Source organism: Bacteroidales bacterium (assembly GCA_041671145.1).
Classification (GTDB): Bacteria; Bacteroidota; Bacteroidia; order Bacteroidales; family JAHJDW01; genus JAQUPB01.
Window position 1 is genome coordinate 1 of record JBAZBZ010000022.1, and the last position, 50061, is coordinate 50061.

Sequence of the window (50061 nt, forward strand, 5' to 3'; positions counted from 1 at the left end):
ACAATACTTACCGTGCCGATTTTATTTATATTAATTTAATGATTGAAGCAAATATTATTCATGCATCATTTAAAAATAATGTAAAAAAACTTTTGTTTCTCGGTTCTTCGTGTATTTATCCGAAACTTGCACCACAGCCCATAAAAGAAGAATACCTTCTTACCGGTGAACTTGAAAATACAAATGAACCTTATGCAATTGCAAAAATTGCAGGACTTAAACTTTGCGAATCATACAGAATACAGTACGATTGTAATTTTATTTCCGCAATGCCTACAAATCTTTACGGAATAAATGACAATTACGATTTGGAGAATTCACATGTGCTTCCTGCATTAATACGTAAAATGCACCTTGCAAAATGTTTGGAAAATAAAGATTTTGATGCAATAAAAAACGACTTTAAAAAAAGACCTCTCAGAAATTTAGATGTTGCTCAATTAAAAAATAATGAATTAATAGATTTGTTGGAAAAGTATGGCATTATTACAAAAGACAAAACAACTTTAAAAATATGGGGAACAGGAACTCCTTACCGCGAATTTTTAAATGTTGATGACCTTGCCGAAGCATGCGTTTTTCTTATGAATAATTATAACGAAAAAGAAATTATAAACATCGGCATTGGCGAGGACTTGACAATTAAAGAACTCGTTTTTTTGATAAAAGAAATTGTTGGCTTTAAAGGCGAAATTGATTTCGATTCCACAAAACCCGACGGCACTCCAAAAAAATTACTTGATGTTTCTAAAATAAAAAAACTCGGCTGGAAACCTACAATTTCACTTGCTGATGGGATTAAGAAAACTTATGAAACTTATAAAAGTTGATTCATGAACATTCTATTACTTGGTTCAGGAGGAAGAGAACATGCATTTGCGTGGAAAATCGCACAAAGCAAATTACTTTCTAAACTATTTATTGCTCCCGGAAATTACGGAACATCATTGTGTGGAACAAATGTTGACATTAACCCAACTGATTTCGAAAAAATAAAATCTTTTGTTGTTGAAAATAAAATCAATATGGTTGTTGTTGGTTCCGAAGACCCGCTTGTAAAAGGCATAACAGATTATTTTCTGGCAAATGAAGAATTAAAAAATATTTCGGTTATCGGTCCCGGTAAAGACGGAGCAATGCTCGAAGGCAGCAAGGATTTTGCAAAGATATTTATGAATAAATACAATATTCCTACTGCAAAATATAAAAGTTTTCAAAAAGAAAATATAAATGATGCATATAAATTTCTTGAAAGCTTAAAATCACCTTATGTTTTAAAAGCCGATGGACTTGCAGCAGGTAAAGGTGTTGTGATTGTTGATAATATTGCTGAAGCAAAAAACGAACTTAACGAGATGTTGCTGAAATCAAAATTCAGTGAAGCTAGTAAAACGGTTGTTATCGAAGAATTTTTAAAAGGAATTGAACTTTCGGTTTTTGTTTTAACTGATGGAAATTCCTATAAAATTTTACCCGAAGCAAAGGACTACAAAAGAATAGGTGAAGGAGACATCGGGCTGAATACAGGTGGAATGGGAGCAGTATCTCCGGTGCCTTTTGCAAATGAAAATTTTATGCAGCAAGTTGAGCAAAAAATTATAAAACCAACTATTGATGGATTAAAAAATGAGAAAATAAAATATAAAGGTTTCATATTTTTTGGTTTGATAAATGTTGAAGGAAATCCTTATGTTATTGAATACAATTGCCGAATGGGCGACCCAGAGTCGGAAGTGGTGATTCCGAGAATTAAAAGTGATTTACTCGAACTCTTTACAAATGTTGCAAATGAAACTTTAAGTAAAACCGATTTGATGTTTGAAAAAAAAGCAGCAGCAACTGTAATGCTTGTTTCAAAAGGTTATCCCGGTTCTTATGAAAAAAATAAAATAATTTCTTCTTTGGATAAAGTTGACGGAAGTATTGTTTTTCATGCGGGAACAAAACCTGATAATAATAATGTTTTGACAAATGGAGGAAGAGTAATTAGTGTAACTTCAATGGATAAAGACATAAAATTTGCACTAATCAAGTCGTACAGAAATGCTGAAATAATAAATTTTGAAGGAAAATACTACAGAAAAGATATTGGAAAAGAGTTTTTGTATAATTAGCTTCTGTCGAAAAATATATTTTTAGCAGAAACACTTAACGGCAACCCGTAAGCAATTTTTACATCATTACCCATAAGTTTTAGTTCGAGTGCAGCCTGTCCGACCGTAAACATAATTCTATTATCAACTTTATAGTTCATAGCAGTGCTTACTGCCGAACCAATTGTAATTCCCAAATCACCGGTATTGAAAACGCAGGGTATATGTGGATGTTTATCTTTTTCTTGGCAATTTTTAAATCCGCACATTCCGCATTTTTTCAACCCTATAGATTTGATTTTTGTTCCGAAAAGAAGCAATATTTCACAATCAAGAATATTTTTTGCATCGCGAATAAATATGGAATATTCATATTTTTCACCTATTTCATTCATTTTGCCAATAAGTTTTTTTATATCTTCTTTTTCAACAATTGCCATTACAGTATTGTCAATACCTTTCCCTTTTGGTGCGGTTCTGGCTGCAATAAGAATATTTTCTGCAATGTTTTTTATTGCATTTTTTCTTATAGTTTCTTCAAATTTTACAGCCATGATAAATGTTAAGAGATTTTCATTTCTTTGTTCAAAGGAAGAGTGAATTTGAAAGAGGAACCTTTATTTTCTTCACTTTCAACCCATATTTTACCTTTATTTCTTAAAACAAATTCTTTGCAAAGTATAAGTCCTAAGCCGCTTCCCTTTTCATCTTCAGTTCCATAATCGCTGTGATGACCTATTTCAAATAAATTTTCAATGCTGCTTTTCTTTATCCCTATTCCGTTATCTTCCACAGATATCAGAACATCATCATTTTTGCGTTCGGTTATAATTTTAATAAAACCTCCGCTATGTGTAAATTTAATTGCATTTGAAATTAAATTTCTCAGAACCGTATCAACCATGTAATAATCAGCATACACAGTAATATTATCGTAAGCTTTAAAGGTTAGATTAATATTTTTGTTTTTTGCACTTTGACCTAAAAGTTCAATACTGCTATTTACTATTCTTGAAAGTTTGATTTCTTCGGGTTTGAATTCAAGTCGGTTTGTCTGCATTTTAGACCAAAGTAAAAGATTCTCAAGAAGATTGTTGATTCTATGCGCTACTTTATTTAATTGTTCGGTAAGTTCAAGTATTTCTTCTTTTTTCATTTTATCCAAATCTCTTCTCATAATTCTTGCGAAGCTTACGATTGAAGCAAAAGGATTTCTTAAATCATGTGAAATTATTGAAAAGAATTTATCTTTTCTTTCATTTATTTCTCTTAGATTTTCTTCTGATTCAAGTAGTTTTTCATTTAATTCTTTTAATACTTCTTTTTGTTTTTTTAATTTTTCATTTATTTCAATTAATTTTTCATTCGACTTGGCAATATTTTCTTTTTGCTCTTTTAGCAACTTGTTTGAACGTTTTATTATTCTGTAAAAACCAAAACTTAATACCAGTAAAATAAGTGTAGCAATAAATCCGACAAGAAAAAGATTTCGGTATGCTTTTTGTTTTTCAACATTTACTTTGCTCAGGTCATTATTAAATTTCAAAAGCTGATTTTCTTTTTCAAGATTTTCGGTTTCGAAAATTATCTGCATTTTAGTAATTTGTTCAAGCTTTTCTTTATTTAATATTGAATCGAGAAGATTTCCGTATAATATTTTATATTGATATGCATTTTTAAAATCATTGATTGCAAAATAAACGCCGGCAATGTTATTATATGAAATCAATTTCTGTGAAATATTATTTATCTGTTTCGAATATTTCAATGATTGCATAAAATATTCCATTGCTTTATCGTAATTACCGGTACTTTTAAAAACTTCGCCTATGTTGTTAAGGTTTATGACTTCGCCTCCAATGTCATTTAATTGTTCATTTATTGTCAGAGAATTTTTAAATGATTTAAGGGCATTTGGATAATTATTTTGCAAAAAATACACATTTCCGATACTGGAATAAATAACAGAAATATTTTTTATGTCATTTTTTAATTCAAATATTTTAAGCGCTTTTGACAGATATTTCAGTGCGTCATCATATTCTCCGATATCTTTATAAACAGAGCCGATATTATTGAATGTCTTTGCTTGTCCAAGCGTATCTTTTATTTCTTCATATATTTTTAATGCTTTGTTATAAAAATCAATTGATTTGGTGTAATTTTTAAGGTTATCATTTATTAAACCGAGCAAATAGTACGAAAAAGCTGTATTTTCGGTGTTGTTTATATACTGAAGTTTTTGTATGGAATTAAATATATATTTTAAAGCTTTATTGTAATTTCCACCATAAAAATTGCTGAGTCCAAGATTTTGCATTGCTATTGCTTCGCCAAGCATGTATTTAGATTTTGAAGATAATATCAGTGCTTCCTTTGCATAGCTTAATGATTTTTTTAAATCAACAGATGAATATTCATAAGATAGTGTATTCAATAATTTAATTCTATCCGTACCCTTTGCGTTTTTCAGTGTAATTTCAATACTATCAAACTTGTTTCCTGCTACTGCTCTTGATGAACATGAAAAGCTGATAAATAATAATAATATAATTAAATTTTTTAACATTACCATATATCTTAAAAACTCTCTCAATATTACAAAAATATTAAATAAAAATACATTTATTTATCTCTAAGTTTTTTAATTGATGAAATACTTTTCCCGTTTACTGAGGGATTGAGCTTGTATAAATCATACTCGAGCATTAAGGCGTTAAAAAGTTCATTTCCTATTATTTCCTGCCCTTTGCTTGAGAAATGCCCGTCTTTTGAGGCAAGTCGCTTCGAAACCCATGTCAATATTGAGTTGCTGCCTCCCATAATTTTGAATAAATCAAGAAAAGCACAGCCGGCTTTTATTGCTGCATTTTTTTGAGCATCACGAATTTTTGGCAGATAAGGATAAGACATATCTTCGCCATTAATTGTTGTTGCCATATCACCGGCACCTATAACCAAAATACTTGCGTCTTTTGCAGCATTCCTGAATTTCATAAAAAGATTATAATATACTGTTTCAAGCCAATCACATTGTTTATCTGAATATATATAAGGAACAACATTTGCTCCGAATTGAAAAATAATAAGTTTTGTATTCAGCATTTCAATCTGACGGGAAAGATAATCGGAATTTATAAGAAGAAGTCCATCGCCAGAATGACCACGTATAGCATAATTATCAACCTGAACACCGTTCTTGCTATCGATAAGCAATCCATAAAAATCAGGACTGTTGTCGCATATGAATTCCAGACGGAAATTTTGCAAATACAATGGTAATTTGAGTTTTTGAATGTTTATTGATTCGGAAGTTTTCAACGTATCGGTATAAATTTTTTCTCTTGTAGAATTATTATAAACATTTACAATACAATCTTCTAATGAATGTCCGTACATTAATGAAATGTTTTGATAATTCACATAACCTTCAAGATTCAAATCAATAACGGCATTAGGGAAAATCTTATAATTCTTCAAACCAATGGAATCGGCAATATTTGCAATAATGCTGTCATTATTCAATACATATTTTCTGAATTTAAAAACTGTACCGGATAAGCCATAAAAACTATTATAAAATCGGTGATGGAAAACTGTATATCTTGTCCAGTTTTCGCTGTTGTACCTTGTTAAGCTGACATTTTTTGCAATATCAACAAAAGGAACAAAACCGATACCTGAGCCACCAAACTTTTGCTGAAATCGTTTTCTCAGGTAACAACTTATCCTGTCGCCTTCAAGTTGTGAATCACCGTAATGTGCAATTCTTATAATTGCAGTGTCTTTATTATTTGCCAAAGCACTAAAAAAAGCATCAAGCGGTCTGGTTTTAAATACTTCGGGATTAATGAGAAAATCATTTTTAAAATTTACACCAAGATAAGCAAGCAATAATCTTTTCAATATTTTCTGAGGTTTCGAAAAATCATTTGTGAGATAATTATTTATAATGTCTTTGATGATTTTCGTGTTTTCAATAGAATCTTTAGTTAAATGTTTACTTGTTATTTCCTGCGCTATTTTTTCTATTTTCAACGAATCAAGCGGAAGTTTTGAAATTAGATTTATAATATCCTTTTCATTTTTTGATGTATCAGTTTGCAGATATGTGCTGACAATTTTATCTGCTACTTTATTTTCTTTTTTCTTTTCAAAATTTAAAATGTCGTCAATTGAAAGAAATTTAAATTTAAAATTTTTGTTAAAAATGGAAATGTTTATTTCCGGAAATATAGAAGAATAAATCAAAAGCACAATCTCCACTAGTACTATAATTGCAAATATTTTAAAAACATTACTTCTCATTGCAAAGCAAAATATTTTATATTTTAGAATTTATATTTTGAATTAAATCGCCTACATTTTTCATCGCTATTAATTCTTTTAATTTAAATTTAATTCCGAACTCACTTTCTATTGTTGAAATCAAAATCAGATGACTCAAGGAATCCCATTTTTCGACATCTTTCGCAGACATTTCATTAGTAATATTAATACCATTGTCTTTAAAAACTTTTCTGAATATTTGATTTAACTTATCAGCAACTTTATCTTTCATAATTTTTAATCTTTTAAATTTTTTAATCTTTCAATTTTTCAATATTGCATTCCATTAAAATCATCCTATTGGACGGCAATATACTAAGTATTTTTTTATTATCCGAAAATTTTCCCTGCACTATTTCAAACCCGAGTTTTTTATATGCTTTGTATGCATTTTTGTTTGTTTTAGCCAGAATAATCTGTACTTTTTTAAATGAAGAATTTTGGGCAGAATGTTTTTTTATATGTTCTTTAATTAATTCTTTGCAAATACCCATTCCTCTGAATTCATTTTCAACATAAACTGATTCAATCTGCAAACAATTTTTTTCACGTTCAATATGTAAATCTTCAAGAAATTCGAAATTGGCGGCAGCATTGTCGCAACGTTCTTTTCCAAAATAATGAAATAAAATATTTGATTTTATGAATTTACTTTGAACATCGTTTTTGCATTCGAGCCATGAACATATTGCTCCTGCATATTTTCCATCAATCTCGGCAATCAAAAAACCCGAAATGCAGAGTTCTTGTCCTTCTATGTCTTCGATAAGAATTTCTTTTAGAATATTTTTTAATTCGCTTTCGCTTGCACTAAATATGTTGCAGTAACTTATTTTATCGGTTCCGCTCTTTTCGGCTTCAATTATGGCTTTTATAAGAAAATCAATGTCTTTTTCTTCTGCCTTGCGAATTATTATGTTTTTTTTCATCAATTTAATTTAATTAATTCCAATAATACTTTCCTGTTTATTTTTCCATTTGTTGTTAAAGGGAAAACCGGTATTGATGAAATATCAACAGGAAGCATATACTGTGGAATTTTTGATTTCAGATATTCATGAATTTTATTAGTATCATTTTTGTAGTTTTCAACAAATAAATAAATTTCAGTATTTCCGAATTTGTTTACAAGAGGAATTGCGGCAACATTTGCCAATCCTGTTATTTGTCGTACATGATGTTCTATTTCGCTGAGTTCAACACGAAATCCCTGAATTTTTATTTGGTTATCCAATCTTCCGCAATATGCAAAATCACCATCTTTATCAATAAAACAAATGTCTCCGGTCCGGTAAAACTTTTCACTATTTTTTTCTGATTTAAAAAATGATTCATTATTTTTTTCAGGAGCTTTCCAATAACCTTCTGTGAGTTGATTTCCCGATAAACATAATTCTCCTTTTTCTCCATCTGGTACAAACTTTAAATCTTCACCAATAATAATTGCAGAAATATTGTTCATTGGTTTTCCAATGCTGACAATTCCATTGAAAGATTTTTCATCAGAATATTTTTTATTCCAGTTGTAAGTGAGGCAAAAAATAGTTGCTTCAGTGGGACCGTAAACATTTTGAATTAATGCATTTGGAACACATTCCGACCATTCTCCTACAATATCATTATATAATGCTTCACCGCAAAAAAGAGAATATCTGAGTTTTTCGAGTTTTATGTCTTTGAAATAAGAACGCAGGAACGACAAAATTGATGGAACCATCAGGGCAAAAGTTATTTCATGCGTTTCAAGAATATCATAAACACCGGTATATTTAATTCCTTTTGATGAAACCGGATATACACATGCTCCAATGCAAAGCGGAATAACATAACTCATAATTGACAAGTCAAACGTTAAATCGAACATTTGTAAAAATTTATCATTCTCATCAATTTTATAACCCAAAGCAAAGAACGCATCAACAAATGAATCTAATGCTTTTCTTGTAATAGGTACACCTTTTGGTACTCCTGTGCTTCCCGAAGTAAACAATAAATATGCTAATTTGTTTTCTGAAATATTTGAAATGTCGAAGGATAGTAATTTATTTTCAATTTGGGTTGTATCTAATATTTTTAAAGCTTTTAATTTTTCATTGTTTTCAAATTCAGAATTTTTTTCACTTGAAAGTAAAATTTTTATTTCCGATTGTTCAATAATATTAATATTTCTGTCAATAGGATTATTTGGACTTATTGGAACAAATGCATTTCCTGAAAATAAAACTGCAAAAATTGAAGAATAAGTATAAATATCGTCGTTAATAATTATACCAATTAAACTGCCTTTTTTAGTTTCTTCCTTTTCAATTGAATATTTTATATTACTTACTATTTGTGAAAATCCTCTATAAGTATAAAATTTATTATTAATAAAAAAAGCATTTTTTTCAGGAAATCTTTCGCATGATTTTTTTATTTTTTCGAGTGTTTTCAAAATAAAATTTATTTTTTTGAGTATGCAAACTTCTTTAAGCTAACATCTCACATTATTATACCTTTGAATTATTACTTTTTAACTCTTAATTCTATAATTGTTATTTCGGGAAACATACCAAGTCGTCCGGGTATTCCCACGTTTCCCATTCCCCTGTTGACATAAAGATATTGCTCTCCGGCATTGTACAATCCATCCCAGAATTCATATAAATATTTTGCAGGACTCCATTTATATTTTCCGATTTCAAAACCAAACTGAAAAGCATGAGTATGACCGGAAAAAGTAATATCAATGTTTTTATATTTAGGCAGAATTCCTGTATTCCAATAACTCGGGTCGTGTGTTAATAAAATTCTGAAAAGAGCATTTTCAGTTCCCGTATAAGCTGCAATAATATTGCCTTTCCTTGGAAACCTGTGAATATTACCCCAGTTTTCAGTTCCTATAATGGCTATTGTATCTCCTTTGATTCCTATTAGATTGTTTTTATTTAATAATAAATTCCAGTCGAAATTTTTTATTGTCATTTTTAAATCTTCAAGATTTTTTTCTTTTTCTTTTTCTGATTTCCAATGAGAATAATCGCCGTAATCATGATTTCCCAGAATTGAATAAACACCAAGCGGAGCTTTTACTTTTTTAAAAATTTCAACAAACTCTTTTGTTTCTGATGTTTCATAAACAACCAAATCACCAAGAAAAAATATCATATCGGGATGTTCATTCAGCATCGCTTCAATTATATGATTAACAGTACTTTTCATAACAACATTAGAGCAATGAATATCTGAAAACAACGCAATTTTTTTACCATTGAAAGCAGATGGAAGATTTTTAAAATAAATAGTATGTCTTTTTATTTTAAAATTATCATTTCCAAAAAAAATCGAATAACTCAACAAAACAAAAACTGAGATGCCTGTAAACAATGATGTTTTTAATAGGAACCGCAATCTGTTTGTTTTTCCCATTCTGAATTTTCTGTAAACAAAAATTGCTAATCTTCTTAAATCATCAAGAAGCAAAGGAATGAGCATGAATATTTTGGGAATATAAATCAGGATAAAAAAAATAAGAATGGAATTACTTATAATTCTTCCTAAACCGTGATTTGAAAGAATTGCAGCTACATTTAAAATAAAACATAAAGCTGAAATAAACCAGAATATTTTTTTAAATAATTTCTTTGAGTGTTGAAATGACTTTTCAAAAAAATACCGAAATGCATGATAAATGTACAAATCGAACAAAAAGAAAACTATTGCAATAATTGAAAAAGCTATGATAAATTTTGAATACATTGTTTAATTTGGGATTTAGAATTTAGGATTTAAGATTTTTTTACAATTAACAATTCAACAATTTTATTTCAGCAAAAGTTAAATTTTTAGCCATTTGTAGTATAACTATTTATTTTAAAAACAATTTTCCATTATTTTTTCAATTCAGCATTATCCATGAAATTCCGAATTTGAATGTTCGTGAAGGTGATGGATAATGAAGAAAATTATAAAAATCATACCCGTTAAGTCCGGCATTTAAATGTTCTGATTTTACAAAAATTCTTGCGCGCTTTATTTTCGCTATAAAGAAAAAATCAACAAAAGGATAATTTCCTGTTTCTTTTTCATACTGAGGATAAAATATTGAAGTTGCAGGCATATATGAATTTGCATAATATCCCGAGTAATATAAAATATCAATTCCTAAAGAAGTTAGTAAAGCTTTTTTAAACATTTTAAAATTGACATAAAATGAATTTTTTGTAATAAATTCAGGTATTCTGATAATATTTTCGACATCGGAATATTGATAAACCAAATGATTGTCGAAATGAAATTTACCGAGTTTAAAATTTTTAACAATTTCGCTTTTAACAACATTTATTGGTAAGCTCGTTTGATAAGGAAGAGCAAATGCATTAAAACAAATAATTTTTTTGAGCATGTAATAATCAAGTTTCAGAATTAAACTTTTATATGAAAACGACAAGCCCGAATATGCTTTGTTATATTTTTCAAAATTATTGTTCCATGTAAAATGATTTGATTTGTAATGCTGCAAAAAATATTCCGGTGTGGAATTTGAAATGCCGCCGTTTAAAATCACAGCCGAGCAATTTGAAGAGTCCTTGTTAAAATATTTTGCAAGAGTAATTTCTGCATTATAGTCGCCCGCATTATAGCCGTTTATTCCATATTCTCCCTTTATTTTCCAGAATAATTTTTTTTCATTTCCCGAATAAACTGCTAAATCGGAAAAAACATTCTGAAAAACCGTATCAACTCCGGTATATGTTTGAAATAGCTCGAATAACTGATGTTTGCAGCCAACATTTATATTTATTTTTCCGAAAATATTTTTAGAAGAATCCTTTTCAAAAATATTCCAGTTCAGTGAATTTTCGAGTTTAATAATATTTATGGAGTCGAATGTGGAATTTTTTGTTATAAAATAATTTTTATAGAAAATGTTGCTTGTATCGGAATTATCGGAATAAATAAAAGATTTTTCTTCAATAAATAAGGAATGTGAAATTCTTTGTTTCGGAATTACATATTTTTTTTTAGTAGTATCATTAATGAGTTTATATTTTTTTTCAACCGATATATCATAAAATTGTTTTAAATAAAAACTTTTTCTTCTTATTAAATTCTGAGCATCTGTGAGATTAGCGGCATAAAGCATAAAGTCGGTATTCAAACCTTTTTCAAATGCAGTATCATTTACGATACCTCCGTTTTCCTGAATTTTTATTTTATCAAGTATGCCGTTGAACAAAAACTGATATCGCCTGTTTTTTGAAAAATAATGTCCAAACAGCAGAAAATTCGAACAGTCCGTTCTCTGATGAAAAAAGTATCCTGGTGCATTTATAACCTGATAATTTAAACCAACATTAAAATTTCTGCTCAAATTCTGGGTGTGAAAAACATGAAAAATATTTTCTTTTTTCATTCCGTTAACATAATATAATTCGGTAAATGCTTTGTCGGTATTAAAATATTTTACGCTGTCGTTTTTAATGCAGTATATTGAATATGGATTTTTGCCAAAATCAGAATAATCAAAATAATCAAAGGAAAAGCTTAAAGGAAAATAAGGCGAACTAAGATTTCCCAAACTTCTGTAAAAGTTGTCGGTTTTATATACGGGATTAAAAATTTGAATATTTACTAAATCCGTGTCAACTGATTTTAGCTTAACTTTCTTATTTTGCAATGAGTTTTCAAAAAAATATTTTGTTTTGATGGAATCGTTTTTGATTTTTGCCGAATCCTTTTTATCTTTTCCAAGTATAGTTCCGGCAAATAAAAAAAATATTATCGCCAGAAAAAATAATTTTTTAAAAAATAACGGAGTCATCAAATTTCTATATTATCAAAATAAAAGCCAAAATTATGAAAAAAATAATAGAATTCAGCAGTGATTTATAAGCAGTGATGAAAAAATGATATAACTTTGTGTTTTATTTATCCAAAACATCATGAAAAGAAAATTATTTTTTATTTTGTTTTTCCTCTTTATTTTGAATGCTTCTGCACAAAATCAAAATAGTAAAAATACAAAAACTTCTGAAAGCAAGGTAAGTCAAAAAAACATCAAAAGCTCGAAGAACAACGAATACAATCAGAATATGAATGTAGAACTTCAGAAAGAACCTATGTATCCGCAAGGAGAAAAAGCTTTGTATGAATATTTTTATTATAATATAAAATATAGTGACGAAGCTAAAGCAAAAAAGATAAACGGAGAAGTTATTGTTAGTTTTGATGTGGCTATTGACAGCACTTTGAAAAACATTCAAATATTTAAAAGAGTTGGTTTCGGTATTGATGAAGAAATTATTCGTTTACTGAAACCGTTAAAATATGCTCCGGCTATTCAAAATGATGTGCCTGTTAAAATGAATGTTGTTATAACTGTTCCTGTCAGAGCAGACCATTAAATTTGATGATTAACTTTATAAAATTTATTATTCTTTTTACTTTTGCAAACGAACGGGGTATTAGCTCAGTTGGCTAGAGTGTTAGACTGGCAGTCTAAAGGTCAGGGGTTCGACTCCCCTATACTCCACTAAGGCGTGTTCCATAGTAAATAAAGGGTTTTTGGCATTATTTGAAAAGTGTCTCGTCCTAAAAAAAGTTTACAGGTTAATACTTAAATCCTGATATAAATTTACACTCCGGAATTTTGGCGAAAAGTGGACAGTCCACAAGCAAAATTACGGCTTTTCTTTTTTTTATTGCAGAAGTGGATAAATTTGTGTATTTTTGTTCTTCTGACAAAGAGCGCTTTTTTCTTCCTGTACTTTATGTTATAATGTAATTATGAATCGCAAATTACCCCAAGCAGTAAAAATTTGCCTTTGGTCTTATGACACAGATAAGATTAATCTTTCAAATCCCGATGACCGCTTTAGAATCATTCTTAATGTACTTAATCACGGGACAAAAAAAGCGATAGAGTGGCTTTGGGAAAATTTCAACGAGAAAGAAATCACTGAAACTATTAATAACAGCATTAAATCTGAATGGGATAGGAAGTCCCTTAATTTTTGGTCGCTGATTTATCATGCTTCACCTGCAAGAAAAAACCGTTTTTCATAATCTTATGGAAATTCATTGGGATATTCTCGACAATAAAAGAAAATCTATCCTTCCTCTTTTTAAGCATTTTGCAGACGAAGGATTTTATCTTGCCGGAGAAACAGGCTTGGCTCTCCAGATAGGTCATAGGGACAGCATTGATTTTGATTTTTTTAAAAAAGATGATTATGATACTGTTGTCTTAATAAAGAAACTTGAGGCAGTTTTTAAAAATCATAAACTTTCCATTACCCAGCAGGATAAAAATACTGTTTCCTGTTCTATTGACAATAACATTCGGTTAAGTTTTTTTAGTTATAATTATGAACTGCTGAAGCCCTTGATTAGAACGGGCTATTTTGCAATAGCTTCTATTGAAGATATTGCCTGTATGAAACTATCAGCGATTATGAGCCGGGCAGTAGAGAAGGACTATGTGGATTTGTATTTTATCCTGCAAAAAATTTCTTTGGATGACTTACTTGATTACTGCAAGAAAAAATACCGCTCTTTGGATGAGATGATGATATTAAAATCTCTTCCTTTCTTTGAAGATGTGCAAAAAGAACATATTTTATTCAAAGAATGAAGCTTGTAAATAAAAAAGAACTTTTTGAAAAATGGATAGGAGCTTATGATACCCGTTTAAAACCTGCAATTCATATTGGTGATTTTACGTTTTTTGATAAAAATAAATTTGCTAAATGGAAGAAGATGCAATTAAAAACATACGAAACTCTTTGGGGTGGAGAGCCGGCAGGTAATTTACTGACAAACTATCTTAACCCGGAAATATTAACTATTTACACCGATGAAAATAAGCAAAAGCTCATCCCACAATTTGGCTTAATTCCCACTCCCAATGGGAATGTTCGCATCTATAAAAAATTTTGGAAAGATAAATTTGATAGCAAAATAGTTCCGCCTTTACTGGTATATGCAGATTTAATTAACACAGGAGACAAAAGATGCATAGAAACAGCCGGCTATATAAATTTTAGCGATAAATTCGATGCAAAAATATCTATACACGGTTTTCAGGAAGCATATGAAAACTCTGTAATGACAAACATTTCAGGCGAAGAATTAAAAGTTGCATCATTGTCAGGTTTATGTATTCTTAAACTAATTGCTTGGGCAGATAAACCATTTGAAAGAGAAACGGACATTCAGGATATCAGCAATATAATTCAGCATTTTTTCGATATTGAATCAGAAGAGATTTACCGCCAGCATTTGGATTTATTCGAAGGTGATGACTTTGATAAAATGATTGCCGGTGCTCGTGTGCTTGGCAGACAAATCAATAAAACCCTTTCAAGTTCAGTAAAAGTAAAGAAGCTTATAATTGAAATACTTGAGCCAAATATACAAGATGCTGAAAGCAGTAGAATAGGAACAATAATTGCTAAAGATTTAGGCATTACAGCAGAGAAATCTGTATTTATTCTAAAAGAACTGCTTAATGGGTTAAATGATTAATCTCTTACATATAAAACAGGATTAACCAATTACTTTATAATTATGGCAAAAAATTATAAAGAGAATAAAAGAAGTTTTAAGCAAAAAATAAAAAAGCTGATAAAATTAGGTTTATATAAAGCCATATTTTAATTTTGTATTGTTATTTAAATAATAATTGATTGAAAAAACTTATTAATATATTAATATTATTTGTTTTTCTTTTCCAGTTTTTTGGATACTATTTGCTGTTTAAGATTAATCAGTGTTCGATTCGCAGTGAAATGCTTTCGGAGTTGTATATTGACAATAAAAATGTTGAAAAATTAAAAATTCCGTTTGCAATATTTAATAAAGTAAAAATAAATAAAAGCGAAATAAAATATAAAAATAAACTTTACGATATTCAGAAAGTTGAAATAATCAATGGTATAGCTATTGTTTATTGCATAAACGACACACAAGAAGAAAATCTGATTGCCGATTTCGAAAAGTTTACTACTGAAATAACAGATTTTGGTAACACTAACAAGCAAATTCCAAAAGTTTTAAGTAAAATAATTTTCCCTGAATACACTTTTCCTGGAAATTTAGATTTATTATTTAATGCGAATTTGATTCAACTAATTTCTTCTAAATATAAAAATAATCTTTCAAATACATATTTAGAAGTTATTTCACCACCACCCAAATGTTAGATTAATTACTTCCTTATTATTTTTACTTATATTTAAATCTGTTTTATTCTGGTCTTTTCAGAATAATTGGATTTTAATAATTATTTTAATTAACAATTAAATGAATAAAAAAAATGAAAAAATATATATTTATTTTTGCAACAATTTTGTATTCGATTTTTGCGTTTTCGCAAAATATCACTGTGGTTGACAAAATCACACGGCAACCTATTCCCGGTATCGTAGTACATTCCAAAGATTTAAAAGTTTCTGCCACTACAAATGCTAATGGGCAAGTTAACATTTCAGCTTTTAAGGGCAAAGACAGTATTTATTTCCATCATATGGTCTATACAAAAAAAGCATTCAGTTATGCTCAGATTGAAGCAATGAAATTTAATGTGGAGTTAAGTGAAATAACCATATCATTAAATGAGCTTGTAGTTTCAGCCAACAGATGGGAAGAGGAACAAATTGAAATTCCTTATCGTATTGAAAAAATAAACGCTAAAGAGGTTTCGTTCCAGAATCCACAAACATCGGCGGACCTTTTAGGTTCGGGTGGGTATGCATATATACAAAAAAGCCAGTTAGCTGGAGGATCACCAAGCTTGCGTGGGTTTGCTACAAACAGAATAATGCTGGTAGTAGATGGTGTTCGTATGAACAACGCTATTTTTCGTACAGGAAATCTTCAGAATATTATTTCTATTGATGCTGCATCTATTGAAAATACAGAAATACTTTTTGGTCCGGGAGCAGTGATGTATGGTAGTGATGCAATAGGCGGAGTAATGGATTTTCATACTTTGCAACCAAAACTCGCAGATAGTTCAAAAAAACTATTATTTAAAGGAAATGTATTCGGACGTTTTTCGTCTGCCAATACAGAAAAAACATATCATCTTGATTTTAATATTGGACTAAAAAAGCTATCTTTTGTTACAAGTTTCAGTCAAGCAGATTATGGTGACTTACGAGCAGGGACTTATGGTAATTCTTATTTCTTACGACCGGTTTATCAGAAAACAATAAACGGAATTGATTCACAATTAGTAAATACAGATAAGCAATTGCAAATTAGTTCCGGATACAGTCAAACGAACTTAATGCAAAAGATTCGTTTTAAACCCAACGAATCATGGGATTTTGATTATGCAATTCATTATTCTGCAACGTCAGATGCTCCTCGTTATGACAGATTATATTTAGATGGCAACAATGACGGCAAACTTGATAATGCACAATGGTATTACGGTCCGCAAAAATGGATGATGAATCGAATTGGTATTACAAATTCAAAACCAAATAAACTTTATAATCAGTTGCGTTTTGTGGCAGCAATGCAGAATTACGAAGAAAGCCGTCACGACAGAAAATTCAATAATAAAAAACTTCGTAATCAGACAGAAACTGTTGACGCTCTTTCATTCAATCTCGATATGGATAAAAGAATTGGTAAAAAAGCAACTTTATTTTATGGAGCTGAAGTACTTAATAATTCAGTTGGTTCGGTTGCAAATAAAGTGCATATCGAAACAGGAGCAGAAGAACCAACCAACACACGTTATCCTAATGGTTCAACATGGCAAGCATACGGCGCATATACAAGTTTGAAATACAAATTTAATCCTAAATGGATTATGAGTACGGGTTTGCGTTACAGCTATTATATAATTGAAGCTGATTTTGACACAACTATGTTCCCATTTCCATTTACTCATGCTGAAAATAGCAATGGAGCACTAAATGGAAGTTTGGGTTTCGTTTATAGTCCGAATCAAACATGGCAAATGTATATCAATGGGTCAACAGGTTTTCGTGCACCTAATATTGATGACATAGGCAAAGTGTTTTCGTCTGAACCAGGCTCTGTAGTAGTACCTAATACCAATTTAAGTCCCGAATATGCTTATAACGGAGAAATTGGAACAGCAAAAACATTTGGCAATTTTTTGAAGGTTGATTTTGCCACATATTATACATTGCTAAATAATGCACTTGCTCGCAGAAATTTTCAGTTTAATGGACAAGACAGCATAATTTATGATGGAGATATGAGTCGGGTGCAGGCAATACAAAATATTACAAAAGCTTATGTTTACGGTATTCAGGCAGGAGCTGATATCAGTTTCGGTAAAGGAATCGGATTAAGAACTACTATTTGTTATCAGCAAGGCGAAGAACAAAGCGAAGATAGTTTGATTTATTACCCAATATCGCATATTGCTCCGATGTTTGGAAGTACTCATTTAACCTATGAACGTAAAAAGCTTAAACTCGATTTTTATGCGTCATATAACAGCAAAATGGATTATAAAGACCTTCCTTTAGCAGACCGTATCGATAACACTCCTTACGCTAAAGATGCCAATGGTCTTCCTTTTGTTCCCGGATGGTACACATTAAATTTTAAAGTAGCATTTTATTTTAACAAATATTTAGGATTGAATGCCGGAGTTGAAAACATAACAGACCAGCTATATCGTCCTTTTGGTTCCGGAATAAGTGCACCTGGAAGAAATTTTATAGTAACTCTGAGAGCAAATATTTAATTTTTAGGTTATAAGTTTAATGCTGACATTATTTATAAACCCTAATGAATCTTGAACCTTCATTAGGGTTTTGTTAAAAAATAATAAGGATTCAATAAAAATTATTATTTTTGTATAAATAATTTAAATGAAAAAAATAATTTCCATATTATTAATTTGCGGATTCGCTTATGGTATTAATGGATATTATTTGAATTTCAAAATTGAACAAATTCAAATTAAAGAAAACATAAAAAAAGAAATACAAAAACAATTAAAAACATACAATAAAAAGCTGGTAGTATTAAGGTTTTCATTTAACGAATTATTAAAAATAAAATGGATAAAAAAAAACAAAGAATTTTTATATAATGACAATATGTATGACATTGTTAAATCTGAAATTTCTAATGATAAAATACATTATTATTGTATAAACGACCATAAAGAAAAACAGTTAATAACAAATTTTGATAAAAGTGTAAAAGAACAAACCGGTAAATCCAAAAGAACAAACAACTTCAAAAAACAAATAAATAATTATTTTTTCAAGGAAATTACAAACACAGGAATCACAAAAGAAAAATCTATTAATTTTTTTAATTATACAATAGATTATAAATCCGTGTATAAAAATATTTTATCACCTCCCCCCAAGAGCTAAAACAATTTACTTAATTTCCTTTATTAATTAATTTAAGCTATAATGCAATTATTGCATTAGTTTGCTTTATCTATTAACCATAAAATATTTTAATCATGAAATCAAAAACATTAAATACAATAATATTTATTCTTGCATTTACTATTCATGCAATAAGTCAAACGCAAGACAAGCCGAAGAACAATGAATCTAAAATAAAAGACACCATAAAATTAAATGACATTATTATTAACGCCGCAAGGACAGATGTTCCTCTTAAAGAAATACCTGCTTCCATTTCGGTTGTTACAGGCGAGCAATTAAATTCTTTTCAGAAAACTATTGCTGCCGATGAAGCACTGCGGCTTGTTCCTGGAATTAAAGTTGATAACGGAACCGGTGGTTCAAGAATTCACTTGTATATGCGCGGACAGGGTGTATTATCCGAAAGTGGTTTCAGAGGAATACAGGTTCTTATTGATGGAATTCCTGCTAATGACCCGGGTGGATTTTGTCCCGATTTATATGATGTGGACTGGAAAACCGTAAAAAGAGTTGAAGTCATGAAAGGACTTTCTGCTTCACTTTACGGAGGTAGCGCTAATGGCGGTGTTGTTAATATCATTACAAATGATGGAGGTGAAAAACCAATCAATGGTACAATATACGCCACTGCCGGTTCTTACGGGTTCTGGAAAACTTTAGGACAAATTGATGGCACTGAAGGTAATGTTAACTACAGAATTTCTTATTCTCATTTACAAGGCAACGGTTATCGTGCACATCAGGCATTCATGGGAAATAATTTCAGTGAGAAACTCAATTGGACACCTTCAGCAAAAGTAAAAATCACACAACTGCTTATATATACTGATTATTTTAATCAAAACTCAGAAGGTATAAATTTAGGTCGTTACGATACAGTTGGGCACAAAGCTGCAAATACCGATGCCATTCCGTTTAATGAGTTTCATTTAACTCAACGACTTACAGGCGCTACTATAGGCAAATTTGCTATAAGTAAAAATCAGGAAATCCAGTTAAAAAGTTTTTTCAGGTTGAATAATTACAGAGAAACTTCAAATAATGGAGATGACAATAAGCCATTTATTAATCCTGGCGCATCTATACAGTATAATCTTAATATGGGAAAAGAAAAACTTGTGAACCATATCAGCTTAGGCACCGATTTTACATCACAAATTTTAACGGAACACATGTTTGGTGTTGATAAGAATCCAAATCGTACTGATACTCATTTTGGTCAGTCATGCATAGATAAAGATACCATACTGGTAAACCAGATTATTAAACAAAGAGGTGCAGGAGTTTTCTTTATTGATAAACTTGATATTTCCAAAAAGCTTTTTGCAACTTTAAATGTTCGCTATGATTATGTTTATAACCAGCTAATTAATAATGTGCCTTTACCTGATTCTGTTGTAAGAACCTCGGGCAGCAAAGAGTTTCAATCTCCTACTTTTCGATTTGGATTGGCTTATGATGTTTGCAAATCAACCAATGTTTATGCAAACTATGGCACAGGGTTTTTAACTCCCACCAACAATGAATTATATAATAATCCCGCACACTGGGGTGGTTTTAATGAAACCATTAAACCCTCTTCCTCACAGGGCGAGGAGTTAGGTGTAAGAGGTGATATAGGGAAAAGTTTCCACTATGACATAACCGGTTTTATAATTAATTCCACTAACGAATTTTACAGGTATAGCATAGTTGGAAGAGGCAATAATACTGCCTTTTATGGTAATATTGGGAAAAGTAACAGAACCGGATTAGAAACTTATTTGTCTTATTCTCCGGTTAAAGCCATTAAATTGGATGTTGCTTACACTTATTCTGATTTCAAGTATATTTCTCCCGACAGTGTTAAGAACAACAGAATTCCTGAATGTCCTCAGCATATTCTTGCTGCTGAAATTGCTTTCAAATTAACAAAAAATCTTACTCTAACTCTTGGTACTGAATATCAATCAAAATGGTGCATTCAAGTTGACGATTCAGTATATCATCAGTTTTCCGAAAATGGTATTAAACGTGATTCATGGGGTAGGACAGGATTTACTATTTGTAATGTTAATTTGAGTTACAATTTTAAAATAGGAAAAGTAGATACTGAAATCAGTTTGTTTGCGAAAAATATTTTCGATGAACAATATATGGGGTTTACAGAACCTAATAATGGTTCGGATTATAACAGTTATCAACCGGCTCCTGGAAGAGAAATTTTTGCAAGTTTGAGATTAAAATTTTAATTTTATTCAATTTTTTTTAAGAGATTGTTTCAAAAAGCACAAAACCTAACAGGTCTTTGAGACCTGTTGGGTTTAATATCAATAAAATAAAGTATGCAAATAATTTTAAAATATTTTAAAAATTTATCACCTCATCAGATTGAACAGCTTGAAAAACTTGGCGGTTTGTACGCTTACTGGAATGAAAGGATAAATGTTATTTCGCGCAAAGACATTGACAATCTTTATGAGCGTCATATTTTACATTCATTATCGGTTGCGAAAATTTTTAATTTCGAACGTTCTCAGAAAATTCTCGACGTGGGTACAGGCGGTGGATTACCAGGTATTCCTCTTGCCATTGTTTTTCCCGAAGCGGAATTTTTATTGATTGATTCTGTGGGGAAAAAAATAAATATTGTGAACACAATTATTGAGGAATTGAAACTTAAAAATATAAAAGCTGAAAAAACAAGAATGGAAGAGTTAAACGAAAAATTTGATTTTGTCGTTTGCCGCGCCGTATCTGAAATTCCCGTATTGCTCAAATGGACAAAAAACAAAGCCGACAATTTGATTTGCCTTAAAGGCGGCGATTTACAAGAAGAATTAAAAAACGTAAAAGAGAAAAATAAAATTTATGAACTTAAAAATTTATTTGAAGAAAAATTCTTCCAAACAAAAAAAATAGTACACTTAGTTTTGTATAAATAAAAAATTCCCTATATTTGCGGCTCTATTTAAAAAGATTAAACAATGAAAAGAACATTTCAACCCTCGAACAGAAAGAAAAGAAACAAACATGGTTTCAATGAAAGAATGTCAACAGCTAATGGACGAAGAGTTCTGGCATCAAGACGAAAAAAGGGCAGAAAAAAATTAACCGTTTCGGACGAAAAATTGCATAAAAAATAATTTTTGTTTTTTCATAACTCTATATTTCCCTTGTTGATGATATCGGCAAGGGTTTTTTATTTTATAAATTCTGACAGGTCTGACGGCTCCGTCAGGATTTTAATTTAATGCTACATAGTTCTCCATTAATAAATTTTATCATGAGTTACAATCTACGGGTTATTTTTTTTACAATTTTATTTTTCCATTCCGTAAAAGTTCCTTCCGTGATTTGCTTTCGGGCTTCGGCAACAAGCCACATATAAAAACTCAGATTATGAAGAGTTGCAATTTGTGCTGCAAGAATTTCTTTTGCGGAAATAAGATATCGCAGATATGCCTTGCTATATTGTTCATCAACAAAGGAGCTGCCATCTTCTTCAATTGGTGAAAAATCTGTTTTCCATTTTTCGTTTTTGATGTTTATTATTCCGTTTTTTGTTAAAAGCATTCCGTTGCGTGCATTGCGTGTGGGAATTACACAATCAAACATATCAATTCCCAAAGCAATACATTCGAGAATATTATCTGGCATGCCAACACCCATAAGGTAACGCAGTTTTTCTTCGGGAAGAATTGAACATACCAAGCCGGTGGTTTCATACATGATTTCATTTGGCTCACCAACGGATAATCCGCCTATTGCATTGCCTTCCATTTCACATGATGCTACAAATTCAGCCGATTCTTTTCGTAAATCCTTATAAACACTTCCCTGAACAATAGGAAATAAAAATTGCTCATAACCATATTTTCCTGTAGTTTCGTTAAATTGTTTTTTACATCTTTCGAGCCAGCGATGAGTTATGTGCATTGATTTTTTTGCATAATCATATTCGCATGGATACGAATTACATTCATCAAAAGCCATTATAATGTCGGCACCAATGCTTCTTTGAATGTCAATAATTTTTTCGGGAGTGAAAAAATGAGATGAGCCGTCAATGTGCGATTGGAACTTTACGCCATCATCGGTCAATTTTCTTCTATCGGCAAGTGAGTAAACCTGAAACCCTCCACTGTCAGTTAATATGGGTTTATTCCAGCTTATAAATTTGTGTAAACCACCGGCTTTTTCAATAACTTCCAAACCGGGACGAAGGTATAAATGATAAGTATTTCCGAGAATTATTTTTGCTTTTATATCATCCTCAAGCTCTCGCTGGTGAACTCCTTTAACGGTTCCATAAGTCCCAACAGGCATGAAAACGGGAGTTTCAATTTTACCGTGAGCAGTTTCAATAATACCAGTGCGTGCTTTGGAATTTTTATCTTTATTTAAAATTTTGAAGAGCATTTTGTAAAAGTAGAAAAAATTTCATAACAAATCAGCGTCTGAAATTTTATTTTACAAAATCTTTTAACCCAAAATTAGCTCCAATTTCTTACTACTTACGACTAAATACTTACTGCTATTTTAATAACTTGTTAAAAAAAAATTTCTATTGATTTACATAATAGGAGTAATTTAGCAATTTAACAATATTCGGAAAAATGTTTTTTGAACAACTCAGATGGATTGAAGTAATTGCAATTATTTTTATTTTTTCTTTTGCAGTACAGCTTTTTTATTATTTATTTTTTTTCGCACGGTTGGTTTTTTATAAACCAAAACAAATAAGCAGTTCCAAAGAACCGGTGTCGGTTGTTATATGTGCAAAAAACGAAGCCGATAATTTGCAGGAAAACCTCCCGCTTATTTTACAGCAGGATTATCCGCAATATGAAGTGGTAGTTGTAAATGATTGCTCCGACGACCATACCGAATTTATTTTACACGATTTTGCGAAAAAATATTCTCATCTGAAAATTATAAATCTTCTGGAGAATGTAAACTTTTTTTCGGGGAAAAAATTTCCGCTTTCCATTGGTATTAAATCTGCAAAATACAATAATTTGCTTTTAACAGATGCCGATTGTAAGCCCATTAGCAAGAACTGGATAAATTCGATTGCAGAAAATTTTCTCGAAAATACAAGTATAGTATTGGGATACGGTGCTTATAAAAAGAAAAAAGGAATTCTTAATAAATTAATCAGGTATGATACTTTTTTTGTTGCCTTGCAATATTTGTCTTATGCACTGGCAAAAATCCCTTATATGGGAGTTGGACGAAATCTTGCTTATAAAAAGGAACTATTCATAGAAAATAAGGGATTTACTTCGCATTATAAAATACAATCCGGAGATGATGATTTATTTATCAATAATGTAGCAAATAAATACAATACAAGAATTTCTGTAAACAGGGATAGTCATATTTTATCCGAACCGTGTAATACCTTTTCAAGTTGGATTATACAGAAAAAAAGACATTTGAGTTCAGGCAATTTATATAAGTTTAAACATAAATTTCTGCTCGGAATGTTTATATTTACCCAATTTCTTTTTTTTATGTCGTTTATTGCTTTAATATCTTTGAATTTTCAGGTAATTGCTCTTGTTTTAATTTTTTTATTGAGATTTATAATTCAAATATTAGTATTTAAAAATTGCATGAAAAAGTTGAACGAAAAAGATTTATTATTAATTTCGCCATTATTTGAAATATTTTTTATACTTTTCAATCCGATTATTTATATTTCAAATAGGTTTTATAAAATTTATGCATGGAAATAACGGCAAATCTCACCAATAAAGCGCTACGGGATTACAAACTTGTTGTTGCTGCCATTGAAGCCGGCGACCAGAAAGCATATTCCCAGCTTATGGATAATTACAGAGATTCGGTTTATTTCATGCTTTTGAAAATGACAAATAATCCCGATGATGCTGATGACCTGACAATTGAAGCATTCGGAAAAGCATTCAGAAATTTACATCAATACACACCCGATTTTGCATTCAGCACGTGGCTTTTTAAAATTGCATCAAACAATTGTATTGATTACATCAGAAAGAAAAGAAAAAATTTAATTTCAATTGACAGACCTTTTGAAAATGCTGATAGTACAAAAGAACATGGACTCGAAATTCCTTCGGGAGCACTCGACCCTGAAGAAGTTTTCATAAAACAGCAAAAAATAAGATTATTGCGCGAATTAGTTGAAAAGCTTAAACCACGCTACCGTAGGCTTGTTGAAATGAGATATTTCAATGAATATTCTTATGAAGAAATAGCTGTAGAATTAAAGCTTCCGATAGGTACAGTTAAGGCACAGCTTTTCAGAGCAAGAGAATTGCTTTATAATATTCTTAAAAAAACCCAACATACTATATAATTATTTGAAATTAAATTTAAAACAAAGTTATTATGAAAACAAAATTATTATTCTGTCTGTGTTTATTAATAACACTTTTTACTTCAAAGCTAAAAGCACAGATAGATTTAGGAATAGACGAAGGTTCATATAATCCACGTTCAATATTCAGCTTTACTTGTCCGCTGGCTGAAGGTTCCAAAATAAATAATAAATATGGAATATCACTTGGTGTTGTTGCAGGTGTTTTGTTGAATGAAAAATTTTATCTTGGTGCTTATGGATATAAACTGGCAAATACTTCAAGCACTTTCACCAAAAAAGATTATTTGTGCGAAGACGGTGTACATCGGGACTTAAAACTTTCTTTCGGTCATGTGGGGCTCATTGTTGGTTATTATCATAGTCAGGAGAAACCTGTTCACTGGGGCATTACTTCTAAAATTGGAATGGGAACCATATCATTAATTGATAATGGCTATGGCTATTATGCAAAAAAATATTTAAATAATAGCGTATATGTTGTAACACCCCAACTTGAACTCGAATTTGATTTATCCGACTGGATTAAATTAAACCTTGGAGTTGGTTACCGATATACAATTAATGTAAAAAACAATGCATATTCTCAAAGTGATTTCAATAGTCCTGTTGTTTCATTAAGCTTTGCATTTGGCAAATTCAGGGAAACCGAAGAATAAAAGTTAATTTTTGTTAATGCTATTTTAATTATCCATTTGTATTGGGATTGTTCCGAAAATAAATTTTACTGCTTTTTTTAGCTTACATTGTGGCTATTATTTTTTAACGTCCAACTTTTCATAATTTAACTTTATCTACCAATCAATTTTAATAAATACATCTCACATATTCGCAAATCATTTTCTTTTTGTTCTAATATGTTTGTTATTTTAAAGTGAGTTTGGAATTTAATTTAGCTTTTTCTTTTTGCCTTCAAAGCATTAATTTTTTAATAATTTCAGATACTTTTATTATTTTTAAACCATTTTAAATTATTAGTTTTCGAATTTCTGATACTGGCTGTTTATGTGCGTTTTTCCATCTTAGATTCATCCCTTCTGACAAATTGTCATAATTATTTTTTAAATAAATGGTAATGTCGTAAATTTGCATTTTAAAATTTTTTAAATGGATATTCAGAGTATAAAACAGCGATTCGGAATTATAGGTAGTTCGCCATTAATTGATAGAGCAATTGACATTGCACGTCAGGTTGCTTCAACCGACCTTACTGTGCTTATAACCGGTGAGAGCGGTTCGGGAAAAGAAGTATTTCCAAAAATAATTCATCAGTTAAGTTCACGAAAGCATGGTCCTTATATTGCGGTGAACTGTGGTGCTATTCCCGAAGGAACAATTGATTCGGAATTATTTGGTCATGAAAAAGGTTCGTTTACCGGTGCTCACGAAGCACGCAAGGGGTATTTTGAAGTTGTAAACGGCGGAATAATTTTTCTTGATGAAATAGCCGACCTTCCTTTAACTACACAGGTGCGTCTTTTGAGAATAATTGAAACAGGCGAATTACTCAAGGTAGGCTCTTCGAAAGTTCAGAAAACAAATGTGAGAGTGATTGCAGCAACCAATGTAAACATGCTTGGAGCTGTGAATAGCGGCAAATTCAGAGAAGACCTGTATTACAGGTTGAATACCGTCCCCATTCATGTGCCATCTTTGCGTGAAAGAAAAGAAGACATAATATTATTGTTCAGAAAATTTGCAACTGATTTTGCAGAGAAATATCGTATGCCACCTATAATTTTAGATGAAGAGGCACAAAATTTACTTGTGAACTATCGATGGCAGGGAAACGTACGTCAACTTAAAAATGTGAGTGAACAAATTTCCGTTATCGAAAACACAAGAAATATTGATGCACTGATATTGAAAAAATATCTACCCGAAGAAATCTCAACATTACCTGTTTTGTTTAAAGGAGAGACAACACATACTTCCGAAAGAGAAATTTTATACAATATTCTTTTTGATATGCGGAAGGATGTTAACGATTTGAAAAAAGTAGTTTTCGGAATGTTGCAAAATTCAGATAACCCAAGAAAAATAAATGAAAATATTGAACCGCTAAGCAACAAAACTACCGAACTTACAACAAAAAGCAACTCCGGCAAAATAAAATTCAACGAACCTATCGAATTTGTTGAAGAATCACTATCCATACAGGAAAAAGAAAAGGACTTAATAAATAAGGCACTTGATAAAAACAAAGGGAAAAGAAGAAATGCCGCCAAAGAACTCGGAATTTCGGAACGCACACTTTATAGAAAAATAAAGGAATATAATATTAAACTTTAAAAACATTAAATGAAATGTTTGTGGTTTGTTGTTATACCAATGCTTAGCTCAAAATAGTCCAAATAATATTTTGAGCTTTAGCATGGTTAATGCCGATAGAGTATCTGTTATAGGACAATTTATTGGACTATTACAGATACCGTATCGGTATTAAATAGCAGACTACAAACAAGAAGCTTTTTTTACCAATGACTTAATGACTAATGACTTTTTAAAACTACAAACTACAAACAGCAAACTACGAACTTTCTCAGAGAAATCCCGTTTGCTGCTCCTAATTTCCGTTGTTACTTCAATTAAATTAATTGCAGTTATTTTTTTCATTCATTCAATAAAACTTTTCGAAATAAATGACATAGCAATAAACATGCTCAAGACAGGTAAAATGAGCTATGTTTATAACAGCGGTCAGATATATTACGATTATCAGTTTCCTGTTTATCCTTTTTTTGTTTATCTTATCTATTTGTTATTCGGAGTGCATTATAAACTTGTTATTATATTCAATTTGTTTTTATCTTTTTTAACAACTTATTTTTTTTATTACACACTTAAATATTTCTTTAATTATTTTAATGAAGTTGAAAAAATAAAAATATATATAAATATTATTTTGTTCTTGTCGGTGCTGACTTTATTGGTTCATCCTGCAATTACATATTATACAATAAAAAATATTCATCCATTTGCACTTGATTTATTTTTATCTGTAATGTCGTTATACATGATGTTTAAATACATAGAAAAACCAAATTCAAGAAATTTAATATTATACTCTTTAATACTGGGAATTGCTGTTTTAGATAGAAATACTCTAATATGTACTGCATTTCCTTTTGCAATTCTTATTTTTAAAAATGAGAGTTTAAAAAGAGCATTTAAAATATTAATAATTTGCTTTATTATTGCATCATTGCCAACAGCCCTGTGGATGTTGAGAAATTACAACCTCACAAAAACATTTTCGCTGAATTCAAGTTTTTATAAAAATCTTTTTATCGGCACAATTGAGGAAAGTGAAGGAACAGCTTATTTACCTAATGGACAGAATTATTATTCTGTTTTTTCAAAAAAAGAATTCAGCGATTATCAGAAAATGACTGCACAGGAACAAATTAATTTTTATAAAAATAAATATTCCGAAAAACTTCGAAACAAGCCATTATCGGTTGTTAAAATGTTTTTCGTTAAACTGAAAAATTTCTGGCTCTTCCGCAAAAATGTGGGTGCAGAATATAGCAACAGAATAAAAATTTTCATTCCCTTATATAAAATTCGTTGTTTAATAATTTTGTTTTTCCTTTTAGTTGCAATAATTGTATTAAAAAATAAAACATGGTTACTCTTGTCATATCCTGTTTTGCTTTCATTAATGCAATCGGTGTTTTACGTGGAAACCCGCCACAGAATGTTAATTGAACCATTTTTAATTTCGCTTGCAATAATTGGTGGGTTTTATTGTTATTTGAAAATGAAAGAAATAATAAATAATATACTTTAAAATGGCTAAATTGTTTAATTGTCAAATTGTTGTTTTAACTTAAGTACTTACTGCTAATAGGTGACTTATAGCAATTTGACAATTTAACAATTTTATTTCAGCAAAAGTTAAATTTTAAACTGTTTGCAATATAATTAATAATGCGATTTTAATAATATAACAATTTAGCAATTTAACAATGGTAGCCATAAATTCTGAGCTTCGAGTAAAACAGAGAGTAACAACAAATTTCTGTTTTTTTGTGAATAACGCATTAAACTTTATATTTGCAGTCCGAAAAAATGAAACTTAAAAACCTTATATTAATATTTATTCTTGCATTGCTGAATAGTTGCGGTATATATTCATTTAAAGGTGCTTCTATTTCGAAAGACATAAAAACAATTTCGGTTCAGTATTTTCCAAATTACGCACCGTTAATTCAGCCAACTTTAAGCGCTGCATTTACCGAAGCACTGCAAAGCCGATTTACTTCGCAATCGAGATTAAACTTAGTTGATAAAGGCGGCGACCTTAATATTGAAGGTTCGATAACAGGTTACTCTGTTGCTCCTATTGCAATTCAGTCGAATGAAACCGCTGCAATGTCGCGGCTCACAATTACTGTTAATGTGAAATTTACAAATAAAAAAGATTCAAAACAGGATTTTGAAACATCATTTTCGAGATATGCCGACTTTTTAAGCACCGAAAATCTTTCCAGTGTTGAAGAAACTTTAATAAAACAAATAAACGATTTGCTTACCGAAGATATTTTTAACAGAGCTTTGGTAAATTGGTAGAAAATTAGGAGTTTTAAAATGTTTTGTATGAAAAAAATGCCACAGATTCACAAATTATAAAACTTCGTTATTCGACATTCGTTATTCGATGTTCGATATTTTTAAACATTAATTAATAACCAATGACATCATTTAAATTTAATCAATACATAACCGAAAGTAATCAATTAAATGAAACTTCATTAAATGAGCTGGTATCATTAGTTGATGAATTTCCGTATTGCCAGATTACAAGAATGCTTTACCTCAAAAATTTATCATTAAATAATAAAGAAGAAGAGCAAAAAAAGATTAAACTCACCTCAGCATACACAACAAACCGGAAAAAACTTCATCAATATTTAACTTCCGTTTATAGTGAAGCTACGGCAAAAAACCAATTTTCTCATGAAATAACCGATTTAATTGAAGAATTTATTATTAAGGAGCCAAAAATAGCTCCCTTTAAAAAAGATTCGTCCGATGATAAAAAATTAATTATTGATTTAGCCGAAAGCAGTATAGTTGATGACGAAGAAATAGTAACAGAAACACTTGCAAAAATTCATTTGCGGCAAGGTAATTTTAACAAGGCAATAAAGATTTATGAAAAATTAAGTTTGAAATTCCCGGAAAAAATTACTTACTTTGCAACCCAAATTAATTCAATAAAAAATTTAATTCAAAATAAATAAAGCAATGGGAACATTTTATGTAGTTACGGTTTTGATTATAATAGTTTGTGTACTGTTAATTCTGATTATTTTGGTTCAGAACTCAAAAGGCGGAGGATTGGCTTCAAACTTTGCATCTTCCAATCAAATAATGGGTGTGCGTAAAACTGCCGACTTTCTTGAAAAATCAACTTGGACTTTGGCAATAGCTCTTTTAGCATTATCTTTGTTATCAGTTTTTATTATTCCTAAAAATACGGGAAAAGTAAGAAACTCTGAACTAAGAGATGTTGAAAATACTAATAAAACCGTGCCTTATCAGGCACCGCCTCAACAGCAGCAACAACAAGGACAACCTCAACAACAAAAGAAATAAATCTTTGAAATGCCAGATTGTCATAATCTTCTGACAGAATTAGTAATTCAAAATTATTTTTTAAATAAGATATATTTTTAATATTTTTCTGAAATCCTTGATATTAAGAGTTTTCGTAAGTAAATTGGGAATCGATGAGTAAAAGTTATTTTAAATGGCACGAAATTAGCGAACCCCAAAATGTTTTTAAAAATAAATTAATGTTTAACTTAAAAAAATAAATTAACTATGGCACTTAACGTAAAACCATTGGCAGACAGAGTACTTATTGAGCCTGCCTCAGCTGAAGAAAAAACTGCCGGAGGTATTATAATTCCGGATACAGCAAAAGAAAAACCTCAAAAAGGAAAGGTAATAGCAATAGGTAACGGCAAAAAAGATGAGCCGATAACTGTTAAAGTCGGCAACAGCGTATTATATGGCAAATATTCGGGAACTGAAATCACAATAGAAGGGAAAGAATATCTGATAATGCGCGAATCCGATATTTATGCAATCATTTAATAAATTAATTAACTTAAAATAAAGATTATAATTATGGCAAAAGAAATTTTATTTAATCTCGAAGCACGCGATGCTCTTAAAAGAGGCGCTGATGCTTTGGCAAATGCAGTGAAAGTTACACTCGGTCCAAAAGGACGAAATGTCATTATAGATAAAAAATACGGAGCTCCTTCAATTACGAAAGACGGAGTTACTGTTGCAAAAGAAATTGAACTCGAAAATCCTATTGAAAATATGGGTGCTCAGATGTTAAAAGAAGTTGCATCAAAAACTGCTGATGTTGCCGGTGATGGTACAACTACAGCAACTGTTTTAGCTCAGTCAATTATTTCTACCGGATTAAAAAATGTTGCAGCAGGCGCAAATCCAATGGATTTAAAACGCGGTATTGAAAAAGCTACCGAAGCTGTTGTTGCAAGCATTAAAGCACAATCAAAAACAGTCGGCGACAGCGATAAAAAAATTGAACAGGTTGCAACCGTTTCTGCAAATAACGACATCACTATCGGAAAACTTATAGCAGAGGCAATGTCGAAAGTTAAAAAAGAAGGCGTTATTACAATTGAAGAAGCAAAAGGAATAGAAACAGAAGTGAAAGTTGTTGAAGGAATGCAATTCGACAGAGGTTATGTTTCTCCTTATTTCATCACTGATGCCGACAAAATGGAAACAGTTCTTGAAAATCCTTATATTTTAATTTATGAAAAGAAAATATCAGGAATGAAAGATTTGTTACCGATATTGGAAAAAACAGTTCAGACAGGTCGTCCGATGCTTATAATTGCCGAAGATATTGAAGGCGAAGCTTTGGCTACACTCGTTGTAAATAAAATCAGAGGTTCATTGAAAGTGGCTGCAGTTAAAGCTCCCGGTTTCGGCGACAGAAGAAAAGCAATGCTTGAAGATTTAGCAATATTAACAGGTGGTACAGTTATCTCTGAAGACCAGGGTTACAAACTCGAAAACGCTGATATAACTTATCTCGGACAAGCAGAAAAAGTAACAATTGATAAAGACAATACAACAATTGTTAACGGAGGCGGTAAAAAAGACGGTATTAAAGCAAGAGTGGGACAAATAAAGGCACAGATTGAATCTACAACATCAGATTATGATAAGGAAAAACTTCAGGAACGACTTGCAAAACTTGCAGGCGGAGTTGCTGTTATTTACGTTGGTGCTGCCACCGAAGTTGAAATGAAAGAAAAGAAAGCAAGAGTTGACGATGCTTTGCACGCAACAAGAGCTGCAGTTGAAGAAGGAATAATTCCGGGCGGCGGCGTTGCATACATCAGAGCTATAAGTGCTTTAGATAAAGTTAAAGGCGAAAATGAAGATGAAAATACAGGTATTGCAATAATTAAAAGAGCATTAGAAGAACCATTGCGAATAATTGTTGAAAATGCAGGTGTTGAAGGTTCCATAATTGTTCAGAAAGTTAAAGAAGGTAAAGACGATTTCGGTTTCAATGCAAGAAACGACAAATACGAAAACTTATATGAAGCCGGAGTAATAGACCCAGCAAAGGTTGCAAGAATCGCACTCGAAAATGCAGCTTCAATAGCAGGAATGTTGCTCACAACCGAATGTGTGCTTGCTGACAAGAAAGAAAAGAACCCTCCGATGATGCCACCAATGGGCGGACCAGGAATGGGCGGAATGGATTATTAATTTTATAAATTTTTTAAAAAACCGCAAGTATTGAACACTTGCGGTTTTTTTGTTTGGAAAAAAACTTTGCGTCTCTGCGTCTTAGCGGTAAAAATAAAACTTATATTTGCTTTATAATTTTAAAAATTTATGCTTTTTTTAGAAAAAGATACCGATAAAATTTATTTCACAATTGGTGAAGTTGCCGATATGTTTAAAGTAAATACTTCGCTAATCAGGTTTTGGGAAAAAGAGTTTACACTTATTAAACCACAAAAAAATAAAAAAGGCGACCGTCTTTTTACAAAAAAAGATATTAATAATTTTCAGGTAATATATCATCTGGTTAAAGAAAAGGGATTTACAATTGAAGGAGCAAAAAAGAAATTAAAAGAAAACCCCGATGATACTTTGAAAAATGCCGAAGTAATAAACAGATTAAAAAAAATCAGGGAATTTCTTATTGAAGTGGAAAAAGGATTTGAGCGAGGGGCAGAGAGCTGAGAGCATGGGGCGAAGTGCAGAGAGTAAAGTGCGTAGAGTTAAAGTAGTCATTAGTCATTCAATATTCGATATTCAGTATTCTTAAATTTTCTTTTTACAAAAATCTTTTTAAATTTGTTAATTGAAGGTTAGGAAAACATGAGAAAATTTTTAAAATATTTTTTAATTTTAATTTTAATTTTTGCTTGTATTTATTCTTTTGCACAAATACAAGGCACAAAAATTATTGGCAAAGTTACTGATGCTTCGAGCGGAGAACCGCTGCCATTTGTAAATATAATTTTTAAAGGAACTACCGTTGGAACTGTAACTGATTTTGAAGGTAAATATTCAATAGTTACAAATAAGCCATCAGACACTCTCATATCGTCATATTTAGGATACATTACAGGCAAAAAACCCGTAATTAAAAATAAATTTCAGACAATAAATTTTGAAATGAAGCCGGTAGTTATGAATCTTGATGAAGTGGTTATATATCCCGGTGAAAATCCTGCAATGATTATTTTCAAAAAGATAATAAAAAACAAACAATTTAACAATAAAAAGAGATATGATTTTTATCAGTATGAAGCGTACAACAAAATAGAATTTGACATAAATAACATTGATGAAAATTTTAAGAATAAAAGAATTTTCCGTCCTGTTAAATCCATTTTCAATTTTGTTGATACTTCAATAGTAAACGGAAAAATATATTTACCTTTTTTCCTTTCGGAATCAATTTCGGAAATTTATTACAGAGAGAAACCAAGAAGCACTAAAGAAATAATAAAAGCAACAAAAGTATCAGGAATAGAAAATCAAAGCGTTTCGCAATATCTGGGAAAAATGTCTGTGGATATTGATATTTACGAAGACAACATCAAATTTTTCGAGAAAAGTTTTATAAGCCCGATTGCTGATTATGCTCCCGCATTTTACAAATATTATTTGATGGATAGTACATTTATTGGTAATAAGTGGTGTTACAAAATAATGTTTAAGCCACGCAATAAGCAGGATTTGGCTTTTGTAGGAAATTTCTGGGTTGCCGATACAACTTTCGCAATTAAAAAAATTGAAATGCGTGCAGTAGCTAAAGCCAATATAAATTTTATTAACGATATTGTATGCAATCAGGAATTCAGTTTATTTGAAAATAAATACTGGATGCTGACAAAAGATGAATTTATTGTTGACTTTAATATGTTGCAGGATAGCTCAAAAGGTTTTTTCGGAAAAAGAAATATTTCATATAAAAATTACATTTTTAACCAGCCGATGTCGGATGAATTTTATTCCAAACCTACAAACACAATAGTGGAAAACGACTCGTTTACAAAAAGTGATGAATATTGGGAAAAAGCCCGTCACGACAGCTTAACAAAAAATGAAAAGGCAATTTATTCAATGGTTGATTCGATGAAGCACATACATTTTGTTAAAACTTGGATTAGCTACATTCAAATGTTTGTAACAGGATATAAAGTATGGAAAAAAGTTGAATTAGGTCCTTATTTTTCAGTATATAGTTTTAATCAGATTGAAGGGAATCGGGTTCGCATAGGTGGCAGAACAAGCAATTCATTCAGCAAAAAAATCATGTTTGATGCTTATACCGCTTACGGAACAAAAGACGAAACATATAAATACGGCGGAGGTTTTATATATATGCTGCATAAAAGTCCGCGCGAAGATTTTGGTGCTTCCTATAAAAATGACTTAGAACAATTGGGACAAAGTCCGAATGCTTTCAGTGAAGATAATATTTTTGCCTCTGCTTTCAGAAGAGGCTCGTCAAATAAACTTTCCTTTGTAAAACAAACAAAAGCTTATTACGAAAAAGAATGGTTTACGGGATTTTCAAATACTTTAAGTTTTTATCAGAGAATAATTTCTCCTATGGGCTTACCGACTTTTATATTAAATAATTTCGGAACACCCGAACAAAAGAAAACACTTACAACTTTTGAAGTGATTATTGGTACGCGGTTTGCTTATCAGGAAAAATTTCTGATGGGAGAGTTTGAAAGAATAAGCACAGGAACAAAATATCCGATATTTTCTTTGAATTATACTTTGGGAATTAAGAATTTTTTGAATAGTGAATATAATTATCATAAAGCTGTTTTCAGCATTGAACACTGGTTTTACTTTAAACCATACGGATGGGCAAAGTACATAATTGAAGCAGGCAAAATTTTCAATACATTACCTTATCCTCTTCTTAAACTTCATGAAGGAAATGAAACTTATTATTTCGATGAATATTCTTTCAACATGATGAATTATTACGAATTTGCAAGCGATGAATGGGTTAGTTTATATTATACTCATCATTTCGACGGATTTTTTCTGAACAGAATACCACTAATTCACAAATTAAAATGGAGAGAAGTTTTTTATGCTAAAGGAATAATTGGTGAATTAGGTGAGAAAAATATAAAATATTCCAATTTACCTGATAATTTATATGGCTTGAAAAAACCATATTTCGAAGCAGGTGTTGGAATTGAAAATATTTTAAAAATATTAAGAGTTGATGCAATATGGAGATTATCACATCTTGACCATCCCGATATAGCTAAGTTCGGTGTGAGGGCTTCGTTAGTATTTTCTTTCTAAAACAAAATAAGATAAATGATTTTAAGAACGGAAAATTTAGTAAAAATTTACAAGAAACGTGCGGTTGTCGATAATGTTTCAATAGATGTAAAGCAAGGAGAAATAGTTGGATTACTTGGTCCGAACGGTGCAGGTAAAACAACTTCATTTTACATGATTGTGGGATTAATAAAACCATACTCAGGAAAAATATATCTTGATGATATTGAAATTACCGAAGAACCCATGTACCGGAGAGCCCAAAAAGGCATCGGCTATTTATCACAGGAGGCTTCGGTGTTCAGAAAATTGAGCGTTGAAGATAATATACTTGCAATCCTTGAAATGACAATCCTTTCAAAAAACGAACAACATTCAAAACTTGAAACTTTACTTTCCGAATTCGGTTTGCAGAGCATCCGCAAGTACAGAGGCGACCTGCTTTCAGGCGGAGAAAGACGCAGAACCGAAATAGCCCGTGCACTTGCAGTTGACCCTAAATTTATTCTTCTCGATGAGCCATTTGCAGGTGTTGACCCGATTGCAGTTGAAGACATACAAAATATTGTCGCAAACCTTAAAAAGAAAAATATAGGAATAATCATAACTGACCATAATGTTCATGAAACTCTTGCTATAACTGACAGAGCATATTTATTGTTCGAAGGAGCAATACTCAAATCAGGCACATCAATTGAACTGGCTCAGGATGCACAGGTAAGAAAAGTTTATTTAGGCGAAAATTTTGAACTCAGAAAGTAAATTTAGAATATTTGCAATAAAATTAATTATACCAGTGTTATGTCAAGTATAAAATGTAACAAGAATAAAAACCGAAGTACGATGCAGAAAGTATGAAAAAAGATATGAACCACAATGTTTTCAATATAATTGGGACTGATTCTTACCTCTTACATCAATTTCCTTTTTGTGAAACGCCAGTATAAATTTTACAAGACACTAGGTAAATAAGTATTTTAAAAAGAAATGACAATGAAACATAACAAAGACAATATATTTTTTTAAGGCATTTACTAAAACTATTGATAATAAAGTGTAACACAGGGTATTGACAATGATTTTTTTTTGATTATATTTGTAAGTTCTAATTTGAAAGTTAAGATTAACTAAAACTGAGTTTTTATGATGGAAGAAAACGAAAACAGAGCAAGAGTTGAAATCTTCTCAAGAGCCGTAAGAGCGGGGAAAAGAACTTATTTCTTTGATGTAAAAGCAACTCAATCGAATCAGTATTATCTTACAATTACTGAGAGTAAGAAGCGCTTTGACCAGGACGGAAAGTTTCACTATGAGAAACATAAAGTTTTTCTTTACAAAGAAGATTTCGATAAGTTTGTTGAGGGCTTGGATGATGTAATAGAATTTATTAAAACCGGTAAGAAACCCGAAATCGAAAATTTGCCTGCAGAATCTACAAACTTAAATGATGTGAACTTCGAGGACTTGGGAGATAATGATTTAAAAGAGTAACATTTCTAAAAACTCATCATTTTGCTGGCGATATTTATTGTCAGCTTCAAATACATTTGAAAAATTCTTAACAAAAAGAGTTTTATAATTGAAAGATTAATCTTTAATTGTATTTTTGTAAAAAATTATAAAATTCTGAGATGAAAATCACATATTACGGACATGCCTGCTTCGGTTTCGAAATAAATAAAAACCACATTCTTATCGACCCTTTCATTATCGGAAATCCTTTGGCTGCCTCAATAAATATTGACAATATCAAAGCCGATTATATTTTTGTTTCTCACGGACATGCCGACCACATAGGCGATACCGTTGAAATTGCAAAAAAAAATGATGCTACTGTTATTTCAAATTTTGAAATAATAAACTGGCTTACGTCAAAAGGAGTTAAGCACACACATTCGATGAATATTGGCGGAAACAAAAAATTTGATTTCGGAAAAGTAAAATTTTTTAAGGCAGACCACTCAAGTTCAATGCCCGATGGTTCACCCGGCGGAAATCCCGGCGGATTTATTTTCGAAACATGCGAAGGTAATTTTTATTTTGCCGGTGATACCGGATTAACTTATGACATGAAACTTATAGGGGAATATAAAAAAATTGATTTTGCAATGCTGCCTATTGGCGATAATTACACAATGGGAGTAGATAACGCAATAATTGCTTCAAGTTTTATTAATTGCAATAAAATAATTGGAATGCATTTTGATTCTTTTTCTGTGATAAAAATAAATAAAAATGAAGCTGTTCAAAAATTCAAAAATGCAGGGAAAGAGCTTATTCTCATGGACATTGGCGAATCAATCGAATTATCAAATACTAAAGCATAAACTAAAAAAATGACAAAAATAATTGCTATAGCAAATCAAAAAGGTGGTGTCGGAAAAACAACAACAGCAATAAATCTGGCTGCAAGTTTAAGTGTTCTTGAACATAAATGTTTGTTGATTGATGCCGACCCGCAGGCAAATGCAACTTCAGGCATCGGCTTCGACCCGCGAAATATCAAAACCAGCATTTACGAATGTATAATTGATGAAATTGAGCCTCAGAATATTATTTTAAATACCAGCACTCCTAATCTCGACCTCTTGCCCGCTCATATTGACCTTGTAGGCGCTGAAATTGAAATGATAAACCTGCCGAACAGAGAAAAGAAAATGAGTTACGTTGTGAATAAAATTAAAAATTCCTACGAATTTGTTCTTATAGATTGTTCGCCATCGCTCGGATTGATTACAGTTAATGCACTCACAGCCGCCGACTCGGTTATAATTCCAGTACAATGCGAATATTTTGCACTCGAAGGACTTGGAAAATTATTAAATACAATAAAAATCGTACAATCAAGTTTAAATAAAAATCTTGAAATTGAAGGAATACTACTGACAATGTATGACACAAGATTACGATTATCAAATCAGGTTGTTGAAGAAGTAAGAACTCATTTCCAACAAATTGTTTTCGACACTATAATTCAGCGAAACACACGGCTCGGCGAAGCACCAAGCTTCGGCGAAAGTATTATTATGCACGATGCCGAAAGCAGAGGCGCAATAAATTACCTGAACCTTGCCCGCGAAATATTGCAGAAAAATGATAAAACAAAAATAAAAGAAAAAGATAAGAAAATAAAAATCGAAAATGAACACTAAAAAAAGAGCTTTGGGTAGAGGACTTGGCGCATTGCTCCAAACATCTGAAACCGACATATCAGCCGAGTATGAAGGTAAACTTCATTCACTTGTCAACACAATTCCTTTTATAAGTATCGACCTTATTATTGCCAATCCTTATCAGCCGCGTAATGGTTTTGATGAAAACTCCCTGTCTGAACTTGCCGAATCTATTAAAGAGCACGGCATCATACAACCAGTTACAGTCAACAAACTTGATGACGAAAAATTTCAGTTAATATCTGGTGAACGAAGGTTAAGGGCGTCAATAATGGCAGGATTAAAAGCAGTTCCTGCATATATAAAAAATGTCGAAAAAGATTCTCTGTTGCAAATTGCTTTGGTTGAAAATATACAGAGAGAAGAACTTAATCCAATGGAACTGGCATTGGGTTTTCAGCGATTATCCGAAGAATTTAATCTTACGCACGATGAACTTTCAAAAAAGTTAAGTAAAAACAGAACAACCATAACAAATTATATTCGCTTGCTGAAATTACCGGCTGAAATACAGGTTGCCATTAAAGCAAACAAAATATCAATGGGGCATGCGCGTGCATTGATTAATGTTGATGATGAAAAAACACAACTCGCCATTTTCAATGATATTATTAATAAATATTTATCTGTAAGAAAAACAGAAGAAATAGTCCGCAACATATCCGCAAAAACAAAATCTTCCGCAAAAACAATAAAATTCAGCATTGTTGATGAATATATTAAAATGAAAGAAAATTTATCGAAGCGGTTAAATACAAAAATTGAAATAAAAATGAATAAAAAAGGTAAGGGAAATATAATAATACCTTTTAATACAAAACAGGATTTTGAAAATATTATTAAAACACTTGGAAAATAATTATTTTACTGCAAAGACACTAAGACGCAAAGGCTTAAAAATAAATATTTTATCTTTGTGTCTTAGTGTCTTTGCGGTAAAAAATATAAACTCTTGCAGAAGAGGTTTTTTTTTATTCATTTTAATAATTTTTTCGTTTTCATGTTTTGCCCAAAAGCAGGATTCCATAAAATTTAAAAAACACTCACCCAATTTAGCAACAATCATGTCGGCAGTTGTTCCGGGTTCGGGACAAATTTATAACAGGAAATACTGGAAAGCACCTATAGTGTGGGCAGGAGCAGGGGCAATAATATATTTTTTCAAATATAATCATGACAGATATGCTCTTTATAAAACTGCCTACAAAACCAAAACCGATACCGATACGATTTCCGCTACCATCGACAATTTTCCGCAATACACAGCCGACAACATTCTTACTTTAAAAAACTTTTACAGAAGAAATCTTGAACTAACGTGTTTTATCGGTGCTGCCATTTATATTGCCAATATAATAGATGCAGCAGTTGATGCCAATCTTTTCGATTACGATGTTTGCGATGACCTGAGCATAAATATTCAACCTGTTATCCAACCACGTTATGATTTTTATTCACCCACAGCAGGTTTGAAACTTACTTTTAAATTTAAATAAATAAAGATTATAATAAAGATGCTGTCTAAAAAGTAAAAATTTAGTAAAGCTAAGACCAAACAACGCTTTTTGAATTTAATCAGGAATTATTATTACTTTTGTTGAAATTTATTTTTCTAAAATATGAAAATTGCATTATTGGGATATGGCAAAATGGGCAAAGAGATTGAAGAAATTGCCGTTAAAAAAAATCATCAGATTGTTTTAAAAATCGATATTAACAATACACAGGATTTAACAAAAGAAAATTTATCAAAAGCCGATGTGGCAATTGAATTCAGCATTCCGGAAGTTGCATACAAAAATATTCTCAAATGCTTCGAAGCAAATGTTCCTGTTGTTTCAGGAACTACCGGCTGGCTTGCTCAATTTGAAGAGGTCAAAAAAAAATGTTTGTTACAAAATCAGGCAATGCTTTATTCTTCTAATTTCAGTATTGGTGTTAATATATTTTTTCAATTGAATAAAAAACTTGCTAAGTTGATGAATGATTTTAAAGGTTATGATGTTTCGATAGAAGAAATTCATCACATTCAGAAACTTGATGCACCAAGCGGTACGGCAATTACTCTCGCAAATGATATTCTTTCTGTTTCCGAAAAGAAAAAAAACTGGGTAAGCAATGCAGAGTCAAAAAATTCAGAATTGCTCATTAAATCGGTAAGAGAGGGTGCAGTTATAGGAACACACATTATAACATATAAATCGGAAGTTGATAAAATTGAAATAAAACACGAAGCATTTAACAGAAAAGGTCTTGCTATTGGTGCTGTAATGTCTGCCGAATGGCTTATCGGAAAAAAAGGAATATTCGGAATAAATGATATGCTTGATATAAAATTGTGATTTTTTTACTGAATACTGACTGCTGAATATTAACAAATAAAAAACAAAAAAAATGAAAACATTATTAATTTTCTCGATTTTATTCTTTATTTCCACAGCCGTAGGATTATATAAATTATTTGAAAAAGCCGGATATAAAGGTTGGTACGTATTAATTCCTTTGTATAATTACTATATATGGCTTAAAATAATTAAAAAGCCAATATGGTGGTATGTATTTTTGATAATCCCATTCATAAATATTTTCATGCTGTTCCTCTTGATAGTTGAACTCCTTAAATGTTTTTACAAAATAAAAACTTCGGAACAGGCACTTGGCGTGCTCTTTCCATTTATCTATTTGCCTTATTTAGGTTTTGATAAAACCATAAAATATACCGACCCCACAAAAATCAAAATCAGAAAATCAAAATCGAAAGAATGGTTTGATGCAATTGTTTTTGCGGTTGTTGCGGCAATGATAATTCGTACATTTCTTATCGAAGCTTATACAATACCAACATCATCAATGGAAAAATCGTTGCTGGTTGGGGATTTTTTATTTGTCAGCAAAATAAGCTATGGTCCGAAAATTCCAAATACACCACTTGCATTTCCTTTTGCTCATCATACGCTTCCATTAACAAAAGACACAAAGTCGTATATTGAGTGGCTCAAACTGCCGTATTATCGTTTTTTTGGACTCGGTAAAATAAAAAACAATGATGTGGTTGTATTTAATTATCCCGATGGTGATACAGTTGCAACTAAAATGCAGGACAGAAGTTATTATGCTTTGGTCCGACAATACGGTCATTCAACAGTATGGAACGATAAAGAAACTTTCGGAGATATTATTTCCCGTCCTGTTGATAAAAGAGAAAATTACATTAAAAGATGTATCGCAATTGCAGGTGACACTATAAAAATCATAAATAGGCAAGTATTCATAAACGGTAAAAAAGTCGAAAATCCAAGAGAAATGCAGTATCAGTATTCAGTAGTTACTGATGGAAGCGGTATAAATCCCAATGTTTTCGCAAAATTAAACATCACCGACCAGGTTTATGTTTCAAACGAAACGTACGTACTCACATTAACCGCTGAAAACGCTGAAAAAATAAGAAATTTCAGTAATGTAAGAAAAGTAGAGCCATTGAATGATACAATATGGGATAAGACAGTGTTTCCTTATAGTTATCATTATAAATGGACAAGAGATAATTTCGGTTCTTTATGGATACCAAAAGCTGGAGTAACAATAAGAATAGATACTTCCAACATTTGTCTTTACGAAAGAATTATTGGTGTTTATGAGCACAATGATTTAAAAATTAAAGGCGATAAAATTTTTATCAACGGAAAAGAATCACGAATTTATACTTTCAAAATGAATTATTACTGGATGATGGGCGATAATCGCCATAATTCAGCCGATTCACGATATTGGGGTTTTGTTCCCGAAGACCATATTGTAGGAAGTGCTTTATTAATATGGTTATCTCTCGACCAAAACAAATCACTTCCGGCTAAAATCAGATGGAGCAGGTTATTTAATATAATTAAATAAATACTTCGAGTGCCTAAAGTACTTTAAGTACTTCTTTATGTTAATATTTGTTAAGTAAGGCATATCAAACAACCAAAATATTTCATTGCTCAATATCTTTTGTTATTTTTGAAGCGGATTTAAACGAAATGCATTGTATGAACAAAGAGCAGTTAGTTAATATTATTAAAAATAAAAAAAGTTTTCTGTGTATAGGACTGGATACTGACATTAATAAAATTCCAAAACATTTACTTGATGGCGAAGACCCTATTTTTGAATTTAACAAACAAATAGTTGATGCCACAAATGACTTGTGTATTTCTTATAAACCCAATGTTGCCTTTTACGAAAGCAGAGGAAGCAAAGGATGGCTCAGTTTGGAAAAAACAATAAAATATATTAAACAAAATCATAAAGATATATTTCTTATTGCTGATGCGAAACGTGGTGATATCGGAAACACTTCAAAACTATATGCTAAAACATTTTTCGATGATAGAACAATAGGATTTTCTTTTGACGCTGTTACCGTAGCACCATACATGGGCTTTGATTCAGTAAGTCCCTTTTTTGAATTTAATGACAAATGGGTAATTTTATTAATTATTACTTCAAACGATGGGGCACAGGATTTTCAAATGCTGCAAACAGAAAATAAAAAAATGCTGTTTGAAGAAGTTCTTACTAAATCTAAAGAATGGGGAAATGAAAATAATCTTATGTATGTTGTAGGAGCCACCAAAGCAGAAATGCTGAGCCGTATAAGAAAATTTGCTCCGGATAATTTCCTTTTGGTTCCCGGAATAGGAGCACAGGGAGGAAGTTTGAGTGAAGTTGCTAAATATGGTATTAATAAAGAATGCGGATTAATAGTAAATTCCTCAAGAGATGTAATATACGCAGGTAAAGGAATTGATTTTGCTGATAAAGCACGAACACAGGCACAGACGCTTCAAAAAATCATGGAAGCTATTCTTAACGAATATGAAATAATTTGATTTTAAAAATTAATTAAAGAAAGTTATTAATTATAATAAATATAAATAAAAGTTTATTTACTTTTGAACTTTTTTAAAAAATCAAAAAAAGATATGTACTGGTTAATTTTAGCTGTTGGGATTATTTTTGAAGTTCTTGCAGAAATTAACATGAAGTTAGCAGCGGGCTTTACAAAATTGGTTCCATCAATAAGAATTTTTATTTTTTATGGAATTGCTTTGATTTGTTTGGTTTTGGTTTTAAAGAAACTGGAAATCAGCGTTGCATATACAATATGGGCAGGTAGCGGTACAGCATTGATTGCTATTATTGGAATGTATTGGTTTCACGAAACAGTTACAGTTACAAAAATAGCTTCAATAATATTAATAATTATAGGTATAGTAGGATTAAAAATTTTTGACTAAACATTATATTATTTATGAATATTTTTATAACAGGAGCAACAGGATTTTTAGGTGGTGAAATACTTGTCAATCTTTCCAAAAGAAAAGAAACAAATAAAATTTACTGCTTGGTTCGTGCTATAACCGAAACAGAAGCAAATGCCCGAATTGAACATATTTTCGAATTACATGGAGATAATTATGATAGAAGTAAAATAATTCCTGTGTTAGGGAACCTTTCGGATGACAAGCTATCTGAATTACTAATTAAAAATTTAAATCTTAATGATGTTGATGTTGTAGTTCACTCTGCTGCCAATACCTCATTCTCTAAAATATATGATGATTTAGTTGAAAAAGTCAACATCGACGGGCTTAATCAGATATTGTTATGGGCTAAGCAACTTAAAAATCTTGAAACATTTTTGTACATTGGTACTGCTACTATTTGTGGAAGAGATATTAAAAATCGTTTGGTTTTCGAAGATGAATCACCAAATCTTCAGGCAAATCATTTGGTTAAATATACATATACCAAAATGATGGGAGAAATTAACCTTCACAAACATTTACCGAAAGAAAAAATATTAATTGCACGTCCATCAATCGTCATGGGTGATAGTCGTCCATGGATACCAAGGTCAACAGTTATTCTTTGGGCACTTGCAACAGCAAATATATTACGACTTGTCCCTGTTAATCCTATTGCGCAACTCGATATAGTACCTGTTGATTACGCTACTTCATCTATAGTTGAGTTGTTGTTTGCAAAAAGGAATCATTATATTTATCATATATCTTCAGGAAAAGAATCAGCATCAAATTCTTTAAAAATTTCAAGTGTTATACAAGAGCATTTTCCAAACAGACCGCCATTCAAATATGTTGATAAATCAATGATATCTCAAATGAAAAATTGGGCAAGAAACCGCCTAAAACCGCATCATCAGTTAAATTATTATTCAGAATATCTTAATTATTGGACAAAAACATTTGTAGATAGCGGCAAACTCCGAACTCTTTTTGCGGGATTAGAGCCATACCTTGATTTTATTGAATTAGGACAGGTATTTGATAACTCAAAATTGCTCGCTGATGTTAAAGTTAGCGTTCCTCAACCCGCACATGAATATATTAAGAATTCAATTAAATATTTTGAAAATATTGATGTTTTTGAAGGAGCTATTGACCCGTAAAAAAATAAAATGCAATTATTTTATAAAAAATAATTTTTTTTAACTTCCTCTCTACAACAATATTAGTAAAGAAAAATCTGCTTGCAGAAAAAATATTAAAGAAAAGTTGGATTTTATTTTTTTTTGTAATAAAAAAAATTATATCTTTGCACCCCATTTAAAAAAAGTTAGTTTTAAATTGGAATAAAATATTAAAAATATAAAGTTCTTTGAATAATTGAAGAAATAGCAAATGTAGCAAATACCCCCGAAAATTTTTCGGTGGAATAAAATCAATGAGTCATTTAAAATCAAACTTACTATGGAGAGTTTGATCCTGGCTCAGGATGAACGCTAGCGGCAGGCTTAATACATGCAAGTTGAACGGTAACAGGCGTAGCAATACGTGCTGACGAGTAGCGCACGGGTGCGTAACACGTATGCAATCTACCATTAACTGGAGAATAGCTCTGAGAAATTGGAATTAATACTCTATAATATTAGAAAAAGACATCTTTTTCTTTTTAAAGTACAAGCGGTTAATGATGAGCATGCGCGACATTAGTTTGTTGGTGAGGTAACGGCTCACCAAGACTACGATGTCTAGGGGCTCTGAGAGGATTGTCCCCCACACTGGTACTGAGACACGGACCAGACTCCTACGGGAGGCAGCAGTAGGGAATATTGGGCAATGGACGCAAGTCTGACCCAGCCATGCCGCGTGCAGGAAGACAGCCCTATGGGTTGTAAACTGCTTTTATACGGGAAAAAACTCCTGATTTCGTATCAGGACTGATGGTACCGTAAGAATAAGGATCGGCTAACTCCGTGCCAGCAGCCGCGGTAATACGGAGGATCCAAGCGTTATCCGGATTTATTGGGTTTAAAGGGTGCGCAGGCGGAATGATAAGTCAGTGGTGAAATTCTACGGCTCAACTGTAGGACTGCCATTGATACTGTTGTTCTTGAGTATATTTGAAGTGGGCGGAATGTGTCATGTAGCGGTGAAATGCTTAGAGATGACACAGAACACCAATTGCGTAGGCAGCTCACTAAACTATAACTGACGCTCAGGCACGAAAGCGTGGGGATCAAACAGGATTAGATACCCTGGTAGTCCACGCCCTAAACGATGATAACTCGCTGTTGGCGATACACTGTCAGCGGCTAAGCGAAAGCATTAAGTTATCCACCTGGGGAGTACGACCGCAAGGTTGAAACTCAAAGGAATTGACGGGGGCCCGCACAAGCGGAGGAGCATGTGGTTTAATTCGATGATACGCGAGGAACCTTACCTAGACTTGAACGTATTTTGACTTACCGGGAAACCGGTATTCCCTTCGGGGCAATTTACGAGGTGCTGCATGGCTGTCGTCAGCTCGTGCCGTGAGGTGTTAGGTTAAGTCCTGTAACGAGCGCAACCCCTATCCTTAGTTGCCATCGGGTAATGCCGGGAACTATAAGGAAACTGCCTGCGTAAGCAGTGAGGAAGGTGGGGATGACGTCAAGTCAGCACGGCCCTTACGTCTAGGGCTACACACGTGCTACAATGGCCGGTACAGAGGGTCGCTACCTGGTGACAGGATGCCAATCTCTAAAACCGGTCTCAGTTCGGATCGAAGTCTGCAATTCGACTTCGTGAAGTTGGATTCGCTAGTAATCGTATATCAGCAATGATACGGTGAATACGTTCCCGGGCCTTGTACACACCGCCCGTCAAGCCATGGAAGTTGGGGGTACCTGAAGTTGATGACCGCAAGGAGTTACCTAGGGTAAAACCAATGACTGGGGCTAAGTCGTAACAAGGTAGCCGTACCGGAAGGTGCGGCTGGAACACCTCCTTTCTAGAGTAGATTTTATTCTGTTCTAAATGGAAATTATGAATAGGTATTTGCTGCTTTGTTTCTTCAATTTTTATTTTTGTGTGCATGAAAACCTTAAGATTGGGCTTCAGTGATATGCCTTGCCTTTGAGCAAAGGAGTTTTAGTCCCGTAGCTCAGTTGGTTAGAGCACTACACTGATAATGTAGGGGTCAGCAGTTCAAATCTGCTCGGGACTACATAATAGTAAAGTCTTAGGGGAATTAGCTCAGCTGGCTAGAGCACCTGCCTTGCACGCAGGGGGTCAACGGTTCGAATCCGTTATTCTCCACAAAAAAAATTAGGATTTAGGATTTAAAATTTGGGATTTAAATAGTTCTTTGATGAAGCATTAGTTTATTTTAAAATCTCATCATTATAAAGATGAAATGGTTGGTTTAAACCCAACATGCTTTACAATCAATAAATGAAATACGGGTTTTTGAAAGTGAGTAAAATCATAAATCAAAAATCATAAATCAAAAATTGAAAAGTTCTTTGACATATTGGAAGAAAATATTTAATAAAATTTTAGAATACGAGTAAAACGTTAAGAAAGTAATTAAGGGCGTATGGTGAATGCCTTGGCTCTTTGAGACGATGAAGGACGTGATAAGCTGCGATAAGCTTCGGGGAGGTGCAAATGACCTTCGATCCGAAGATTTCCGAATGGGTAAACCCACCCCGATGAAGTCGGGGTATTCCGAGCAATCGGAAAGTTAACCCGGAGAACTGAAACATCTAAGTATCCGGAGGAAAAGAAAACAATTTAGTGATTCCCCAAGTAGTGGCGAGCGAACAGGGAAAAGCCCAAACCAATTTTGTTACGGCAAAATTGGGGTTGTAGGACTGCAATGTGGATTGCGAATTTTTAATGGAAATTTCTGGAAAGCTATACCATAGAGGGTGATAGTCCCGTACATGACAAAAATTTGCAACCTAGCAGTATCCTGAGTACCACGGGACCGGTGAAATCCTGTGGGAATCTGCCAGCACCATCTGGCAAGGCTAAATACTTCAAAGAGACCGATAGTGAACTAGTACCGTGAGGGAAAGGTGAAAAGAACCGTGAACAACGGAGTGAAATAGTACCTGAAACCATGCGCTTACAAGCGGCCGGAGATGAACACTCTGATTCGTCAGAATTAGTAATTGACGGTGTGCCTTTTGCATAATGAGCCTACGAGTTACTCCTCTCTAGCAAGGTTAAATCCGGTTACGGACGAAGCCGAAGCGAAAGCAAGTCTTAATAGGGCGTATAGTTAGAGGGGGTAGACGCGAAACTTTGTGATCTACCCATGACCAGGATGAAGTGCCGGTAAAACGGCATGAAGGTCCGAACCAGTTTGCGTTGAAAAGCATTTGGATGAGTTGTGGGTAGGGGTGAAAGGCTAATCAAACTGAGAGATAGCTCGTACTCCCCGAAATGTTTTTAGGAACAGCCTTGAGTTTAGTTTTATAGAGGTAGAGCTACTGATAGGGTGAGGGGGCTTCACAGCCTACCAAGCCTTGACAAACTCCGAATGCTATAAAATATACTCAGGAGTGAGGCTTTGGGTGCTAAGATCCAGGGCCGAAAGGGAAATAACCCAGACCATCAGTTAAGGTCCCCAAATATATGCTAAGTTGGTTTAACGAAGTCCGACTGCTTTGACAGCTAGGATGTTGGCTTGGAAGCAGCCATTCATTTAAAGAGTGCGTAACAGCTCACTAGTCGAGCGGTTGGGCGTGGATAATTAGCGGGCATTAAGCATATTACCGAAACTGTGGACTTCCGCGTAATGCGGAAAGTGGTAGGGGAGCATTCCAGTTGCCCTGAAGGTGTGTTGTAAAACATGCTGGAGCGGCTGGAAAAGCAAATGTAGGCATAAGTAACGATAATCCCGGTGGGAAACCGGGACACCGAAAGACTAAGGTTTCCTGATCAACGTTAATCGGATCAGGGTTAGTCGGGACCTAAGGCGTATGCGAACGCAAAAGCCGATGGACAACAGGTCAATATTCCTGTACTACCAAATATTGCGATGTGGTGACGAAGTAGTGAAAAGTCTGCGTACGGACGGATGTGTACGTTAAAGAGTGTAGGCACACAATCAACAGGCAAATCCATTGATTGTACCGAACTTGATAGTACCGTGAGCCTTCGGGCAAGCGGATAATGACTCTAATCAAACTTCCAAGAAAACCCGCTAAGCTTCAGATATTTGGTACCCGTACCGCAAACCGACACAGGTAGTCGAGAAGAATATTCTAAGGTGCTCGAGTGATTCATGGCTAAGGAACTCGGCAAATTAACCCTGTAACTTCGGGAAAAAGGGTACCGCCGCAAGGCGGTCGCAGAGAAATGGCCCAGGCGACTGTTTAACAAAAACACATGGCTTTGCAAAATCGAAAGATGAAGTATAAGGCCTGACACCTGCCCGGTGCTGGAAGGTTAAGAGGAGAGGTTAGTAGCAATACAAAGCTTTGAATCGAAGCCCCAGTAAACGGCGGCCGTAACTATAACGGTCCTAAGGTAGCGAAATTCCTTGTCGGGTAAGTTCCGACCTGCACGAATGGTGTAACGATCTGGGCACTGTCTCAGCCATGAGCT

At 32.1% G+C, this 50061-nt stretch carries 44 protein-coding genes, 3 tRNA genes and 2 rRNA genes; 40 read left to right on the forward strand and 9 right to left on the reverse strand.

What is annotated here, in order from left to right:
• Together WC223_08305 and purD are read left to right on the forward strand one after the other, a co-directional pair.
• The coding region (locus WC223_08305; GenBank protein ID MFA6924244.1) for a GDP-L-fucose synthase at positions 1-830 on the forward strand (830 nt) is incomplete at its 5' end.
• Positions 831-833: 3 nt separating this feature from the next.
• The gene (gene purD / locus WC223_08310; GenBank protein ID MFA6924245.1) at positions 834-2114 is read left to right on the forward strand and encodes a phosphoribosylamine--glycine ligase; all 1281 of its coding nucleotides are present in this window, start codon (positions 834-836) and stop codon (positions 2112-2114) included.
• Here purD and WC223_08315 read toward each other — a convergent pair.
• From WC223_08315 to WC223_08350, 8 genes are all read right to left on the reverse strand, one after another.
• Positions 2111-2647 (reverse strand): DUF2148 domain-containing protein, encoded by a 537-nt coding sequence (locus WC223_08315; GenBank protein ID MFA6924246.1) that lies wholly within the window; start codon positions 2645-2647, stop codon positions 2111-2113. The two genes, purD and WC223_08315, sit on opposite strands and share 4 nt — an antisense overlap.
• Positions 2648-2655: 8 nt before the next feature.
• A complete protein-coding gene (locus tag WC223_08320) occupies positions 2656-4662 on the reverse strand; it encodes a tetratricopeptide repeat-containing sensor histidine kinase (GenBank protein ID MFA6924247.1) in 2007 nt (668 codons plus the stop codon).
• 56 nt (positions 4663-4718) lie between these two features.
• Positions 4719-6401: a GDSL-type esterase/lipase family protein gene (locus WC223_08325; GenBank protein MFA6924248.1), complete on the reverse strand. Its 1683-nt coding sequence runs from the start codon at positions 6399-6401 to the stop codon at positions 4719-4721.
• A gap of 16 nt (positions 6402-6417) precedes the next feature.
• Positions 6418-6654, reverse strand: a complete 237-nt coding sequence (locus WC223_08330) for an acyl carrier protein (protein ID MFA6924249.1) — start codon at positions 6652-6654, stop codon at positions 6418-6420.
• A gap of 22 nt (positions 6655-6676) precedes the next feature.
• Entirely contained in the window at positions 6677-7351 is a 675-nt protein-coding gene (locus tag WC223_08335) for a GNAT family N-acetyltransferase (GenBank protein MFA6924250.1), read from the reverse strand.
• The gene (locus WC223_08340; protein ID MFA6924251.1) at positions 7351-8856 is read right to left on the reverse strand and encodes an AMP-binding protein; all 1506 of its coding nucleotides are present in this window, start codon (positions 8854-8856) and stop codon (positions 7351-7353) included. Before WC223_08340 ends, WC223_08335 begins: the two co-directional genes overlap by 1 nt.
• A 71-nt stretch (positions 8857-8927) precedes the next feature.
• On the reverse strand, positions 8928-10160 hold the full coding sequence (locus WC223_08345; GenBank protein ID MFA6924252.1) for a metallophosphoesterase: 1233 nt from the start codon (positions 10158-10160) through the stop codon (positions 8928-8930).
• Positions 10161-10299: 139 nt separating this feature from the next.
• Positions 10300-12225: a putative porin gene (locus WC223_08350; protein ID MFA6924253.1), complete on the reverse strand. Its 1926-nt coding sequence runs from the start codon at positions 12223-12225 to the stop codon at positions 10300-10302.
• A 121-nt stretch (positions 12226-12346) separates the two neighbouring features.
• Here WC223_08350 and WC223_08355 point away from each other — a divergent pair, with 121 nt between their 5' ends.
• The 11 genes from WC223_08355 to rpmH all read left to right on the forward strand — a co-directional run bounded on the left by WC223_08355 (position 12347) and on the right by rpmH (position 21933).
• A complete protein-coding gene (locus WC223_08355; GenBank protein MFA6924254.1) occupies positions 12347-12808 on the forward strand; it encodes an energy transducer TonB in 462 nt (153 codons plus the stop codon).
• Between the two features lie 54 nt (positions 12809-12862).
• Positions 12863-12936, forward strand: a tRNA-Ala gene (locus WC223_08360).
• A gap of 254 nt (positions 12937-13190) precedes the next feature.
• Positions 13191-13469, forward strand: a complete 279-nt coding sequence (locus tag WC223_08365; protein ID MFA6924255.1) for a hypothetical protein — start codon at positions 13191-13193, stop codon at positions 13467-13469.
• A gap of 4 nt (positions 13470-13473) precedes the next feature.
• A complete protein-coding gene (locus tag WC223_08370) occupies positions 13474-14037 on the forward strand; it encodes a nucleotidyl transferase AbiEii/AbiGii toxin family protein (protein MFA6924256.1) in 564 nt (187 codons plus the stop codon).
• Positions 14034-14930 carry a type IV toxin-antitoxin system AbiEi family antitoxin gene (locus WC223_08375; protein MFA6924257.1) on the forward strand — a complete coding sequence of 299 codons (897 nt, stop codon included), beginning with the start codon at positions 14034-14036 and terminating at the stop codon, positions 14928-14930. Before WC223_08370 ends, WC223_08375 begins: the two co-directional genes overlap by 4 nt.
• Before the next feature lie 161 nt (positions 14931-15091).
• Positions 15092-15607, forward strand: a complete 516-nt coding sequence (locus tag WC223_08380) for a hypothetical protein (protein MFA6924258.1) — start codon at positions 15092-15094, stop codon at positions 15605-15607.
• Between the two features lie 113 nt (positions 15608-15720).
• The gene (locus tag WC223_08385) at positions 15721-18141 is read left to right on the forward strand and encodes a TonB-dependent receptor (GenBank protein ID MFA6924259.1); all 2421 of its coding nucleotides are present in this window, start codon (positions 15721-15723) and stop codon (positions 18139-18141) included.
• 127 nt (positions 18142-18268) lie between these two features.
• Positions 18269-18784 carry a hypothetical protein gene (locus WC223_08390; protein MFA6924260.1) on the forward strand — a complete coding sequence of 172 codons (516 nt, stop codon included), beginning with the start codon at positions 18269-18271 and terminating at the stop codon, positions 18782-18784.
• Positions 18785-18879: 95 nt separating this feature from the next.
• Positions 18880-21039, forward strand: coding sequence for a TonB-dependent receptor (locus WC223_08395; protein ID MFA6924261.1), 2160 nt, complete (start codon positions 18880-18882; stop codon positions 21037-21039).
• A gap of 93 nt (positions 21040-21132) precedes the next feature.
• A complete protein-coding gene (gene rsmG, locus WC223_08400; protein MFA6924262.1) occupies positions 21133-21732 on the forward strand; it encodes a 16S rRNA (guanine(527)-N(7))-methyltransferase RsmG in 600 nt (199 codons plus the stop codon).
• Between the two features lie 42 nt (positions 21733-21774).
• Positions 21775-21933 carry a 50S ribosomal protein L34 gene (rpmH, locus tag WC223_08405; GenBank protein ID MFA6924263.1) on the forward strand — a complete coding sequence of 53 codons (159 nt, stop codon included), beginning with the start codon at positions 21775-21777 and terminating at the stop codon, positions 21931-21933.
• A 145-nt stretch (positions 21934-22078) separates the two neighbouring features.
• On the opposite strand, the gene tgt is transcribed toward rpmH, so the two are convergent.
• Positions 22079-23209 carry a tRNA guanosine(34) transglycosylase Tgt gene (gene tgt, locus WC223_08410; GenBank protein ID MFA6924264.1) on the reverse strand — a complete coding sequence of 377 codons (1131 nt, stop codon included), beginning with the start codon at positions 23207-23209 and terminating at the stop codon, positions 22079-22081.
• A 197-nt stretch (positions 23210-23406) separates the two neighbouring features.
• On the opposite strand from tgt, the gene WC223_08415 reads away from it, so the two are divergent.
• The 27 genes from WC223_08415 to WC223_08545 all read left to right on the forward strand — a co-directional run.
• Positions 23407-24531, forward strand: a complete 1125-nt coding sequence (locus tag WC223_08415) for a glycosyltransferase (protein ID MFA6924265.1) — start codon at positions 23407-23409, stop codon at positions 24529-24531.
• Positions 24522-25133: a sigma-70 family RNA polymerase sigma factor gene (locus WC223_08420; protein ID MFA6924266.1), complete on the forward strand. Its 612-nt coding sequence runs from the start codon at positions 24522-24524 to the stop codon at positions 25131-25133. The genes WC223_08415 and WC223_08420 overlap by 10 nt, the downstream gene beginning before the upstream one ends.
• Before the next feature lie 32 nt (positions 25134-25165).
• Complete coding sequence (locus tag WC223_08425) at positions 25166-25813, forward strand: hypothetical protein (protein MFA6924267.1); 648 nt, start codon at positions 25166-25168, stop codon at positions 25811-25813.
• 448 nt (positions 25814-26261) lie between these two features.
• Positions 26262-27446 (forward strand): sigma-54 dependent transcriptional regulator, encoded by a 1185-nt coding sequence (locus tag WC223_08430; GenBank protein ID MFA6924268.1) that lies wholly within the window; start codon positions 26262-26264, stop codon positions 27444-27446.
• A gap of 196 nt (positions 27447-27642) precedes the next feature.
• On the forward strand, positions 27643-28947 hold the full coding sequence (locus WC223_08435) for a hypothetical protein (GenBank protein ID MFA6924269.1): 1305 nt from the start codon (positions 27643-27645) through the stop codon (positions 28945-28947).
• Positions 28948-29228: 281 nt separating this feature from the next.
• Positions 29229-29729, forward strand: a complete 501-nt coding sequence (locus WC223_08440) for an LptE family protein (GenBank protein MFA6924270.1) — start codon at positions 29229-29231, stop codon at positions 29727-29729.
• A 122-nt stretch (positions 29730-29851) separates the two neighbouring features.
• Entirely contained in the window at positions 29852-30403 is a 552-nt protein-coding gene (locus tag WC223_08445) for a hypothetical protein (protein MFA6924271.1), read from the forward strand.
• Positions 30404-30407: 4 nt separating this feature from the next.
• A complete protein-coding gene (secG, locus tag WC223_08450) occupies positions 30408-30758 on the forward strand; it encodes a preprotein translocase subunit SecG (protein MFA6924272.1) in 351 nt (116 codons plus the stop codon).
• Positions 30759-30986: 228 nt separating this feature from the next.
• Entirely contained in the window at positions 30987-31262 is a 276-nt protein-coding gene (locus WC223_08455) for a co-chaperone GroES (GenBank protein ID MFA6924273.1), read from the forward strand.
• 33 nt (positions 31263-31295) lie between these two features.
• Entirely contained in the window at positions 31296-32933 is a 1638-nt protein-coding gene (gene groL / locus WC223_08460) for a chaperonin GroEL (GenBank protein ID MFA6924274.1), read from the forward strand.
• A gap of 129 nt (positions 32934-33062) precedes the next feature.
• Complete coding sequence (locus WC223_08465) at positions 33063-33416, forward strand: MerR family transcriptional regulator (GenBank protein ID MFA6924275.1); 354 nt, start codon at positions 33063-33065, stop codon at positions 33414-33416.
• 138 nt (positions 33417-33554) lie between these two features.
• The gene (locus tag WC223_08470) at positions 33555-36023 is read left to right on the forward strand and encodes a DUF5686 family protein (GenBank protein ID MFA6924276.1); all 2469 of its coding nucleotides are present in this window, start codon (positions 33555-33557) and stop codon (positions 36021-36023) included.
• A 15-nt stretch (positions 36024-36038) separates the two neighbouring features.
• Positions 36039-36764, forward strand: a complete 726-nt coding sequence (gene lptB, locus WC223_08475) for an LPS export ABC transporter ATP-binding protein (GenBank protein ID MFA6924277.1) — start codon at positions 36039-36041, stop codon at positions 36762-36764.
• A 384-nt stretch (positions 36765-37148) separates the two neighbouring features.
• The gene (locus WC223_08480) at positions 37149-37493 is read left to right on the forward strand and encodes a DUF3276 family protein (GenBank protein ID MFA6924278.1); all 345 of its coding nucleotides are present in this window, start codon (positions 37149-37151) and stop codon (positions 37491-37493) included.
• A 140-nt stretch (positions 37494-37633) separates the two neighbouring features.
• Positions 37634-38329 (forward strand): metal-dependent hydrolase, encoded by a 696-nt coding sequence (locus tag WC223_08485; GenBank protein MFA6924279.1) that lies wholly within the window; start codon positions 37634-37636, stop codon positions 38327-38329.
• 9 nt (positions 38330-38338) lie between these two features.
• Positions 38339-39154: an AAA family ATPase gene (locus tag WC223_08490; GenBank protein ID MFA6924280.1), complete on the forward strand. Its 816-nt coding sequence runs from the start codon at positions 38339-38341 to the stop codon at positions 39152-39154.
• Positions 39144-40034, forward strand: coding sequence for a ParB/RepB/Spo0J family partition protein (locus WC223_08495; protein MFA6924281.1), 891 nt, complete (start codon positions 39144-39146; stop codon positions 40032-40034). Before WC223_08490 ends, WC223_08495 begins: the two co-directional genes overlap by 11 nt.
• 55 nt (positions 40035-40089) lie before the next feature.
• Entirely contained in the window at positions 40090-40671 is a 582-nt protein-coding gene (locus WC223_08500; GenBank protein ID MFA6924282.1) for a DUF5683 domain-containing protein, read from the forward strand.
• A 123-nt stretch (positions 40672-40794) separates the two neighbouring features.
• Positions 40795-41517 carry a 4-hydroxy-tetrahydrodipicolinate reductase gene (gene dapB / locus WC223_08505; protein MFA6924283.1) on the forward strand — a complete coding sequence of 241 codons (723 nt, stop codon included), beginning with the start codon at positions 40795-40797 and terminating at the stop codon, positions 41515-41517.
• Between the two features lie 52 nt (positions 41518-41569).
• Positions 41570-43066: a signal peptidase I gene (gene lepB, locus WC223_08510; protein MFA6924284.1), complete on the forward strand. Its 1497-nt coding sequence runs from the start codon at positions 41570-41572 to the stop codon at positions 43064-43066.
• Positions 43067-43203: 137 nt separating this feature from the next.
• A complete protein-coding gene (gene pyrF, locus WC223_08515) occupies positions 43204-44046 on the forward strand; it encodes an orotidine-5'-phosphate decarboxylase (GenBank protein ID MFA6924285.1) in 843 nt (280 codons plus the stop codon).
• 93 nt (positions 44047-44139) lie between these two features.
• Positions 44140-44454 carry a multidrug efflux SMR transporter gene (locus tag WC223_08520; protein MFA6924286.1) on the forward strand — a complete coding sequence of 105 codons (315 nt, stop codon included), beginning with the start codon at positions 44140-44142 and terminating at the stop codon, positions 44452-44454.
• Between the two features lie 14 nt (positions 44455-44468).
• On the forward strand, positions 44469-45629 hold the full coding sequence (locus WC223_08525) for an SDR family oxidoreductase (protein MFA6924287.1): 1161 nt from the start codon (positions 44469-44471) through the stop codon (positions 45627-45629).
• Between the two features lie 298 nt (positions 45630-45927).
• A 16S ribosomal RNA gene (locus WC223_08530) occupies positions 45928-47452 on the forward strand.
• A 142-nt stretch (positions 47453-47594) separates the two neighbouring features.
• Positions 47595-47668, forward strand: a tRNA-Ile gene (locus tag WC223_08535).
• A gap of 18 nt (positions 47669-47686) precedes the next feature.
• Positions 47687-47760, forward strand: a tRNA-Ala gene (locus tag WC223_08540).
• A 260-nt stretch (positions 47761-48020) separates the two neighbouring features.
• Positions 48021-50061 (forward strand): 23S ribosomal RNA (locus WC223_08545); the annotation flags it as partial.

Bases quoted from the DNA above. Each gene is read 5' to 3' on its own strand.
- WC223_08440 (MFA6924270.1), top strand. From the start codon at position 29,229: ATGAAACTTAAAAACCTTATATTAATATTTATTCTTGCATTGCTGAAT.
- WC223_08395 (MFA6924261.1), top strand. From the start codon at position 18,880: ATGAAATCAAAAACATTAAATACAATAATATTTATTCTTGCATTTACT.
- purD (MFA6924245.1), top strand. From the start codon at position 834: ATGAACATTCTATTACTTGGTTCAGGAGGAAGAGAACATGCATTTGCG.
- lptB (MFA6924277.1), top strand. From the start codon at position 36,039: ATGATTTTAAGAACGGAAAATTTAGTAAAAATTTACAAGAAACGTGCG.
- WC223_08350 (MFA6924253.1), bottom strand. From the start codon at position 12,225: ATGACTCCGTTATTTTTTAAAAAATTATTTTTTCTGGCGATAATATTT.
- groL (MFA6924274.1), top strand. From the start codon at position 31,296: ATGGCAAAAGAAATTTTATTTAATCTCGAAGCACGCGATGCTCTTAAA.
- WC223_08420 (MFA6924266.1), top strand. From the start codon at position 24,522: ATGGAAATAACGGCAAATCTCACCAATAAAGCGCTACGGGATTACAAA.
- WC223_08330 (MFA6924249.1), bottom strand. From the start codon at position 6,654: ATGAAAGATAAAGTTGCTGATAAGTTAAATCAAATATTCAGAAAAGTT.
- WC223_08520 (MFA6924286.1), top strand. From the start codon at position 44,140: ATGTACTGGTTAATTTTAGCTGTTGGGATTATTTTTGAAGTTCTTGCA.
- WC223_08485 (MFA6924279.1), top strand. From the start codon at position 37,634: ATGAAAATCACATATTACGGACATGCCTGCTTCGGTTTCGAAATAAAT.
- WC223_08525 (MFA6924287.1), top strand. From the start codon at position 44,469: ATGAATATTTTTATAACAGGAGCAACAGGATTTTTAGGTGGTGAAATA.
- WC223_08385 (MFA6924259.1), top strand. From the start codon at position 15,721: ATGAAAAAATATATATTTATTTTTGCAACAATTTTGTATTCGATTTTT.
- WC223_08315 (MFA6924246.1), bottom strand. From the start codon at position 2,647: ATGGCTGTAAAATTTGAAGAAACTATAAGAAAAAATGCAATAAAAAAC.
- WC223_08370 (MFA6924256.1), top strand. From the start codon at position 13,474: ATGGAAATTCATTGGGATATTCTCGACAATAAAAGAAAATCTATCCTT.
- WC223_08445 (MFA6924271.1), top strand. From the start codon at position 29,852: ATGACATCATTTAAATTTAATCAATACATAACCGAAAGTAATCAATTA.
- WC223_08455 (MFA6924273.1), top strand. From the start codon at position 30,987: ATGGCACTTAACGTAAAACCATTGGCAGACAGAGTACTTATTGAGCCT.
- WC223_08320 (MFA6924247.1), bottom strand. From the start codon at position 4,662: ATGTTAAAAAATTTAATTATATTATTATTATTTATCAGCTTTTCATGT.
- WC223_08365 (MFA6924255.1), top strand. From the start codon at position 13,191: ATGAATCGCAAATTACCCCAAGCAGTAAAAATTTGCCTTTGGTCTTAT.
- lepB (MFA6924284.1), top strand. From the start codon at position 41,570: ATGAAAACATTATTAATTTTCTCGATTTTATTCTTTATTTCCACAGCC.
- WC223_08335 (MFA6924250.1), bottom strand. From the start codon at position 7,351: ATGAAAAAAAACATAATAATTCGCAAGGCAGAAGAAAAAGACATTGAT.
- WC223_08430 (MFA6924268.1), top strand. From the start codon at position 26,262: ATGGATATTCAGAGTATAAAACAGCGATTCGGAATTATAGGTAGTTCG.
- WC223_08325 (MFA6924248.1), bottom strand. From the start codon at position 6,401: ATGAGAAGTAATGTTTTTAAAATATTTGCAATTATAGTACTAGTGGAG.
- WC223_08345 (MFA6924252.1), bottom strand. From the start codon at position 10,160: ATGTATTCAAAATTTATCATAGCTTTTTCAATTATTGCAATAGTTTTC.
- WC223_08465 (MFA6924275.1), top strand. From the start codon at position 33,063: ATGCTTTTTTTAGAAAAAGATACCGATAAAATTTATTTCACAATTGGT.
- rsmG (MFA6924262.1), top strand. From the start codon at position 21,133: ATGCAAATAATTTTAAAATATTTTAAAAATTTATCACCTCATCAGATT.
- rpmH (MFA6924263.1), top strand. From the start codon at position 21,775: ATGAAAAGAACATTTCAACCCTCGAACAGAAAGAAAAGAAACAAACAT.
- pyrF (MFA6924285.1), top strand. From the start codon at position 43,204: ATGAACAAAGAGCAGTTAGTTAATATTATTAAAAATAAAAAAAGTTTT.
- WC223_08415 (MFA6924265.1), top strand. From the start codon at position 23,407: ATGTTTTTTGAACAACTCAGATGGATTGAAGTAATTGCAATTATTTTT.
- WC223_08490 (MFA6924280.1), top strand. From the start codon at position 38,339: ATGACAAAAATAATTGCTATAGCAAATCAAAAAGGTGGTGTCGGAAAA.
- tgt (MFA6924264.1), bottom strand. From the start codon at position 23,209: ATGCTCTTCAAAATTTTAAATAAAGATAAAAATTCCAAAGCACGCACT.
- WC223_08470 (MFA6924276.1), top strand. From the start codon at position 33,555: ATGAGAAAATTTTTAAAATATTTTTTAATTTTAATTTTAATTTTTGCT.
- WC223_08425 (MFA6924267.1), top strand. From the start codon at position 25,166: ATGAAAACAAAATTATTATTCTGTCTGTGTTTATTAATAACACTTTTT.
- WC223_08375 (MFA6924257.1), top strand. From the start codon at position 14,034: ATGAAGCTTGTAAATAAAAAAGAACTTTTTGAAAAATGGATAGGAGCT.
- WC223_08390 (MFA6924260.1), top strand. From the start codon at position 18,269: ATGAAAAAAATAATTTCCATATTATTAATTTGCGGATTCGCTTATGGT.
- dapB (MFA6924283.1), top strand. From the start codon at position 40,795: ATGAAAATTGCATTATTGGGATATGGCAAAATGGGCAAAGAGATTGAA.
- secG (MFA6924272.1), top strand. From the start codon at position 30,408: ATGGGAACATTTTATGTAGTTACGGTTTTGATTATAATAGTTTGTGTA.
- WC223_08480 (MFA6924278.1), top strand. From the start codon at position 37,149: ATGGAAGAAAACGAAAACAGAGCAAGAGTTGAAATCTTCTCAAGAGCC.
- WC223_08435 (MFA6924269.1), top strand. From the start codon at position 27,643: ATGACTAATGACTTTTTAAAACTACAAACTACAAACAGCAAACTACGA.
- WC223_08495 (MFA6924281.1), top strand. From the start codon at position 39,144: ATGAACACTAAAAAAAGAGCTTTGGGTAGAGGACTTGGCGCATTGCTC.
- WC223_08355 (MFA6924254.1), top strand. From the start codon at position 12,347: ATGAAAAGAAAATTATTTTTTATTTTGTTTTTCCTCTTTATTTTGAAT.